The sequence below is a fragment of the Amycolatopsis sp. NPDC005003 genome (assembly GCF_053600695.1).
Genome location: NZ_JBSGAI010000061.1, coordinates 1 through 49,178, shown reverse-complemented (window position 1 = coordinate 49,178; position 49,178 = coordinate 1). Strand labels below are relative to the sequence as shown.

General features: G+C 71.2%; 51 protein-coding genes. 29 read left to right on the top strand and 22 right to left on the bottom strand.

From position 1 onward, the window contains the following. Positions 1–151: 151 nt before the first annotated feature. A complete protein-coding gene (locus tag ACWED2_RS43120) occupies positions 152–3,160 on the bottom strand; it encodes a BTAD domain-containing putative transcriptional regulator (RefSeq protein WP_449696292.1) in 3,009 nt (1,002 codons plus the stop codon). Between the two features lie 199 nt (positions 3,161–3,359). Here ACWED2_RS43120 and ACWED2_RS43115 point away from each other — a divergent pair, with 199 nt between their 5' ends. Then, on the top strand, positions 3,360–4,157 hold the full coding sequence (locus ACWED2_RS43115; RefSeq protein WP_449696291.1) for an SdrD B-like domain-containing protein: 798 nt from the start codon (positions 3,360–3,362) through the stop codon (positions 4,155–4,157). 82 nt (positions 4,158–4,239) lie between these two features. On the opposite strand, the gene ACWED2_RS43110 is transcribed toward ACWED2_RS43115, so the two are convergent. Beyond that, positions 4,240–4,407, bottom strand: a complete 168-nt coding sequence (locus ACWED2_RS43110; protein ID WP_449696290.1) for a hypothetical protein — start codon at positions 4,405–4,407, stop codon at positions 4,240–4,242. A gap of 47 nt (positions 4,408–4,454) precedes the next feature. Continuing rightward, positions 4,455–4,970, bottom strand: a complete 516-nt coding sequence (locus ACWED2_RS43105; RefSeq protein WP_449696289.1) for a hypothetical protein — start codon at positions 4,968–4,970, stop codon at positions 4,455–4,457. A 206-nt stretch (positions 4,971–5,176) separates the two neighbouring features. Here ACWED2_RS43105 and ACWED2_RS43100 point away from each other — a divergent pair, with 206 nt between their 5' ends. Next, positions 5,177–5,458: an isoamylase gene (locus ACWED2_RS43100; RefSeq protein WP_449696288.1), complete on the top strand. Its 282-nt coding sequence runs from the start codon at positions 5,177–5,179 to the stop codon at positions 5,456–5,458. Between the two features lie 4 nt (positions 5,459–5,462). Here ACWED2_RS43100 and ACWED2_RS43095 read toward each other — a convergent pair whose 3' ends face one another. After that, entirely contained in the window at positions 5,463–6,158 is a 696-nt protein-coding gene (locus tag ACWED2_RS43095; protein ID WP_449696287.1) for a LysR substrate-binding domain-containing protein, read from the bottom strand. Positions 6,159–6,200: 42 nt separating this feature from the next. Here ACWED2_RS43095 and ACWED2_RS43090 point away from each other — a divergent pair, with 42 nt between their 5' ends. From ACWED2_RS43090 to ACWED2_RS43075, 4 genes are all read left to right on the top strand, one after another. Next, positions 6,201–6,569: a DUF5997 family protein gene (locus ACWED2_RS43090; protein WP_167384846.1), complete on the top strand. Its 369-nt coding sequence runs from the start codon at positions 6,201–6,203 to the stop codon at positions 6,567–6,569. Then, a complete protein-coding gene (locus ACWED2_RS43085; RefSeq protein WP_449696296.1) occupies positions 6,566–7,765 on the top strand; it encodes a kynureninase in 1,200 nt (399 codons plus the stop codon). The genes ACWED2_RS43090 and ACWED2_RS43085 overlap by 4 nt, the downstream gene beginning before the upstream one ends. Before the next feature lie 76 nt (positions 7,766–7,841). Continuing rightward, a complete protein-coding gene (locus ACWED2_RS43080) occupies positions 7,842–8,279 on the top strand; it encodes a MarR family winged helix-turn-helix transcriptional regulator (RefSeq protein ID WP_449696286.1) in 438 nt (145 codons plus the stop codon). Between the two features lie 10 nt (positions 8,280–8,289). Beyond that, the gene (locus tag ACWED2_RS43075) at positions 8,290–9,120 is read left to right on the top strand and encodes a haloalkane dehalogenase (RefSeq protein ID WP_449696285.1); all 831 of its coding nucleotides are present in this window, start codon (positions 8,290–8,292) and stop codon (positions 9,118–9,120) included. 37 nt (positions 9,121–9,157) lie between these two features. Here ACWED2_RS43075 and ACWED2_RS43070 read toward each other — a convergent pair whose 3' ends face one another. Further along, on the bottom strand, positions 9,158–9,781 hold the full coding sequence (locus tag ACWED2_RS43070) for a TetR family transcriptional regulator (protein WP_449696284.1): 624 nt from the start codon (positions 9,779–9,781) through the stop codon (positions 9,158–9,160). A 1-nt stretch (position 9,782) separates the two neighbouring features. Further along, complete coding sequence (locus ACWED2_RS43065; protein WP_449696283.1) at positions 9,783–11,192, bottom strand: fatty acid desaturase; 1,410 nt, start codon at positions 11,190–11,192, stop codon at positions 9,783–9,785. Positions 11,193–11,714: 522 nt separating this feature from the next. On the opposite strand from ACWED2_RS43065, the gene ACWED2_RS43060 reads away from it, so the two are divergent. The 7 genes from ACWED2_RS43060 to ACWED2_RS43030 all read left to right on the top strand — a co-directional run bounded on the left by ACWED2_RS43060 (position 11,715) and on the right by ACWED2_RS43030 (position 18,267). Then, entirely contained in the window at positions 11,715–14,114 is a 2,400-nt protein-coding gene (locus ACWED2_RS43060; protein ID WP_449696282.1) for a nitrate- and nitrite sensing domain-containing protein, read from the top strand. Positions 14,115–14,168: 54 nt separating this feature from the next. Continuing rightward, positions 14,169–14,594 (top strand): roadblock/LC7 domain-containing protein, encoded by a 426-nt coding sequence (locus tag ACWED2_RS43055; protein WP_086851216.1) that lies wholly within the window; start codon positions 14,169–14,171, stop codon positions 14,592–14,594. Next, positions 14,591–14,962 carry a DUF742 domain-containing protein gene (locus ACWED2_RS43050; protein WP_449696281.1) on the top strand — a complete coding sequence of 124 codons (372 nt, stop codon included), beginning with the start codon at positions 14,591–14,593 and terminating at the stop codon, positions 14,960–14,962. The genes ACWED2_RS43055 and ACWED2_RS43050 overlap by 4 nt, the downstream gene beginning before the upstream one ends. Positions 14,963–14,978: 16 nt before the next feature. Further along, complete coding sequence (locus ACWED2_RS43045; protein ID WP_013228186.1) at positions 14,979–15,536, top strand: GTP-binding protein; 558 nt, start codon at positions 14,979–14,981, stop codon at positions 15,534–15,536. A 162-nt stretch (positions 15,537–15,698) separates the two neighbouring features. Beyond that, entirely contained in the window at positions 15,699–16,799 is a 1,101-nt protein-coding gene (locus ACWED2_RS43040) for a hypothetical protein (RefSeq protein WP_449696280.1), read from the top strand. Between the two features lie 20 nt (positions 16,800–16,819). Beyond that, positions 16,820–17,449 carry a hypothetical protein gene (locus ACWED2_RS43035; RefSeq protein WP_449696279.1) on the top strand — a complete coding sequence of 210 codons (630 nt, stop codon included), beginning with the start codon at positions 16,820–16,822 and terminating at the stop codon, positions 17,447–17,449. Beyond that, positions 17,446–18,267, top strand: a complete 822-nt coding sequence (locus tag ACWED2_RS43030) for a hypothetical protein (protein WP_449696278.1) — start codon at positions 17,446–17,448, stop codon at positions 18,265–18,267. Before ACWED2_RS43035 ends, ACWED2_RS43030 begins: the two co-directional genes overlap by 4 nt. Positions 18,268–18,390: 123 nt before the next feature. Here ACWED2_RS43030 and ACWED2_RS43025 read toward each other — a convergent pair whose 3' ends face one another. After that, entirely contained in the window at positions 18,391–19,263 is an 873-nt protein-coding gene (locus ACWED2_RS43025) for an RNA polymerase sigma-70 factor (protein ID WP_449696277.1), read from the bottom strand. 160 nt (positions 19,264–19,423) lie between these two features. Between ACWED2_RS43025 and ACWED2_RS43020 the strand changes: the two genes are divergently transcribed. The 5 genes from ACWED2_RS43020 to ACWED2_RS43000 all read left to right on the top strand — a co-directional run bounded on the left by ACWED2_RS43020 (position 19,424) and on the right by ACWED2_RS43000 (position 25,140). Then, positions 19,424–19,981, top strand: a complete 558-nt coding sequence (locus tag ACWED2_RS43020) for a TetR/AcrR family transcriptional regulator (RefSeq protein WP_449696276.1) — start codon at positions 19,424–19,426, stop codon at positions 19,979–19,981. A gap of 27 nt (positions 19,982–20,008) precedes the next feature. Continuing rightward, on the top strand, positions 20,009–20,737 hold the full coding sequence (locus ACWED2_RS43015) for a cupin domain-containing protein (protein WP_449696275.1): 729 nt from the start codon (positions 20,009–20,011) through the stop codon (positions 20,735–20,737). Between the two features lie 264 nt (positions 20,738–21,001). Beyond that, entirely contained in the window at positions 21,002–22,771 is a 1,770-nt protein-coding gene (locus tag ACWED2_RS43010) for a DUF1996 domain-containing protein (protein ID WP_449696274.1), read from the top strand. Positions 22,772–22,825: 54 nt separating this feature from the next. Then, positions 22,826–24,256, top strand: coding sequence for a family 43 glycosylhydrolase (locus tag ACWED2_RS43005; RefSeq protein ID WP_449696273.1), 1,431 nt, complete (start codon positions 22,826–22,828; stop codon positions 24,254–24,256). Positions 24,257–24,336: 80 nt separating this feature from the next. Beyond that, entirely contained in the window at positions 24,337–25,140 is an 804-nt protein-coding gene (locus ACWED2_RS43000) for an LLM class flavin-dependent oxidoreductase (protein WP_449696272.1), read from the top strand. 10 nt (positions 25,141–25,150) lie between these two features. On the opposite strand, the gene ACWED2_RS42995 is transcribed toward ACWED2_RS43000, so the two are convergent. The 3 genes from ACWED2_RS42995 to ACWED2_RS42985 all read right to left on the bottom strand — a co-directional run bounded on the left by ACWED2_RS42995 (position 25,151) and on the right by ACWED2_RS42985 (position 27,789). After that, positions 25,151–26,377 carry an RNA polymerase sigma factor gene (locus ACWED2_RS42995; RefSeq protein ID WP_449696271.1) on the bottom strand — a complete coding sequence of 409 codons (1,227 nt, stop codon included), beginning with the start codon at positions 26,375–26,377 and terminating at the stop codon, positions 25,151–25,153. A 4-nt stretch (positions 26,378–26,381) separates the two neighbouring features. Then, a complete protein-coding gene (locus ACWED2_RS42990) occupies positions 26,382–26,744 on the bottom strand; it encodes a YciI family protein (protein WP_449696270.1) in 363 nt (120 codons plus the stop codon). 166 nt (positions 26,745–26,910) lie between these two features. Next, positions 26,911–27,789, bottom strand: coding sequence for a hypothetical protein (locus ACWED2_RS42985; RefSeq protein ID WP_449696269.1), 879 nt, complete (start codon positions 27,787–27,789; stop codon positions 26,911–26,913). 152 nt (positions 27,790–27,941) lie between these two features. Between ACWED2_RS42985 and ACWED2_RS42980 the strand changes: the two genes are divergently transcribed. After that, entirely contained in the window at positions 27,942–28,439 is a 498-nt protein-coding gene (locus ACWED2_RS42980) for a SigE family RNA polymerase sigma factor (RefSeq protein ID WP_449696268.1), read from the top strand. Positions 28,440–28,482: 43 nt separating this feature from the next. On the opposite strand, the gene ACWED2_RS42975 is transcribed toward ACWED2_RS42980, so the two are convergent. Beyond that, positions 28,483–28,776, bottom strand: a complete 294-nt coding sequence (locus ACWED2_RS42975) for a ribosomal protein L7/L12 (RefSeq protein WP_449696267.1) — start codon at positions 28,774–28,776, stop codon at positions 28,483–28,485. Between the two features lie 181 nt (positions 28,777–28,957). On the opposite strand from ACWED2_RS42975, the gene ACWED2_RS42970 reads away from it, so the two are divergent. The 4 genes from ACWED2_RS42970 to ACWED2_RS42955 all read left to right on the top strand — a co-directional run bounded on the left by ACWED2_RS42970 (position 28,958) and on the right by ACWED2_RS42955 (position 31,835). Next, a complete protein-coding gene (locus ACWED2_RS42970) occupies positions 28,958–30,445 on the top strand; it encodes a hypothetical protein (RefSeq protein ID WP_449696266.1) in 1,488 nt (495 codons plus the stop codon). 14 nt (positions 30,446–30,459) lie between these two features. Beyond that, positions 30,460–30,816: a hypothetical protein gene (locus ACWED2_RS42965; RefSeq protein ID WP_449696265.1), complete on the top strand. Its 357-nt coding sequence runs from the start codon at positions 30,460–30,462 to the stop codon at positions 30,814–30,816. A gap of 351 nt (positions 30,817–31,167) precedes the next feature. Next, positions 31,168–31,581, top strand: a complete 414-nt coding sequence (locus ACWED2_RS42960) for an ATP-binding protein (RefSeq protein ID WP_449696264.1) — start codon at positions 31,168–31,170, stop codon at positions 31,579–31,581. A 110-nt stretch (positions 31,582–31,691) separates the two neighbouring features. Continuing rightward, a complete protein-coding gene (locus ACWED2_RS42955; RefSeq protein ID WP_449696263.1) occupies positions 31,692–31,835 on the top strand; it encodes a hypothetical protein in 144 nt (47 codons plus the stop codon). A gap of 3 nt (positions 31,836–31,838) precedes the next feature. Here the strand turns inward: ACWED2_RS42955 and ACWED2_RS42950 are convergent, their stop codons facing one another. The 4 genes from ACWED2_RS42950 to ACWED2_RS42935 form a co-directional block, all read right to left on the bottom strand. Further along, positions 31,839–32,438, bottom strand: a complete 600-nt coding sequence (locus tag ACWED2_RS42950; RefSeq protein ID WP_449696262.1) for a DUF5134 domain-containing protein — start codon at positions 32,436–32,438, stop codon at positions 31,839–31,841. Then, entirely contained in the window at positions 32,435–33,766 is a 1,332-nt protein-coding gene (locus ACWED2_RS42945) for a PepSY-associated TM helix domain-containing protein (RefSeq protein WP_449696261.1), read from the bottom strand. The genes ACWED2_RS42950 and ACWED2_RS42945 overlap by 4 nt, the downstream gene beginning before the upstream one ends. 124 nt (positions 33,767–33,890) lie before the next feature. After that, entirely contained in the window at positions 33,891–36,089 is a 2,199-nt protein-coding gene (locus ACWED2_RS42940) for a heavy metal translocating P-type ATPase (RefSeq protein ID WP_449696295.1), read from the bottom strand. Positions 36,090–36,214: 125 nt separating this feature from the next. After that, the gene (locus ACWED2_RS42935; RefSeq protein ID WP_449696260.1) at positions 36,215–36,421 is read right to left on the bottom strand and encodes a heavy-metal-associated domain-containing protein; all 207 of its coding nucleotides are present in this window, start codon (positions 36,419–36,421) and stop codon (positions 36,215–36,217) included. 190 nt (positions 36,422–36,611) lie between these two features. Here ACWED2_RS42935 and ACWED2_RS42930 point away from each other — a divergent pair, with 190 nt between their 5' ends. The 3 genes from ACWED2_RS42930 to ACWED2_RS42920 all read left to right on the top strand — a co-directional run bounded on the left by ACWED2_RS42930 (position 36,612) and on the right by ACWED2_RS42920 (position 39,018). After that, the gene (locus tag ACWED2_RS42930; RefSeq protein ID WP_449696294.1) at positions 36,612–37,142 is read left to right on the top strand and encodes a sigma-70 family RNA polymerase sigma factor; all 531 of its coding nucleotides are present in this window, start codon (positions 36,612–36,614) and stop codon (positions 37,140–37,142) included. An 89-nt stretch (positions 37,143–37,231) separates the two neighbouring features. Beyond that, positions 37,232–37,978 (top strand): zf-HC2 domain-containing protein, encoded by a 747-nt coding sequence (locus ACWED2_RS42925; RefSeq protein WP_449696293.1) that lies wholly within the window; start codon positions 37,232–37,234, stop codon positions 37,976–37,978. Positions 37,979–38,115: 137 nt separating this feature from the next. Further along, positions 38,116–39,018 (top strand): endo-beta-N-acetylglucosaminidase H, encoded by a 903-nt coding sequence (locus tag ACWED2_RS42920; RefSeq protein ID WP_449696259.1) that lies wholly within the window; start codon positions 38,116–38,118, stop codon positions 39,016–39,018. A 17-nt stretch (positions 39,019–39,035) separates the two neighbouring features. On the opposite strand, the gene ACWED2_RS42915 is transcribed toward ACWED2_RS42920, so the two are convergent. The 3 genes from ACWED2_RS42915 to ACWED2_RS42905 all read right to left on the bottom strand — a co-directional run bounded on the left by ACWED2_RS42915 (position 39,036) and on the right by ACWED2_RS42905 (position 41,586). Beyond that, on the bottom strand, positions 39,036–39,890 hold the full coding sequence (locus ACWED2_RS42915) for a DUF1963 domain-containing protein (protein ID WP_449696258.1): 855 nt from the start codon (positions 39,888–39,890) through the stop codon (positions 39,036–39,038). A 143-nt stretch (positions 39,891–40,033) separates the two neighbouring features. Continuing rightward, positions 40,034–41,086 (bottom strand): hypothetical protein, encoded by a 1,053-nt coding sequence (locus ACWED2_RS42910; protein ID WP_449696257.1) that lies wholly within the window; start codon positions 41,084–41,086, stop codon positions 40,034–40,036. Then, positions 41,086–41,586 carry a SigE family RNA polymerase sigma factor gene (locus ACWED2_RS42905; protein ID WP_449696256.1) on the bottom strand — a complete coding sequence of 167 codons (501 nt, stop codon included), beginning with the start codon at positions 41,584–41,586 and terminating at the stop codon, positions 41,086–41,088. Before ACWED2_RS42905 ends, ACWED2_RS42910 begins: the two co-directional genes overlap by 1 nt. 228 nt (positions 41,587–41,814) lie before the next feature. On the opposite strand from ACWED2_RS42905, the gene ACWED2_RS42900 reads away from it, so the two are divergent. Further along, positions 41,815–42,504 (top strand): signal peptidase II, encoded by a 690-nt coding sequence (locus tag ACWED2_RS42900; RefSeq protein ID WP_449696255.1) that lies wholly within the window; start codon positions 41,815–41,817, stop codon positions 42,502–42,504. Positions 42,505–42,547: 43 nt separating this feature from the next. Here the strand turns inward: ACWED2_RS42900 and ACWED2_RS42895 are convergent, their stop codons facing one another. The 3 genes from ACWED2_RS42895 to ACWED2_RS42885 all read right to left on the bottom strand — a co-directional run bounded on the left by ACWED2_RS42895 (position 42,548) and on the right by ACWED2_RS42885 (position 46,269). Then, on the bottom strand, positions 42,548–45,208 hold the full coding sequence (locus tag ACWED2_RS42895; RefSeq protein WP_449696254.1) for a hypothetical protein: 2,661 nt from the start codon (positions 45,206–45,208) through the stop codon (positions 42,548–42,550). 198 nt (positions 45,209–45,406) lie between these two features. Continuing rightward, positions 45,407–45,787, bottom strand: coding sequence for a DUF1304 domain-containing protein (locus ACWED2_RS42890; RefSeq protein ID WP_449696253.1), 381 nt, complete (start codon positions 45,785–45,787; stop codon positions 45,407–45,409). Then, on the bottom strand, positions 45,784–46,269 hold the full coding sequence (locus ACWED2_RS42885; RefSeq protein WP_449696252.1) for an SRPBCC family protein: 486 nt from the start codon (positions 46,267–46,269) through the stop codon (positions 45,784–45,786). Before ACWED2_RS42885 ends, ACWED2_RS42890 begins: the two co-directional genes overlap by 4 nt. Before the next feature lie 75 nt (positions 46,270–46,344). Between ACWED2_RS42885 and ACWED2_RS42880 the strand changes: the two genes are divergently transcribed. Further along, a complete protein-coding gene (locus ACWED2_RS42880) occupies positions 46,345–47,025 on the top strand; it encodes a TetR family transcriptional regulator (protein ID WP_449696251.1) in 681 nt (226 codons plus the stop codon). A gap of 240 nt (positions 47,026–47,265) precedes the next feature. Then, the gene (locus tag ACWED2_RS42875; protein WP_449696250.1) at positions 47,266–47,958 is read left to right on the top strand and encodes a hypothetical protein; all 693 of its coding nucleotides are present in this window, start codon (positions 47,266–47,268) and stop codon (positions 47,956–47,958) included. Positions 47,959–48,059: 101 nt separating this feature from the next. On the opposite strand, the gene ACWED2_RS42870 is transcribed toward ACWED2_RS42875, so the two are convergent. After that, positions 48,060–48,899: a VOC family protein gene (locus tag ACWED2_RS42870; protein WP_449696249.1), complete on the bottom strand. Its 840-nt coding sequence runs from the start codon at positions 48,897–48,899 to the stop codon at positions 48,060–48,062. Positions 48,900–49,178 lie beyond the last annotated feature (279 nt).

Here is a 49,178-nt window from a genome sequence, read left to right as displayed (position 1 = left end):
CGGCTCCCGGCTCCCGGCTCCCGGCTCCCGGCTCCCGGCTCCCGGCTCCCGGCTCCCGGCTCCCGGCTCCCGGCTCCCGGCTCCCGGCTCCCGGCGAGCGTCCCAAGGCGGCCTCCGTTGCGTCCCACGCACCCAAGGCCACATCGGGGCGCTAACGGACCCGCCTGACTCCCTTCGGCGGGGCCGGGAGCTGCAGCGGTTCGGTCGCCTCGCGGCAGCCGTAGCGCGCGAACACCGCCTGTGCCTTGTCGCGCAGCTCGAGGGCGCGGCGTTCGTCTCCGGACAACGCCGCCGCCGTCGCCAGGTCGCGGAGGGTTCTCGCCTGCCAGACCGGCAGGCCCAGCGCGTGCCACCACTCCAGCGACCGCTGCAGGTGCACCTTCGCCGCCGCCGGCTCGGCGGCCGCCAGGTCGAGCTCGCCGAGGGTGCGCAGGACCAGCGCCTGGCCGAAGCCGTCCTGGAGTTCGTTGCACGTGCTCAAGGCCTCCTCGAGCGAGGCGCGGACCTCCTCGCCCCGCCCTTGCCGGATCCGCACCTTCGCCAGCGCCTGGTCGGCGTAGGCGACGACGAGCCTGCTGCCGACGATCCGCAGTTCTTCCGCCGCCCGGGCGCAGCAGTCGGCGGCTTCGTCGAGCCGGCCCGCCGCGCGGTGGATGATGCCGATCGACCGGAGGGCCAGTGCCGCGCCGCGGCGGTTGCCCGACGCGCGCCAGTGGTCCAGCGCCTTCGCCACGGACTCCGCCGCCCGGACGAGGTCGCCCGCTTCGGTGAGGATCATGCCGAGGTTGTGCTCCGCCTGGGCGAGCTCCTCGTCGGTCCCTTCGCGCCGCAACACCGGGACCGCTTCGGTCAACGCCTGTTCGGCCGCGGCGAACGAGCCGCGTTCGCGCAGCACGAAGCTCAGGCTCAGCCAGGTCCGGGCCTGGCCGAGGCGGTCGCCGACGGCCCCGTACGCGGCGAGTGCCTGGTGGTAGTACGCCAGCGACTCGTCGAACCGGTCCTGTTCGAAGTAGAGCGTCCCGATCCCGTGCAGCACCAGGCCTTCGGCCGCGCGGTCGCCGGCCCGCTGGGCCGCGGCCAGCGCGGCGGTGTGGGTGCGCCGCCACTGGCCGAACTGGTTGCGGGCGGCGAAGGTCGAGGAGGACAACGCCGAAGCCAGCCCGGCCGCGGTGGCGACCAGGTCCAGTTCACCGGTCCGCTCGACCACGCCGACCAGCAGCTCCTCCTCGGCCTCGAACCAGGCTTCCGGATCGGTGCGGAGGCCGTCGAACGTGGCCTGGTCCAGCCGTCCCCACCCCGGCGGCGGAGGTGTCCGGCCGGACGCGTGCCGGACCAGGTGCAGCGCGTCGGTGCCCACGCGGTCCAGGGCCGCCCGGATCTCGTCGGCGGTCTCCTCGGCCTCGCACAGCTCCAGGGCGTACGCCATGGTCAAGTCGTGGATGCGGTACCGGCCCAGCCCGGTGACGTCGGTGCCGGCGGGGTCGAGCAGCTGCGCGTCGACGAGCCGTTCGATCACGTCTTCGGCCTCGGCGACGGGGACGTCCAGCAGCGGAGCCGCCAGCCAGCCGGCGAACTCCTGCACGCCGGTCAGGCCCAGGCGGCGCAGCGCGGTGCGCTCCGGCTCGCCGAGGCCGTCGTAGCTCACCGCGAGACTGCCCCTGACCTCCAGGTCGCCGAGCACGAGTTCGTTGAGCAGCCGCTGCTTGCGGCCCAGTCGCTGCGCCAGTCGGGACACCGTCCACTCCGGCCGGGCGGCCAGCCGGGCGCCGGCGATGCGGACCGCCAGCGGCAGGTGCCCGCACAGCCGCACGATCTCCAGCGCGGCCCCGGGTTCGGCCGCCAGCCTCGGCCCGACCAGCCTGGCCAGCAGTTCGAGGGTCTCCACCTCGGGCAGTTCCTGCAGGTCGAGCAGCGTGGCGCCCTCCAGCGCGGCCAGCCGGACCCGGCTGGTGACCAGCACCGCGCAGCCGGCACCGGCGGGCAGCAGCGGCCGGACCTGCTTTTCGCCTGCCGCGTCGTCGAGCACCACGAGCACCCGCCGGTCGGCGAGCAGGGACCGGTACAGGTCGACGCGCTCCGCCCGCCCGGCCGGGATCGCCGCGTCGGCCACCCCGAGCGCCCGCAGGAACCGGGCGAGCACCTCGTCCGGGTCGGCCGGCGCCGGGTGGTTGCCGTGGAGGGTGGCGTAGAGCTGCCCGTCGGGGAACTGCTCGCGGATCCGGTGGGCGGTGTGCACGGCGAGCGTGGTCTTGCCCGAACCGGGCTTGCCCGAGACGGCGCAGATCCGGGCAGCCGAGCCGGCCGGGCGCAGCCCGTTCAGCAGGTGGTCGATGTCCTCGCGCCGGCCAGTGAAGTCCGAGATGGTGGCCGGCAGCAGGCTCGGCGTCAGCGCCGCGACCGGGGGCGCCGTTTCGCCCGCGGGTTCGGCGAGCACCGCCTGGAAGGCCGCCTGCAGCTGCGGGCCCGGCTCCACGCCGAGTTCGTCGTCCAGCAGCCGGCGCGCCTCGTGGAAGGTGGCCAGCGCGTCAGCCTGCCGGCCCGCCTGGTGCAGGGCCAGCACCAGCTTGGCGCGCAACGGTTCGCGCAGCGGGTGCTCGGCGACCAGCGCGGTCAGCTCCCCAGCCAGCGCGCCGCCGCGGCCGAGCCGGAAGTCCGCCTCCAGCCGGGCTTCCACCGCGGCGAGCCGGGCCTCGGCCAGCTTCGTCCGCTCCGCCTCCGCCCACTCACCCTCGGCTCCGCCGAGCGGCGGCCCGCTCCACAGCGCGAGCGCCTCGGCCAAGGTCGTCGACGCCAGCCGCGCGTCACCGGCCGCGAGCGCCCGCCGTCCCGCGCTCACCGCCCGCTCGAACCGGACCAGGTCGACCGACTCGGGGGCGACGTCGAGCACGTATCCCGGCGCCTGTCTTCGCAGCGCGTGATCCCGTTCACCGAGCATCCGGCGCAGTGCGGAGACATACGTGTGCACCACCGAACGAGCGCTGTTCGGCGGATTTTCGCCCCACAGCGCGGTCAGCAGGGTGTCGACGGACACCACGCGGCCGACGTTGAGCAGCAGCGCCGCCAGCAGCGCGCGCGGCTTCGGGCCGCCGAGCGGAACCTGCTCCCCCGCAACGAACACCGCCATCGACCCCAGCAGCCGGAATTCCACGTTCGCCCCCACAGTCCGAGAAATCCTCCCTACAGACGGAAACCGCGCTGTGCCGTTGTCCCCCTCAGCCCCGCCGTGACGATCCTGTGATCCTCCCGCACGCGGCGGCCTGAAGAAAAGCTCCAAAGCCACCTGGAGGTTTCGTGCAGGCCCGCCGGGCAGAGTTCTCGTTGTCGCCACCAGCAGACCGAATCCCGAGGGGGAAACCGCAATGAAGAACATCGCTCGCCTCGCCGCTCTCGCTCTCACCGTCGCCGCGCCGCTCGTGCTCGCCGCCCCGGCGCACGCCGCCGACACCGGCTCCATCTCCGGCGACGTGTGGCTCGACAGCAACAGCAACGGCCTGCGGGAGGTGGGTGAGCCGGCCATTGCGGGCCACTACATGCTGCTCGAGGGCACGAACACCGTGGTGCAGACGGACGACAAGGGCCAGTACGAGTTCAAGAACCTCCCGCCGGGCAGCTACTCGGTGAAGTCGACCGACCGCGCCGGGTTCGGCGAGGGCTGGACGACGGTCGGTGGCGACTCGAAGTTCGCCGGAGCCGACGGCAGGCACTGGGACCCGGTGGTCCTGACCGCCGGCCGGCGCGTGACGCACCTGGACAGCGGTTTCGCCACCGCCAAGGTCGACTACCGGGCCGGCCAGATCATCATCAGCAACCCGGCCCCGAAGGTCGGCGACGTGATCGACATCATCGGTTCCGCGGTCCCGGTCGGCAACGTCTACGACCAGTTCGGCGGCCAGCTTTCGCTGCCGGACGGCCTGCGCGTCGTCGAGCGCCTCGGCGGCATGCCGAAGTACTACGCGACCGAGCCGGCCGGCAAGGTCACCGGGTTCTTCTACGACCGTCGTCACCCGGGTGCTTACGAGTTCGTCGGTGCGCGGGTGGTCGTCGAGAAGCCGCTGTCCGCCGCCGAGATCAAGATGACCGCGTGGAAGGGCCTGTTCGGCGGCACCGACCCCGACTTGGCCAACGACGTCCTCTCGGCGACGCTGACCACCAGCTGACACAGCTGGCGGACAGGGGGGCAGGAAGGCCCGATTCCCGGGGGGAGGGAATCGGGCCTTCCTCGTGCGTGCACCGGGGCGCTCAGCCGTCCTCGACCGAACGGCGGCGGGCCTCGAACACCGCCGTCAGCACCTCGGGTGCGCAGCCCGCGGCTCGCGCCCGCCGGCCCGCCGCCGTCAGCTCGGCCAGCAGGAGCGCGCGCACCGCCGCGCGGGTCGCCTCCGGGAGTCTCGAAGACGGGTCGGGCACCCTCGGCCTCCTCTCTCCGCACACCAGCCTTCACCTGACGGACGCGGTCAGCGCCACCACGGCGGCGGGGGCACCGGGAGCCGCAGGGGGCAGCCGCCGTGGCAGCCCGTCCAGCAGTCCGCCAGCCAGCGGGTCAGCGCCACCGGGCCGAGCAGGCTGTCCTCCCACACCGGAGTCAGCTCGCCCGCGCGCCGCAGCACCTCTTCCGCTGTGCCGCAGAAGGAAACCACCGCCGCGACGGCCGCGTCGGCCCGCTCCACCGGCCAGGCGACCGCGGCTCCCGGCAGCCGGGCCGGGATGGCCAGGCCGGTGCCGATGGTGCAGTTCCGCGCCAGCTGCACGGCGAGATCGAACTCGACCGCTTCGGCGTGCCGCTGTCTCGCCCGCCAGCGGGGCGAAGCGGCCGCGGCGTACAGCCCGGCCAGACGGGCGGCGACCAGCCCGTCCCACACCGTCAAGAGCACCGCTCGCGTGTCGGCCGGAGGGGCGTCGGCGAGCTCGTGGGTGACGGCGCTGAGCCAGGCACACGGGTCCTTGACTTGACGATCAGCGACGACGGTCACGGCAGTCAGTTTCCCACCGCCACGCGGAAGCAACCCCGAGATGATCATGGTTCACCCCAGCATCACCCGGTCAGTGGCGGACCGTTGAGCGGCGCCGTAACCCAATCGGGTACTGGGCGTGACCGAATCGTCACAACTGTGCGACCATGTCGGCGCTCAGTGCCGAGCACGCCCCTCGAACCCGTTTCCGTGAAAGGCCCCGACGAGTGATCAAGATCAGCAAGAGCCGGGCCGGCACCCAGCGCGTCACCTTCAGCCTCCCGATCGGCGCGCCGCCCGGGCGGGTGAGCGTCGTGGGCTCGTTCAACGACTGGACGCCCGGCCGGCACCACCTCACGCCGCGATCGAACGGCCGCCGCTCGGCGTCGGTGGACGTGGCACCGGGGACGGTCCTGCAGTTCCGCTACCTCGCCGAGGGCGGCCACTGGTTCGACGACCCCGACCTGCCCGACCGCGCCGACGGCAACTGCGTCTGCTCGACGCCGTAACGGCTCAGCCCCGGCGGCGCCGCTTCCCCGGCGGCCCGCCGCCCCGCCGGGCCGGTTTCGCGGCGGCAGCCTTCCTTTCCGGGCGCTTGCGCTCCGCCGGCGCCTGCGGGCGCCCGCGCGTGCTGTTCACCGTGCGGCCGCGGACGATCCCGATGAACTGCTCCATCAGGTCCGTCGTCTCCTCCTCCAGCCAGGACAGCGCGACGCTCGACTGGGGCGCGTCCCCGACCGGCCGGTAGGTGAGGTCGCGGCGGTGGTGCAGCCGGGCCAGTGACTGCGGGACGACGAGCACCCCGACCCCGGCCGCGACCAGCTCGATCGCGTCCGCCGTCGTCTCGGGCCGGGACACCGCCGGGCGGCCGGGCCGGGTCTCCCACGAAAGCGTGTCGTCCAGGGGGTGCAGCACCACCTCGTCCGCCAAGTCCGCCGTGGACACCTCGTCGGCCGCCGCGATCAGGTGGTCCTTGGGCACCACGACGACCGACGTCTCGGTGTAGAGCGGGATCGCGTGCAGGCCGTCGCGGTCGATCGGGGACCGCAGCAGCGCCGCGTCGGCGTCCCGGCTGCGCAGCAGGCCCGCGGCGTCGGCGGGGGCCACCGGGACCAAGGTCAGCGGCACCTCCGGCACCCGCTCGCCCCAGGTCCGCACCCACTTGGCCGGTGTCGCGCCCGGGACGTACGCGAGCTTGAAAGAGGTCACCGGGTCAGGTTACCGGGAGTGACGCTGGCTACCCTGGACGGCATGACGTCGCACAAGACCACCCAGACGATGAAGCCCGCGACAGCGGCGAAGAAGCTGGGTGTGTACCTCGAAGCCACCCCCGCGGAGTTCCGGGAGGGCGTCGTGACGCGCGACGAGCTCAACGCGCTGCAGACCGACCCGCCGGAGTGGCTGCGTGAGCTGCGCCGCACCGGCCCGCACCCGCGGCCGGTGGTCGCGGCGAAGCTGGGCGTCTCGATCGGCGGCCTCACCCGCGGCGGCATCACCGAACCGCTCACCACCGAGCAGATCGACGCGCTGAAGGCGGAAAGCCCCGAGTGGCTGGTCCGGGAGCGCGCCACCCAGGCCGAAGTGCGCAAGGAAGCGGTACGGCTCAAGGAAAAGAACTGAAGGCCGACCTCTCGGCCGAGGCCGCGGGCCGCCTCGACGCCGAAGACGAGCTCGCCGCCTTCCGCGAACGGTTCGTCCCGATCACCGATCCCGGCGTCGTCGCCTACCTCGACGGGAACTCGCTGGGCCGCCCGCTGCGGGCCACCGCCGAGCAGCTGCAGGAGCTCGTCGCGCACGAGTGGGGTGCCCGGCTCATCCGGTCGTGGGACGAACGCTGGCTCACGCTGCCCGAGGAGATCGGCGACGAGCTCGGCCGCGTCGCCCTCGGGGCCGCGCCGGGGCAGACCATCGTCGCGGATTCGACGTCCGTGTGCCTCTACAAGGCGCTCCGGGCCGCCGTCGCGCTGCGGCCCGGCCGCGACGAGATAGTCACCGACACCGCGAACTTCCCCACCGACCGGTTCCTCGCCGAAAGCGTCGCCGCCGAACTCGGGCGCACCGTCCGGTGGGTCGAAGGCGACGACGTCGCCGCGGCCGTCGGGCCACGGACCGCGGTGGTCACACTGTCCCATGTGGACTACCGGTCGGCGGCGATCACCGACCTGGCCGCCGTCACGCGGCTGGTGCACGAACGCGGCGGCCTCGTCGTCTGGGACCTCTGCCACAGCGTCGGTTCGGTCCCGGTCGAGCTGGACGCCGCCGAGGCCGACTTCGCCGTCGGCTGCACGTACAAGTTCCTCAACGCCGGGCCCGGCGCGCCCGCGTTCCTCTACGCCAACGCGCGGCACCACGCGGCGTTCGGCCAGCCCATCACCGGCTGGATGGGCGCCGCCGACACGTTCGGCATGGCCGCGGAGTACGTTCCCGCGCCCGGCATCCGGCGGGCGCTGTCGGGCACCCCGCCGGTGCTCGGCATGGTGGGCGTCCGGGAAGGCGTGGCGCTGCTGGCGGAAGCGGGCATCGACCGCGTGCGGGCCAAGGCCGTCGCGCTGGGCCGCTGGGTGATCGCCCTCGCCGACGCGTGGCTCGTCCCGCTCGGGTTCACGGTCGCCTCGCCGCGCGACGACGACCGCCGGGGCGGCCACGTCACCCTCCGCCACCCGGACGCCGAACGGCTTTCCCGCGTCTTCATCGAACACGGCGTGCTCATCGACTTCCGCCGTCCCGACGGCATCCGCATCGGGCTGAGCCCGCTGACCACCGGCTTCGCCGAGGTCCGGCGGGCGATGGACCGCATGCGCGAGCTCGCCGCCTGAACCCGTACCAGGCCTGCACCGGCGTGATCCGGCGAAATAGTAGCCATGTACTTAATAGCCATGTACATTATCCGGCATGAGCACTCCCGGTCACCTCGTCTGGCGGCTCTCCATGAAGTGGCGGGTCGCCGTGGACCGCGCCCTCGCCCCGCTCGGGCTGACGCACGCGCAGTACGTCTTCCTGTCTTCGCTCGCCGGCCTGGAGCGCGCCGGAACGAGCCCGAGCCAGCGCGAGCTGGCCGACCACACCGGGCTGGAAGCGCTGTACGTCTCCAAGCTCGCTCGCACGCTCGACGCCGAGGGGCTCGTCGAGCGCACCCGCGACCCGGCCGACACCCGGACGGTCCGGCTACGCCTGACCACCCGCGGGCGCGCGGTGACCGAGCCGGCGATCGCCACCGTGGCCGAGCTGCTCGACCGGCTCCTCGCCCCGCTCGGCGGCCGCACCGGCGAGCGCACCGCGGCGCTGGCCCGCGAACTCACCCTCCTCCTCGACACTCCCCTGGAGTCCTGAAAGGACAGTCATGCTGCACCACGAGGAAACCGGCTCCGGCACCCCGATCGTCTTCCTGCACGGCAACCCCGGCTCGTCGCACGGCTGGCGGCACGTCGTCCCCCACGTCGGCGGCGGACGGCTGCTGGCCCCCGACCTGATCGGGATGGGCCGCTCGCCCAAGCCGGACATCGCGTACACCTTCGCCGACCACGCCCGCCACCTCGACGCCTGGTTCGACGCACTCGGCCTGGACGACGTGGTCCTCGTCGGGCACGACTGGGGTGGCGCGCTCGCGTTCGACTTCGCCGCCCGGAATCCCGGCCGCGTCCGCGGGCTCGCGTTCTTCGAAACCATCGTGAAGCCCATGGCCTGGGACGACCTGACGCCGCAGGCGGCCGAGCGGTCGCGGAAGATCCGCACGCCGGGCGTCGGCGAGGACCTGGTGCTGACGCAGGACCTGTTCATCCGCCAGGCGTTCACCGGCGGGGTGCGCACCCCGGTCGCCGACGACGACCTGGCCGCCTACCTCGCCCCGTTCCCGACACCCGAAAGCCGCCGCCCGGTGCTCGCCTGGGCCCGGCAGCTGCCGCTCGGCGGCGACCCGGCGGAGCTCGTCGAGCGCATCGGGGCCTACGACGAGTGGCTCGCCACCAGCGAGGGCACGCCGAAGCTGCTCCTGACGTTCGAAGGCTCGCCGACGCTGCTCATCGGGGAGAAGATGGCGCGGTGGTGCCGTGCGCACATCGCCGCGCTCGACGTCGTCGCGTGCGGCGAAGCCGGGCACCACGCCCAGGAGGACCGGCCGAAGGAGATCGCCGCGGAAATCGCGGCGTGGCTGGACCGGCACGGGCTCCGCTAGTACCAAGCTCCCAGCCCGCCGGCACCGAAGCGCGACGCTAGGTGTGCCGCAGCGGCGGGCTCGCCGACACCCCGAGCACGCGCGCGGCGACCCACGCCAGGGCGTCCGCCGTGTGCGCCGGGGTGTCCGACGGCTGCATCACGTGGCTGAGGACCGTGCGGACGATGAGGTCGATCACCACCGTGACCTGCTCGTCGGCCAGCGGGGGCCGGTACGCCGCCACGCGGCCGGCCAGCATCACCTTCGCCTGGGTGAGGAGCGCGCCCGCGTCGGTGGTCAGCAGCGGCAGGAGTTCGGGGGCGGTGCCGTGCGTCGCGGAGGCGATCGCGCGCAGCAACGTGTTGTCGTCCGCGAGCTCCAGGACCGCGCGGACGGCGTCGTAGATCGCCTCGACCAGGTCGTCCGGGTGGCGGTCGAAGGCGGCGCCGACGACGGAGAGGAACCGGCCGAGCTCGTGCGCCACCATCGCTTCGGCCAGCGCGGCCTTCGAACCGATCTCGTTGTACACCGTCTGGCGGCTGACGCCGGCCAGCTCGGCCAGCCGGGCCATCGTCACCGCCTGCCAGCCGGACCGCGCCGTCAGCTCGATCGCCGCGGCGATGATCGGCCGCCGGTGCTGACCACCTTCCGGCACCGGAACCGCGCTGCTCATGATCGGCATTCTAGGGCCCGGCCGGGCCCACCCGCCCCGGTGCCACGAAGTCGACCTTCTCGCGCACGCCGCAGTCCGGGCAGCACCAGGAGTCCGGGATCGCCGCCCACGGCGTGCCGGCCGGGAAACCCTCGCGGGGGTCGCCGCGCTGTTCGTCGTAGACGTACCCGCAGCCGGGGCACATACCGCCTTCGGTGGCGTCGCCGCGGGTGTCGGCGAGCTCGGGCACCGCCGCCGTGACGCGGGTTCCGTAGCGGGCCAGGACTTTCGCGCGCTTGCCCGGCTGGATGTTGGCGCGCGAAATGTCCCCGCCGTAGTGGGCGAGCACCCGCGGGTCCATCACCCGGCGCCACAGCGGCGGGACGAGCGCCAGCACGATCATCCCGGCGTACCCGGTGGGCAGCACCGGCGACTCGGCGAAGTCGCGCAGGGTCTGGTAGCGGCGGGTCGGGTTGGCGTGGTGGTCGCTGTGCCGCTGCAGGTGGTAGAGCAGGACGTTGGTGGCGATGTTGTTGGAATTCCAGCTGTGGCCGGGGTTCACGCGCTCGTAGCGGCGCTTGCCGTCCGCGCCGACGCGCTGCCGCAGCATGCCGTAGTGCTCCATGTAGTTGACGACCTCCAGCAGTGAGAACCCGACGACGGCCTGGATCACGAGGTAGGGCAGGACGCCCGCGCCGAGCCAGGCGACCAGCGCCGCCCACAGCACCGCGGACATCAGCCAGGCGTTGACGACGTCGTTGCCGAGCCGGTACGGGTGGCGGCCGCGCCGGGCGTAGCGTTTGCGCTCCAGCCGCCACGCCGACTTGAGGGAACCGGACACCGTGCGCGGCCAGAAGCGGTAGAAGCTCTCGCCGACGCGGCTGCTCGCCGGGTCCTCCGGCGTCGCCACGCGGACGTGGTGGCCGCGGTTGTGCTCGATGTAGAAGTGCCCGTACCAGCTCTGCGCGAGCGCGATCTTCGACAGCCAGCGCTCGTGGCTCTCCTTCTTGTGGCCCAGTTCGTGTGCGGTGTTGATGCCGATCCCGCCGACGCAGCCGATCGACACGGCGAGCCCGATCTTGTCCGCCACGGTGAGCTCGCCCCGCGCGATCAGCCAGAACGCCGCCGCGAAGCCGAGGTACTGCACGGGCAGGAAGGCGAAGGTGATCCACCGGTAGTAGCGATCGTTCTCCAGCCGCTCGATGACGTCGTCGGGCGGATTGCTCCGGTCCAGCCCGGCGACGAGATCGATCAGCGGCACGATCACGAGGATCACGACCGGCCCGATCCAGAACCAGCCACCCCACCCGGTGGCGGCGTGCAGGCCGATGGCGAGGAACGCCAAAGAAGGCACGACCAGGCCGATCAGCCACAGGTACCGCTTGCGGTCGCGCCACAGCTCGGTCGAACCGGCGGGCAGGGTCCCGGTGGCTTCGCTCATCACACCCTCCTTGGCGGACTGCGTTGACAGGAGGATAGGCAATGTCCAGGCTGTTTGACAATCGCTCTCTCGATGTAAAGACACTCAGGGTTACGACGCCCCCTGCATCGCCCGCGCCAACCCGGTCGCGGTGGGCACTTCCAGGCAGCGGCGGTTCCCCTTTTTCCACCGCCGCGAACCAGTGCTCACCCCGAACCGGCGGAATTCAGTTTCACCCGTTCGGCGCAGTGCCCGACATCCCGAAATAGCCCGCAGCGCCGGTACCTGAGGAAATGCCGGTGATCGCCCCGGAGCAGACAGTAAACGGTGTTCGCCACCGGGCGGACGAGTGTCCGGAAGCCGGGTCGCACCGACCGGGTGTCAGAGGTTCGTGGTAAAAAACGGACCCTGATCGATTCTGCGGCTACACGGAGGGTGAGGCGAAGACGGGTGACGGCGGCCGCTGTGTCCCATCGTCGTGTCCGCTTCCTCGTCCGAGTCCCCATTCCTCGCCGACCGTCACTCAGGAGTTCGTGAACCGCCGTGCTGAACAAAGACCCCCGGGACGAGTCGGACAAACCGTACGACAAGTCGATCCGCAAAAGGCTGACCAGGACCGTTCTCATTCCCAGCGTCACGTTGCTGGTGCTGTGGATCGCGGTCTCGTCCTACTTCCTCTTCAATGGTGTTTACGTCCGGTTGGTCGCGGCTTCCGTGCGCGAGGTCTCGATCCCCGCCGCCACCGCGCTGGCCGAGTTCCAGAAGGAACGCCAGACCGCCCTGCAGTACCTCGATGACCCGGCGCTCGGCCCCGCCCGGCTCCAGCTGCAGCAGAAGGCCACCGACGTCAAGCTCGCCGAGCTGAAGGACGCGTTCGCCGCGACGATCTCCAACGCGCCGGACGAAATCGCGGCCAAGGTCAACGCGCTGAAGTCGCAGTTCGACCAGCTGCCCGTGCTGCGCTCGCAGATCAGCTTCCGCAGCATCGACCGCGCTCAGGTCAACGGCTACTACAACGGCGTCATGGACACCGCGTCCAACCTCTTCGACACCCAGGCCCGCGTCGTCCCCGACGCCGAAGCGGCGACCGGTGGCATCACGGCGACGTCGGTCTTCCGCGCCGGCGACGCGATGTCGCGCGAGACGTCGCTGGTTTCGACAGCCTTCTCGGCCGGGACGTTCGCACCCGACGACTTCGCCCAGTTCGCGCAGCTGTCCGGGATCTACCGGACCCAGCTGGCGCAGATCGCGCCGTTCCTCGACCCGGCCGTCCGCGACCGGTACCAGGCGCTGACCGGCAGCACCGCCTGGCGGCAGCTGGCGACCGCCGAAGCGGCACTGGTGAAGCACGGCCCGTGGGCCCCCGGCGAGCAGAAGTCCGTGCCGGTGTCCGAAACGGACTGGGAGAACGCGACGACCCAGGTCGCCCAGAGCCTCAACGACCTCGCGATCACCCAGGCGGACAAGGTTTCGGCCGCCGCGATCGACGCCGGCGACGCCCAGCTGCGCAACGTCATCATCGGCAGCATCGTGGCCCTGCTCGCGTCGCTGGCCGCGATCATCGTCGCGGTGCGGGTGTCGCGCTCGCTCGTCGACCGCGCGCTGATGACGCGCCTCGCGCGGCTGCGCAACGACTCGCTCGACCTCGCCCGCAACCGGCTCCCGGACATCGTGGAGCGGCTGAAGAGCGGCGAAGCCGTCGACCTGAAGGAAGAACTCCCCCGGCTCGACCACGGCCGCGACGAGATCGGGCAGGTGGCCGAGGCGTTCAACGTCGCCCAGCTGACCGCGGTCAACGCCGCGGCGAGCGAGGCCAAGGCCCGCAGCGGTGTGCACAACGTGTTCCTCGGCATCGCGCACCGCAACCAGGTCCTGGTCCACCAGCAGCTGCAGATCCTCGACGAGATGGAAGCCCGCGAGGACGACTCGACGCAGCTGGCGTCACTGTTCCAGCTCGACCACCTGGCCGCCCGCGCCCGCCGCACCACCGAGAACCTGATCATCCTCGGCGGCAAGCAGCCCGGCCGCCGCTGGCGCAAGCCGGTCGCGCTGATGGAGGTCCTGCGCGCCGCCGTCTCGGAGACCGAGCAGTACGCGCGGGTCCAGGTCGAGCAGGTGGCCGACGTCGCCATCGTCGGCGCCGCGGTGGCCGACACGATCCACCTGATCGCCGAGCTGGTCGACAACGCGACGTCGTTCTCGCCGCCCGGCTCGCCGGTCGAGGTGACCAGCCGGATGGTCGCGCGCGGCGTCGTCGTCGACGTGTCGGACCAGGGGCTCGGCATGAAGGACGGCGTCCGCGAGTGGGCGAACGCGATGATGGCCGAAGCCCCCGAGTTCGACGCGATGGCGCTGCGCGCCGACTCCAGCCTCGGCCTGTTCGTGGTCGCGCGCCTGGCGGACCGGCTCGGCATCACCGTCACCTTCGACCCGTCCCGCTACGGCGGCCTGCGCGCCACCGTCCTCATCCCCACCCAGCACCTGGCCGGCGAGCACGCCGACCAGGCCGGGGCGACCTCACCGGCGGAGACCACCGCGGTCCTCGCCCCGGTGGGCGCCCCGGCACCGCAGGCAGCAGAAAGCCCGCTCCGCACGATGGACCCGCCCAGCTCGTTCAGCGGCCAGATCCCGATGAAGCGAGACACCAAGCCGAGGCCGTACCCGGCACGTGCCCTCACCCCGCCCGACGCCCTGCCCTCCGTGCCGGCGGCGGCGCCGGAGGGGGAGCTCCCGATCACTCCGGCAACGGACGTGCAGCCGACCGACGACCGGCCCCGGCTGCCCCGGCGCGAGCCGCAGCAGAACCTCGTCGCCCAGCTCGAGAACGAACCCGACGACAGCGCCGACGACGTCGTGGCGCCGGGTGAAGGCACCGCGCGCACGCTCGCGGCGTTCCACAAGGGCACCCGCCGCGGGCGCGGCGGGCCGGACGACGACTCGTAATCCCGGACCACACACACTCCAAGTCCACACAGGAAAGTCAGGGTCTGAAGTCGAATGAACGAGTACGGGAACCCCAAACCCGATCTCAACTGGCTGCTCGACGACATGGTGAACCGCGTGGTCGGCGCGCAGAACGCCATCGTGCTGTCCGCCGACGGGCTGCTGATCGGCAAGTCGGCCGGGATGAGCAAGGACGACTCGGACCAGCTTTCGGCCATCGCCTCCAGCCTGCAGAGCCTCGCCAAGGGGGTGAGCAAGCAGTTCAACCGCGGCCCGGTGCTGCAGAACATGATCGAGATGGAGCGCGGTTACCTGTTCGTCTCCGCCGCGGGACAGGGCGCCTGCCTCGCCGTGCTGGCCGCGGACAACGTCGATGTCGAGATGATCGCCTACGAGATGAGCCGGCTCGTCAAACGCGTCGGCGACTACATGGCGTCCGCGCCGCGGGAAGCGGCGTCGGTCCTCCGGGAGGCCACATGAGTGCCGAAGACGGCTGGTACGACGAGGCCGCCGGGCCGCTGGTCCGGCCGTACACGATCACCAGCGGCCGGACGCCGGCCGGCACCGCGCGGCTGGACCTGTCGACGCAGGTCATGACGCTGCGGTCGGAGCAGGAGCCGGCCGGGCTGGGCCCGGAGCACAACGCGATCGTGCAGCTGTGCCGCCATCCGGTGTCGATCGCCGAGATCGCCGTGTACGTCAAGATCCCGCTGGGGGTCGTGCGGGTGCTCGTCGGCGACCTGATCGAACGCGGCCTCGTCATCACGCGGTCCCCTGCCCACCACCCGGCGCAGTCGCCGGACCTCGAAACACTCCAGGCGGTTCTCGATGGCCTCATCAAGTACTGACGGCACGGGGGCGGACATGGTCCCCACGCCGGTCAAGATCATCATCGCGGGCGGTTTCGGCGCGGGGAAGACCACGATGGTCGGTTCGGTCAGCGAGATCCCGCCGCTGACCACCGAAGAGGTGCTCACCGAGGCGAGCGCCGGCGTCGACGACCTGTCCGGCGTCGAGCGGAAGACGACCACGACGGTCGCGCTGGACTTCGGCCGGATCACCATCTCGCCGCGCCACGTGCTGTACCTGTTCGGGACGCCGGGCCAGGCGCGCTTCTGGTTCATGTGGGACGACCTGGCCCGCGGGGCGATCGGGACGGTCGTGCTGGTCGACACCCGGCGGCTGGAGACCAGCTTCGCCGCGATCGACTTCTTCGAACGCCGGAAGATCCCGTTCGTCGTCGCGGTGAACTGCTTCGACAACGCGCCGCGCTACACCGCCGACGAGATCCGCGAGGCGCTGGTGGTCCCGGACCGTGTGCCGATCGTCATGTGTGACGCACGCGACCGCGACTCCAGCAAGCTCGCGCTCATCCGGCTCGTCAAGCACGCGATGACGGTGGTGCCCGCCGCACGGGTCTGAGACCTGCGGGTTGTCCGCTTTTGTCCCCTCTGGACACCGCCGGTGTCCGCTGTGGCCCTGCGTGGCCGCGGCGGGCACCGGCGTACCCACATGGCGCAATTGACTGGACCACCCGGGTGCAGACTTTTAGTTGAGCACGCATCCAACTGATAACATCCGGTCGTGACGAGTCGCGTGCCGGAGTTTCCCGAATATATAAGGGAAAACTATCCGGCACAGGGTCGTCTCTTCGGCGACTTCCTGGGCGGGTTGTGGGCTACCGCCTGCGAAGCGCTGAACGTCCCTTTGGAGCAGTCCGTCCGGACCACCCGGATGCTGCGCGCCCTGCTGCCGCCGTGGGCGCACGAGCGGATCGGCCCGGCCCCCGCCCAGCCGTCCTATGTGGCGGACGACGGCTTCCCCGCCGAGATGTCGGTGAACTGGTCCGGCGCTCGGCCGGAGCTGCGGATCCTCTTCGACAGCCTCGGCCACGACGTGGTTTGGCCTGGTGAGAGCGTTTTCCACACCCGGCGCCTCGACCACGTCCGCGAGACGTTCACCCCGCGCGGGGGCCGGCCGACGCCGGCGCCGCTGTGGCATTCGATCGCCTGGCGGCCACCGTCCGCAGTGGTCCACAAGACGTACTTCGGCCTGTACTCGTGGCCGCACGCGCACCGCGAAGCCGCCGTGGCCGAAGCCATGGAGCGCCTCGGCCTGGCCGCGGCCTGGGCCGAAACCCGCGCTCGCGTCGAAACTGTCGAAGGCCGCCGCGAGATCGAGTTCTTCGCCGTCGACTTGGCCGACGAAGCGCAGGCCCGGGTGAAGATCTACTACCGCAACCACGACGCCGGCCTCGCCGAGGTCGAGCGCGTCGCCGCGGTCGCGCTGCACCACGACTCCCGGCAGGCGCAAGCCGCGTACCGGACGCTGGCCGGCGAAGGGGCGCACGCCGGCGAGGCGGCGTTGAGCTGCCTGGCGTTCCGGTCCGGCGTGGACCGTGCCGCCGAGTCCACGACGTACCTGCGGCTGCCCGCCCTCGTGCCCGACGACCGCGAAGCCGTGGAGCGCACCGCCGCGCTGCTGCACGACCAAGGCGTCGACCCCGGCCGGTTCCGCGCCCTCGCCGCCGCGCTGACGCCCGGGCCGCTGAGCGCCAGCCGGGGCGTGCTGGAGCTGGTGAGCTTCCGCGCCGCGGGCCGGCGCGGCGACGTGACCACGTACTTCCGGCTGCCCGTCTACGACCGGCCGCCGCCCGCCCCCCTATCGCCCGTCGATCTCGGATAGCCCGGCAGAAGGAGCAGATCGTGACCGAGCAGGACGTCGAGCGCGTGGCCCGCCACAACGAGCAGCGGCAGCGGGAGTACGAGGGGTCGGACCTGATCCGGCTGCTGACCGACGAAAGCACCACGGTCGAGACGAAGAAGGCGGTGCTCACGTACCTGCAGCCGTGGTCGAACGCGTTCCAGCGGATGATCAGCGCCCGGGTGACCTTCGAGAGCGACCCGGAACTGCGCGCGCTCGCGTGCGAGCACCAGGCGGAAGAGGTCGGGCACGACAAGATCCTGGCCCGCAGCCGCGCGGACGACCGGGAGCTCGTCTGGGACCCGGTGATCGAGATGGGCGCGTCCTGGTTCGTCGACCAGTTCGCGATCCTGCCCGGCGTGCAGCGCGCGGTGCTGGCGCACCTGGCCCTCGAGGCGGGCAGCCTGGTGTTCAGCCAGGCGGGCACGAAGGCCTTCCCCGACGACGAATACTTCGAGCTGCACGACGAGGCGGACGTCGAGCACCTCGAGATGGGCTACGAAGTGCTGCGGCGGCGGACCGACTGGACGCCGGAAGCGGCGATCACGGTGCTGGACCGGGCGTGGCAGGTGATCGGCGTGGTTTCCGACCGCATCGCCGAGTGCGCCCGCCGCGATACGGTGGCGGCGTGACGACCACCGAACCGGCCGCCGCCGCCCGGGAAGTCGCGCTCGAGGCCGCCGGCGCGTACCAGGAAGCGTTGGGAGAGCGCCTGATCGGCGCGTACCTGCTGGGCAGCCTGTCGTACGGCGGCTATTCCGCGGCCGCGAGCGACATCGACCTGGCCCTGGTGCTCACCGAAGCCGGCGACGACACGCGCTCGTCGGTCGAGAGGACGACGGCGGCGCTCCAGGAGCGGAGCCCGTTGCACCGCAAGCTTTCGGTGTTCTGGGCCTCCCTGCCGGCGTTGCGCGAAGGCCGCGACGACGGCCGGTTCCCGGCCTTGGACCGCTTGCAGCTGGCCGACGACGGCCGGGTCCTGACCGGTTCGGACGTCCGCGCCGAGGTCGCCCGCCCGGAGGCGGCGGAGTCGCTGCTGGAGAGCGCGGGCTTCGCGATCGCGGTGCTGGCCACCGACGAGGTGACGGCGGAGTTCCGCACGCCGAAGCGCCTGCTGGCGGACAAGGTGTGGTTCACGAAGGCGGTGCTGTTCCCGGTCCGGTTCCTGTATTCGGGAACGACCTCGACGGGCCGGGCGGCGAACAACGACGAAGCGATCGAGTGGTACCTGGCGCAGCCGGACGCCCCGGCGGCGTCGCTCGTGCGGCTGGCGCGGGAGGTCCGCGCGGGACACCCGCTGGAGCCGGCCGAGGTGGAGCCGGAACTGGCGGCGGGGCTGGTTCCGCTGTACCGGTACTACATCGAGGCGGAAACCCGGCGCCTGCGGGAAACCGGGGCACCCCAGGACCTGGTCGACGCGTTCGCCGACTGGGAAAAGCGGCTGGGGTGAGCCGGCCCCGGCGGCGTGCGGGGAAGCACACCGCCGGGGCTCACCGCTCGGCCCGCGGGTCCGCGATGCGGCCGGGGGCACGCCGCGCTGGTTCCGTGTTACGGGAACCGGCGCCTTTCCCCCTCACCGCAGGGTCAACGGCGTCTCCGACTCCACCCGCGTCAGCTTTTCCGGGTTCCGCACGAAGTACAGCCCGCTGATCCGCCCCCCTTCGACGCGGACCGCCATGATCCCGTCGAACGCCCCGTCCACGTGCATCGCCAGCGCCGGGTTGCCGTTCACCACCACCGGGGCTCCGGTCAGCTCGACCGCCGCCTTGCCGATGCCGCCGATGATGAAGCGGGTCACCTTGTCCGCTCCCGAAACCGGGCGCAAAGCCGCCTGCTTCACGCCGCCGCCGTCGCTCAGCAGCACCACGTCCGGCGCCAGCAGATCCAGCAGCCCCTGCAGATCACGGCCCTCGAGAGCCCGCTGGAAGGACTCCAGGACCGCCCGGGTTTCCCGTGCCGAAACCGTCTCCCGCGGCCGGCGCGCGTCCACGTGGCGGCGCGCCCGGCTCGCGATCTGCCGGACCGCCACCGGGGTCTTGCCCACCGCCTCGGCGATTTCGTCGTAGCCGAGGTCGAACACCTCGCGCAGCACGAACACCGCGCGCTCGGTCGGCGCCAGCGTCTCGAGCACCAGCATCAGCGCCATCGACACGCTTTCCGCCAGCTCGACGTCCTCGGCCACGTCCGGTGTCGTCAGCAGCGGCTCCGGCAGCCACGGCCCCACGTACGCTTCCTTGCGGCGCTGCATCGTGCGCAGGCGGTTGAGCGACAGCCGGGTCGTGATGCGGACCAGGTACGCGCGCTCGTCGCGCACCCCCTCCTGGTCGACGTCCGCCCAGCGCAGCCACGTCTCCTGGAGGACGTCCTCCGCGTCGGCCGCCGAGCCGAGCATCTCGTACGCCACCGTGAACAGCAGGTTCCGATGGGCGACGAAGGCCTCGGTCATGACGTTTGCTCCCCTCACGCGGAACCGCCTCGGCGGACGTGGGTGATCATCGCACCTCCATGAGGTTCTCCTGTCGAACGGTGTCCGGCCTCAAGACACCGCCCACCGCGGACTTGTGACACGTTGATTCTGTACCTACTAGTATGTACAGTCAGGTCCCATGGGAACCCGGGACCAGCTCGTCGACAGCGCCCGCGAACTGCTGTGGGAACGCGGCTACGTCGGCACCAGCCCCAAGGCCATCCAGCAGCGGGCGGGCGCCGGCCAGGGCAGCATGTACCACCACTTCGCCGGCAAGAAGGACCTCGCGCTGGCCGCCGTGCGGCGCAGCGCCGAAGACCTGCTCGCCGCCGCCGAAGCGCAGCTGCGCACGCCTGGCACCGCCGTCGAGCGCATCACCGCCTACCTGCGGCGCGAGCGCGAAGTCCTCAAAGGCTGCCCGATCGGCCGGCTCGCCCAGGACCCCGACATCGTCGCCGACCCGGAACTGCGCGCCCCGGTCGACGAGACCCTCACCCGCATGCGCGCCCGGCTGGCCGAGGTGCTCCGCGAAGGCCGGGACGCGGGCGAGCTGCCCGCGACGCTGGACACCGCCGCCCTCGCCGCCACGATCGTCGCCGTCCTGCAGGGCGGGTACGTGCTCGCCCGGGCCGCCGGCTCCCCCGAACCGTTCGACCAGGCCGTTTCCGGCGTGCTCGCCCTGCTCGCCGCCCACTGAACCCCAGAACCTCCAGGGAGAACCGAAGTGCACGTCCGCCGCGTTCCGGCCACCAGCACCGCCGCCCCCGCCGAGGCGATCACCGGCAGCGCGTGGATCACCTCGCTAGCCGTTCCCGAAGGCCCGTCGCGGACCCGCGTCGACCGCGTCCAGTTCGCCCCCGGCGCCCGCACCCGCTGGCACCGGCACTCGCTCGGCCAGGTCCTCGTCGTCACCGAGGGCACCGGCTACGTCCAGCGCCGCGGCGGCCCGGCCCAGCTGATCCGGCCGGGCGACACGGTCCGCGTCGCCCCCGGCGAATGGCACTGGCACGGCGCCACCGACACCACGCCGATGACCCACCTGGCGATCGAGGAACTCCCCGCCGACGGCACCCCGACCGAGCTCGGCGACCCGGCGGGCGAGGGCGAACCCGCCGCCGTCCCGGCCTTCACCCGCACCCTGCTGCTGGACCAGCGGCTCCCGGCGCCCCGGGTCATCGATCACGTCGAAATCCGCCGGATCACCATCGCCCCGGGCGAGCATCTCGGCCCGCACGTCCACAACGGACCGGTGTTCGGCAGCATCGAAACGGGCTCGGCGGTTTACCAGATCGACGGCGAGCCCGAAACCGTGCTCACGCCGGGCGACGTCTTCCACGAGCCCGAGTCGACGCGGATCGCCCGGTTCGACCCCCAGGGCGACGGCGTCACCTTCCTCGCCTACTTCCCCGTCGGACCAGGCGAGACGCCGGCCCTGACCATGCTGGACAGCTGACCCCGCACTCCACGCTTCACCTGGGTACACGGCTCCCGGTTCATTGCGGTTCACCACATTTCCGAACTCTTTCCTCACGCGACAAAGCACTGGACAACGGGGCGCACAGGAGTCACGATTACGCCGTGCCCGCCCCGAGTTGATCTTCCGGAAGAATCGGTTGACTTTTCACAAGGCGGACATTGTTATCGCTAACAGAGAACCACTCCACTGGTGTCGGGCCGGTGGAATCTCTTCCTCCTTTGAACCCCATGGAGTCACTTCATGCCCGGAAACGCGGGAAAGCACCGCATCTCCCGACGAACCAAGATCGCCACCGGTGTCCTCGCGCTGGCCGTGGCCGCCGGCGGCATCGCCGTGTCGACCACGTTCGGCACCCCCGGCCAGGCCAGCGCCGATCCGGCCGACCCGTCGCTCTACATCGACATCCTCAAGGTCCCGCCGAACAACCGGGAACCCGCGAAGTCGCGCGGCGCGTCCACCGGCACCTTCACCGTGGACTGCGGCCGCAACGAGAACCAGCACTTCAACCCGGACAACTTCGTCGCGCAGCCCGGGGTGCGCAACGGCGCCCAGCACCTGCACGACTACGTCGGCAACCTCTCGTCGAACGCGGACTCGAACAACAAGAGCCTCGAAGCCGCCGGGACCACGTGCAAAAACGGGGACAAATCCGCCTATTTCTGGCCGGTCGTCCGGATCGACACCGAGGACGAAGAGAAGAACCCGCCCGCGAAGTCCCCGCAGGGCGACCGCGACCAGGCGGCCCAGGACGCCGTCTCCCCGGCGATCACCTGCCCGGACGTCGCCAGCCGCCTGCCCGACGTCCCCGACTCGGCGATGGCCGAGGTGAACCGCAACCTGGACCTGCTCGACACGCAGATCGACGAGGCCAACAAGCGGCTGATCAGCACGCGCGGCCAGGGCGGCCCCAACTTCGTCCAGAACGCCATCCTCGGCCCGCTCAAGGACAAGCGCGTCGCCACCATCGACCGCATCGCGATCGCGATCGGCCGCACCGCCGCCAAGCCGCAGGGCCTCGACGTCCTCGCCCCGTGCAAGCTGAAGGAGCAGGCCGGCAGCGGCGGCAACCCCGCGAGCAACGGCGGCGGCGCCCCCGGTGGCGCGGCCCAGCAGATCACCTGCCCGGACGTCGCGAGCAAGCTGCCCGGCGTCCCGGCGTCGGCCAAGGCCGAAGTGGACCGCAACCTCCAGCTGCTGAACACGCAGATCCAGGAAGCCAACCAGCGCCTGATCAGCACCCAGGGCCAGGGCGGCCCCAACTTCGTCCAGAACGCCATCCTCGGCCCGCTCAAGGACAAGCGCGTCGCCACCATCGACCGGATGGCCATCGCGATCGGCCGCACCGCCGCCAGGCCGCAGGGCCTCGACGCGCTCGCGCCGTGCAGCCTCGGCCAGGGGAACAACAACGGCGGCAACGGTGGTGCGACGGCGACGCCGCCGCTGCCCGGCCCGGACGCCAACAACGAGCTGCCGGACAACGACGGCCAGATCCAGCGGCCGGCGAAGGTCGGCATCACCTTCCGCGGCAGCGCGGCCGGCAAGGTCGTCGCGATGCCCAAGTTCCTGCGCGCGCTCAGCGGTGACGCCAAGCCGTCCATCAACGGCACCAAGAACACCCGGGCCGCGTGGACCTGCACCGGCTTCGAGAACCGGCTGACCGACAAGTACCCGATCTGCCCCGAAGGCAGCAAGGTCGAGCGGATCCACGACTTCCCGAGCTGCTGGGACGGGCAGAACACCGACAGCGCCAACCACCGCACGCACATCGTGTTCCCGGACGCGGCCGGGCGCTGCGCCGCCGGGTTCAAGGCGGTGCCGCAGCTGCGGACCACGCTGATCTACGACATCCCGCACGACATCCAGGTCAAGAAGCAGTACAAAGTGGACTCGTTCCCGTCCGAAAAGCACAATCCCCTGTCCGACCACGACGACTTCGCGAACGTGATGTCGCAGAGCATCATGAACCAGGTCGTCAACTGCATCAACCGCAACAAGACCTGCAACGCCTGACCCGCGCGGGTGGCCCGCCGCGGACGGCGGCGGGCCACCCGTGAGGAGACACCGATGACGGTCCCGATCGTTCCGGGGTTCCACCCCGACCCGTCGATCTGCCGGGTCGGGGACACCTACTACCTGGCGAACTCGAGCTTCGAGTACGTGCCGGGCGTCCCGATCCGGCGCAGCACGGACCTCGTCACCTGGGAGCTCATCGGGCACGCGCTGACCCGGCCGAGCCAGCTGCCGCCGAGCGAAGGCGCCGCGAACACCGGCGTCTTCGCGCCGACGCTGCGGCACCACGACGGCCGGTTCCACCTGGTCACCACGAACATCCTCGACGACCGCGGGCAGCTGATCGTGACGGCGGAGGACCCGGCCGGACCGTGGTCCGACCCGGTCCACGTGCCCGGCACCACCGGCATCGACCCGGACCTGTGCTGGGACGAGGCCGGCCGCTGCCACCTCACGTGGGCGTCGTTCCGGCCGGACCTGCGGGGCATCGCGAGCGTGCCGATCGACCCGGCCACGGGCGTGCGGCTCGCCGAGCCGCGGCTGCTGTGGAACGGCACCGGCCTGGCCGCACCGGAGGGCCCGCACCTGTACCGCGTCGACGGCTGGTGGTACCTGCTGCTCGCCGAAGGCGGCACCGAACGCGGCCACGCCGTCACCGTCGCGCGTGCCCGGGCCCTGGAGGGTCCGTACGAACCGGCGCCGGCGAACCCGATCCTGACCCACCGCAGCACGGCGCACCCGGTGCAGAACACCGGGCACGCCGACCTGGTCGAGTGCGCCGACGGCAGCTGGGCGATGGTGTACCTGGGCGTCCGGCCGCGCGGCAAGACACCGCAGTTCCACGTCAACGGCCGCGAAACCTTCCTGGCCGGCGTCGACTGGGTCGACGGCTGGCCCGTCGTGGCCGAGGACCGGTACCCGGTCCCGCCGCCGGACCACAGCTTCACCGACGACTTCGCCGAACCGCACCCGCGCTGGGTGGCCCCGGGCGCCGGGCCCGGGACCTTCACCCGCCGGGCCCGGCCGGGCGAGCTGGTCCTCACCACGGGACGCCCGCTGCTGACCCGCGCGCTCGACGAGTACTGGACGGCGGAGGTCCGCCTCGACGTCTCCCGCGGCACCGCGTCGTTCGCCGTGCGCATCGACGACCGGCACTGGTACGGCCTCACCGCCGACGGCGCCAAGGTGACGGCGGTGCTGGCGATCGGCCCGGTCGTCCAGGCCGTCACCGACGTCGTGGCCGGTTCCGTCGTGTCGCTGCGGATCCGGGCGCTCCGGCCGGAGCCGTCCGGCCCGCTGCGGGAAACCGACGAGCCGGACCTCGTCGAGCTGTCCGTGCTCGGCACGGAAGACCGGGTCCTCGGCGCGTTCGACGGGCGTTATCTGTCCACCGAGGTCGCGGCCGGCTTCACGGGCCGCATGATCGGCGTCGAAGCTCTCGCCGGAACGGTCTCCCTGCACGAGTTCCGCTACTCGACCGACTGAGCGGAGCATCGGCAGAGCTTATCGAGTCGAGCAGTTTTCATTGCTTTTCCCGATGAGCTCCGGTGCGTAGCGTCACCGGCATGACCGCACAGCACGCGCTTTGGCTCCCGCTCTTCGGCGACCTGGCCGACCCGGCGCTCGTCACCCGCCTCGCCGCCGAGGCCGAAGAGGCGGGCTGGCACGGCTTCTTCGTGTGGGACCACCTCCGCTGGCGCGAGCCGGCGACCGCCGTGGCCGACCCGTGGATCACCCTGGCCGCGATCGCCGCCACGACGTCGGAGCTGCGCTTCGGGCCGATGGTCAGCCCGATCACCCGGCGCCGCCCCGCCAAGCTCGCCCGCGAGACCGCCAGCCTCGACCGCCTCGGCGGCGGCCGGCTCACCCTCGGCGTCGGCCTCGGCAGCGACCGGTTCGGCGAGGAGTTCTCCCGCACCGGCGAGGAGTGCGACGACCGGGTGCGCGCCCGCATGCTCGACGAAGCACTGGAGATCCTCGTCGCCGCGTGGTCCGGCGACGTCGTGCGCCACCACGGCGAGCACTACACGGTGGACGGCATCCGGTTCCTGCCGACGCCGGTGCGGCGGATCCCGGTCTGGGCGGCGGGTTTCCCCGGCAAGCTCCGCCCGATGCGCCGGGCCGCGCGCCTCGACGGCTACTTCCCGGTGAACCTCGGCTCCGCCGACCGCTTCGCCGAAGCGGTGGCCCAGGTCGAGGCGCTGCGCGACCGGCCTGGGCCGTTCGACTACGTCGCGGAAGTCGAGCCCGGCGAAGACAGCACGCCGTACGCGCGGGCGGGTGCGACATGGGTGCTGACCGCGTTCGCTCCCGAATCGCTGTCCGCCGAGCGCATCCGCGGTGTGCTGCGCGACGGGCCGCCCGCCTGACCGCGAGTCTTCAGAGCAGCTCGGCCACCTTCCGCAGCAACACCGACCGTTCCCGCTCGTTGGCGCACAGCCGGGCCGCCAGCTCCAGCTCGGCGCGCGCCTCCTGGTGCCGGCCGAGGCGGGCCAGCAGCTCGCCGCGCACGGACGGGACCAGGTGGGAGCCCGCGAGCCGGTCGGAGACGACCAGCTCGTCCACGATGGCCAGGGCTTCCTCCGGACCCGAGGCCATGGCCACGGCCACCGCCCGGTTGAGCTCGACGACCGGCGACGGCGCGACCCGGCCCAGTGCTTCGTAGAGCACCACGATCCGGTCCCAGTCGGTCGCCTCGACCGAAGGTGCCGCCGCGTGCGTGGCCGCGATCGCGGCCTGCAGCCCGTACGGGCCGAGGCCGCCCGCGGAGGCCTTGGCCAGCGCCGCCAGCCCGCGGTGGATCGCCGAGACGTCCCACTTCCGCCGGTCCTGGTCCTCGAGCAGGACCGGCGAACCGTCCGGGGCGGTCCGGGCCGGGAAGCGCGCGGCCGTCAGCTCGCACAACGCGAGCAGGCCGTGCACCTCCGGCTCGTCGGGCAGCAGCGCGGCCAGCGTGCGGGCCAGCCGGATCGCTTCGTACGCCACCTCGGGACGCAGCAGGCGGTCGCCGGAAGTGGCCGTCGACCCCTCGGTGAAGATGACGTAGAGGACGCTGAGCACGCCGCCGAGCCGCTCCCGGCGTTCGGCGGGCGGCGGCAGTTCGAACGGCACCCCGGCCGCCGCGATGGTCTTCTTGCCGCGGGTGATGCGGGCCTGCACGGCCGGCACGGAGACCAGGAACGCCCGGGCGATCTCCTGGCTCGACAGCCCGGCGACGACCCGCAGCGTCAGGGCCACCCTGGCTTCGGGCGAAAGCACCGGGTGGCAGCTGACGAACATCAGCGCCAGGACGTCGTCGTCGATCCGGTCGGGGTCGATCTCTCCGGTCACCGCCTCGCCGGCGGCCGGATCGGTGGCCAGCACGGCGTACCGGTCCCGCAGGGCGACCCGGCGGCGGATCACGTCGATCGCCCGCCGCCGGGCGGTGGCCATCAGCCAGCCCGCCGGATCGGCGGGCGGGGTGCGCGGCCACGACACCAGCGCCTCGGCCACCGCTTCCTGAGCGGCGTCTTCGGCGAGCCCGAAGTCCCCGGTGAACCGGGTCAGCGCGGCCACGATCCGGGCCGACTCGATCCGCCAGACGGCTTCCACGTCGGGAGTGCCCATCGGGTCACTGCGGGGTTTCGTCGCTGCCGGGCACCCGCCGCACCTCGACCTTGGCCCCGGGGGCCGCGGGCACCCGCGTGGCCCACTCGACGGCCTCTTCCTTCGAGGCGACGTCGATCAGGAAGAAGCCCCCGAAGAGCTCCTTGGTCTCCCCGTACGGCCCGTCGGTGACCACCGGGGTCTCGCCGGTGAAGTCGACGACGACGCCCTTGGCGGGGTCGTCGAGCCCTTCGGCCGCAACGTAGACGCCGGCCTTGAACAGGTCGTCGATGAACTGGCGGCTGGTGGCCATCATCTCGTCGATGTTCGCCATCATGGCCGCGTTCGACTCGTCGGTGCCCCGCATGATCAGCATGTACTTCGGCAAGTGGAGTCTCCTCGTCCGGCAGGCCGCTGCCCGGCCCGTGCGCCCTCAGGTCGAACGGGCGGCTCGCGGATCGACACGGGCTCCGGAGAAGTTTTTCACGCCCCGGCCGCCAGGCACTCGCGGCTGCCGGAAGAGGTGCCGCGCCCGGGTGGCGGCGCGCCGCGGTTCACCGCTTGAGCTGCACCGAGTCGAGCAAGGTCCGAGCGGCCTGCTCGTGGGCGGGCGAGCTGGCGACTTCGACGGTGTAGGCCCCGAGGGTCCGCGACCGGCGTGCGGGCAGCGGATCCTCGGGCATGGCGGCGCCACCGGCGGCTCCCCTGCTGGTCAGCGACACGACCAGGGAGAAGCACCGGGTGTCGAGCGGGACCTTCGCCACCTCGGCCGCGGGGCAGAGCACCAGGGTGTTGGTCTCGGGCTCGCTGGTGAACGTGGCCACCTGCTGCCCCTCGGGGACCTGCACCGCCTTCAGCGGGGAATCGATCACCGGCGGGGTGGCGCGGATCTTCGCCAGCAGGGCGAGCATCTCCTCGGGCGGCACCGGTTTCGTGGTCCGCACCCAGACCCAGCGGTCCGGTCCGTCCTGCCACCTGACCGACCGCGGGTCCGCGAGCTGCCCGGCGGCCGAAGGCTTCGCCGGCAACGCGCCGCGCGGTGCCGCGCCGTCCCGGAGTTCGATGTCGAGCCCGTACTGGTGCTCCTGCCCGTAGTGCAGGACGGCGAAGTGCGGGCGGGTGGCCCAAGCCAGCAGCTTCCAGGAGCCGTCCTCGAGGCTCATCGCCGGAGCGGGCGGTGGCACCTGCCCGGCGACCGACAGCACAGCGGGCGGGGGATTCACCCGCGACGCCGGGGACACCGCCGTGGTCCCCCGGCCCAGCACGCCGACGGCCACCGCGCCCAGAGCGGCCACCACGAGCACCACCGCGGCGACAGCGGCCGTGCGGCGCAGCCGGATCCGGCGGGTGGCGACGGCGAGGACGGCGTCGGGGTCGGGCGCCAGCGACTCCTGTGCGCGCAGTGTGCGGCGCAACTCGTCGAGGTCGGTCATCACGCTCTCCTTCGCCCCGGAACCCTTCGACTGCACACACTTAAGATGCCGCTGCCGGGCGCATCCGTTGCGCTCGCGTCCGAACATCCGGAACGCCGGGAAATTCCGGCGGCGACGCAACGGCCGGGTGGGGTCCCGGCATCTAACTTGATGTGCACTTCGAAGAGTTCGCGCGCGAGGAGTTGCCCGAATTGGTGCGGTTCGCGGCCGTCCTGACCGGCGACCGCGACCTCGCGCAGGACGTGGTGCAGGACGCGCTCGTGCGCGCCCACCAGCACTGGCGGCGGGTGACCGCGGCCGAACGGCCGGAGCTGTACCTGCGGAAGATGGTGGTCAACGGCTACCTCTCCTGGCGCCGCCGCTGGTACCAGCGGTCCGTGCAGCCCACCGAAGACGTCACGAGGTTCGGCGAGACGGCCGTTCCCGACCACGCGGAGAGAATCGCCGACGCCGGGCAGCTCGCCGACCTGCTGGCCGCCCTCTCGCGGCCGCAGCGGGCCGCGATCGTGCTGCGCTTCTACGAAGACCTCGACGACACCGAGATCGCCGAGCTGCTCGAGTGCGCGGTCGGCACCGTCCGCAGCCACATTTCCCGGGGACTCGGCGTCCTCCGCCTCCAGATCGGGAACGGCCGGCAGGCCGTCCGCTGACCACTCGAGAACCCAGTACGCGGACTCCATGTCCCCCGGCGCATCAGGCCTCGAGCTGCTCGACGGCGTCCTTCGCCTCCTTGAGGCCGGCGCCGGTGCGCTCGCGGTAGACCTTGATGGCCTCGATCTTCTTGCCCACACCCAGAAGCCGCCGCACCTCGTGCAGTTCGGGCTCGGGTTCGGCGATGCCGAGGTGGGCCATGATCGCGTCGAGCTTGCGTTCGTTGCGCGCGAGGCGGCGTTCGACGCGCGCGACCTGCCGCTGCCCGCTCGCCGCGCTCACCCAGGAGACCGCCACCAGTACGACCAGAGCCAGCGAAAGCGTTCCGTAGTCCACAACGGGTATCGTTCAGGCTCGGGGAGACGACCGCAACCCGGATGCCGCGGGGTGCGCGGCGAAGTGCTGTCCGGCCATTCCGAGGTGCTGTCAAGGCGGCATTCATGTCCGTCGGCTCTCTTCACCCCAACGGTCCATTCTCTTGGCGAGCGATGGAGAGGACCCTGGTCAGATCGGGCTCGTGCAGCGGATCGGACAGGCCATGAAGAGAACCGGCGTTTTCTTTTTGTCGATCATCGTCGTCTGGGCCGTCGCCAAGCTGGTCGGTTACTTCTTGACAATTCTGCCGCGCATAGCGGCAGCGGCGATCGACACCTTGGAAATGCTCGGCCTGATGGTGTCCCTGGTGGCCGGGTGCGCCTTGGTCGCCTTCGTAGTCCCCTGGGTTCCCCGGGTTGCGCGGATTCTGGCGAGGCAGACGTCTCGCCGGAGGACGATCCGGACGCTCCACGTCGATCCGGGAAGAGGTGTCGGCGGGAGGCGCGATTCCTGGCAGCCGGGGTTCGTGCCGTATCACCCGCACCGGAATGAGCACGAGACCGGAGCGGAGACCGCTTCACCGAGCTTCGGCTTGTCCTTCACCGAGGGCCTACGCGACCTGGCTCCGAATCCGCAGCCGGGCTCAGTCAGTCCCGAAAGCCACCGCTCCGCGCAGCTTCCCAGAAGCCCGGGCGGCTTCGATCCCAAATCCGCCGGTACGCGCGAGCAGCCACTCATCATCCTTCCGCAAAAGCCCGCGGCCCCCGACCGTACTGCGCTCCCGTGCATCACCATCGTCGTCGAGCCAGCCACTGCCCTTCCGCCCGGCCTGGACGGCGCCGTGGGCATTCCCGCCGTCCACGCCGATCGCGTGGACATCCTGGTGATCGGCGACCACACGAACCTGCACTCCCAGGTGCAGTACAAAGTCAAGGAACTACGCATCGACACGAAGACCTTCGCGAGCCGGCTTTCGAACTCGGCGAAGGAGGCTCTCGCAGACCTGGCGCGCAACCCCGGCGACAAGCGGGCGGAGGAGGCCTTCCTCCGGCGCCTGCCGCGGCGCGGCCGATCGTGCGCCGAATCCGCGGCGCAGTTCCGAACCGGCCCGGACGCCGTTTTCGACATAGTGCGCTTCGACGTGCTGGTCGTCGGTGACCACAACCAGGTCTCGTCGGAAACAGAACACCGAATCACGATCGGCACGATCCCGCTGCAGAACCTCCTGTCCACCCACCGCGAACTCATCACCGAGTTCGCCCAGGCACTCCATGATCCGGCGAAGGAAGCCGACTTCAACCAGTCCCTGAACCACGCCGTGGACATGATGGCCGTCATCACCGATCAGGGCTTCGCCGCACGCGGCCGGATCCGCTCCGCCACCCGCACTCCAGGCGGTGGCGTCCGCGTGGATGAACCGATCGCCCTCATCGAGGGTCGGGGAACCCGGGTCACGATGGAAAGCGCCGGAGAGGTGTACCGGACGAAGCCGGTACGCGATTTCCGGCCGATCCGCAAAGACCTGCACCTCCGTCCGACATCGACTTCCACCAAGGCCACCGAGGAACGGACGGAGTCGAGTGTCCTGCGTTTCTCCTTCGAGCCGCCGGCACCGAGCTTCGATCCTTCTTCCGTCCCCGGTCCGGAGAACGGAACACTCGGCGGACCGTCCATAGGCCGATCCTTCTAGACACGGGAGTCTTCATGTCGAAGCGCACAAGGCGTGTCATCGCCGCCACCGCCGCTGCCATCGCCTTTCTCTCGCTGATCACCTTCCTGGCTCTGCACACCCTGGACCAGAACGACAAATGGTCGAGCGTGCTGACCCTCGTGCTGACTGTCGGCGGCACCGTCACGTCGACGATCTTCAGCCAGTCTCCACGCCATCCCGCGCCGGCCGCGTCAGGCGGAGCCGAAGGCGGAACACCAGCTGCCCCTGCCGGCAAAGTCATGTTCACCGGAAAAACGTTCAAAATCGGAACAATGGCGAACGGGGATCACGGCGTCTTCTACATCGACAACAGGACGAGGCGGACCGGTCGGTTCTGGCCGTTCCGGTAGCAGAGAGCGCCACGGTCCTCGCCGAGATGCGGCGGACCGTATCGGGCTCTGCCTTCGACCGGGGGACCCAGACCTGATTGAGTTCCCGGCCGGCTGGGCAGTACCAGTTCGGCCTGGAACACGCCTCAAGTGCCTCCAGGCCGCGGCGTCGCACCTGCCCGGCGGTGGCGGCGCAGCGGTTGAAACCACCCGCCGACCGCACCGAAGCGGCAACCTGGCTGGCGCTGGTGGCCCGGCTGCGCTGATCGGAATGGCCATTGCGCGCATGGTCGAGCGCGCACCGGGTAATCACCCCGAAATCGGCTCCACGGACCGGACGTGCGGCCGCCATCAGGAAAGGGTCCTGCCCCGATGCCGACCGAACAGCAGACGACACAGCTCGACGACTCGTTGCGCGTCATCGCCCTCGAGGTCGCCGACGACCTCGCCGAGCTGGCCAGGGTGCGTGCCTGGGCCGATCGGTTGCTCCAGGATCTGCCCGAGGACCAGCGGGTGGACGCGCTGATGGTGGTCGACGAGCTGACCTCCAACGCGCTCCGGCACGGGAAGCCACCCCGCCAGGTCCGCTTGCTGCGCAAACGCGACTGGCTCTCGGTCGAAGTCGACGACACCTGTGTCGACCCCGCCTGCCCCCGGCCACCCTCGGCCGACGGTGGCCATGGGCTCAAACTGGTCACCGCCATGAGCGTGTCCTGGGGCCAGTCGCAACGGCCGACCGGGAAGACCGTGTGGGCCGAAATCGACCTCACCCGCGCCGCCGGCTGAGCCGGCGTCCGACTCCCCGGCCGGCAACCGGCCCGTGAGCGTTCGGCCACCGAAACCGTGACCTCGGTGCTGTCACCGGATCGTGCAACTGCGGCTGTCCGGAGCTGTACGTGGCCGAAGCCGCCCCCGCCGAGCGGCGGATCGTCATCACCGACGACTTCGGCCAGAAGATCGAAATGAGCGCCGGCCAGCTCGCGGTGCTCGTCGCCGACGTCAAGGCCGGGGTGCTGGACCAGGTCCTCAGCCCGGCCTGACGCTCACAGCATCGCCAGCAGCAGAACGCAGGTGCCGAGGCCCATCAGGGCGTCGGCACCCCACCCGGCCGTCCGCACCGGCGGCGACGCGACCCGGGCCCCGTCGACCACGCGGGCCAGGAACGCCGTCCCCGCCAGACCGAACGCGATCGCGAGCGTCAGCGCGACGATCACCACGTCGGCGGGGACGCCGCCGGCCGAGGGCAGGGCCATCGCCATGCCCTCCATGCCCGGCATGTCCATGGTCGTCGCCGCGCCGCTGCCGACCATCGCGCGGGGCATGGCGAACACCATCCACACCATCGCGAGCATCATCACCGCGTGGTAGCCGGGGTGCCACCGGCTCCCGTGCGCGCCGCCGCGGACCGTGGCCACGGCGAACCACGCCGCGGCGAACCCGAACAACGCCACCTGGGGGAGGCCGGCGAGGCCCATCGTGGCCGGCCACACCATCGCCACCATGGCCGCGCACATCGCCACGTGCAGCACGTCGCCGACCCGGCTGGTCGCCGGCCCCTGCCGGACGCAGCGGTAGAGGCAGAAAGCTCCGGCCGCCACGAACACCACGGTCACGATCCACCGCAGCCCGGTCGCCTCGATCACGCCGCCGCCTCCTGCCGACGCGCCGCGACGATCAGGTCCACGACCAGGAAAGCCAGCAGCGACAACCCGAACACCGGCAGGTAGTAGCCCACCACCGCCGTCACCACCAAGAACGGCGCGAACACCCGCCCGGGAATCCGGCGCCACGTTCCCCGCTTCGGCGCACGTCCGGCTCGCGTCTCACCGCGGGTCGGGCGGCGCAGCCACCACATCCGGTAGCCCCAGAAGATCACCGCGATCAGCCCGGCCGCCACCCCGGTGAGCACGATCTGGTTGGCCACCCCGAACAGCAGGCCCATGTGGGCGTCGATCCCCCACCTGGAAAGCTTGGCAGCCAACGAATAGTCGGCGAACCGCAGCGTGGCGGTGATCCGGCCGGTCGCCGGGTCGACGGCCATCGAATCGGCCTTCGTCGGCCAGGTCCGGCCGACCTGCGCCACCACGTATGCCTTGCCCGGCGCGGACGGCGGCCGGATCTCCACCGGATCCGCCAACCCGGCCCGCAGCGTCGCCGCGCGCACGGCGTCGATTCCGACGTCGGCGCCTTGGGGAGCGGCCGCGGGCAGCGCGGCCGGCACCGACGGCGTCGTCCAGTCCAGTTGCGCCCGCAGCTCGCTGATGCTGTCACCCGCGTGCTCCGACCACGTCAGCCCCGTGGCCGACAGGAACAGCAAGCCCGCGGCGATCACCAGGCCGGTCATGCGGTGCCACGAGAGCAGCCGTCCCCGCGCGCTCCGGGACTTCTTCCGGTTCCGGCTCCCGGCCCGGAGCGCGATCCCCGCGAGCACGACCACCCACAGCCAGCTCGCCGCGAGTTCGCTGTACCAGCGGCCGAACTCACCCAGCCGCAGGTTGGCGTGCAGCCCGTCGATCCAGCCGCGCAACGGCAACGCCTGCCCCGAACCGTAGGTCTCCAGCTGCCCGCGGATCCCGCCGGTGTGCGGATCGACGAACACCGTGTGGTGGAAACTCGGCTCGAGCCCCGGCCGGTCGAAGATCACCTGCGTCGAATCCGTCGGCGCCGGCCCGGGCCGGATCCCGGTGATCGTCCCGTCCGGCACCGCCGCCTTCGCGACCGCCGCCTGCTGCGCCAGCGGCACGGCTCCGGGCGCGGCCGGGACGTGCAGCTCGTGGTCGTAGACGGCCTGTTCCACCTGCGGAGTCCAGATGTAGGCCAGCCCGGTCAGCGCCGCGACCAAAAGGAAAGGGCCGACGAACACCCCCGCGTAGAAGTGCAGCCGCAGCAGCAGCGGGCGAACCGCCGCCCAGGTGAACCGGGGCTCGGACGGTGCCTCAGCCGTGCGCTCTTCGCTCTGGTCGACGGACATCGAGCTCCTTTCGCCTGCCTCGGAGGTATCAGTCGGCTGCCGGCCGCGCCGAGTTCCCGGCACTTCGGTGACGCGGCCCACCCCGCGCGGCTTCAGGTCGTGCCGTGGTGCGACGCGGTTGCGGTCACCCCGCCGGAACAGGTTGCCGCGCCGCGGTTCCCCGGAACCGGGTCAGGCGCAGGCTGTTCGACACCACCAGGCAGCTCGAGGCCGCCATCGCCGCGCCCGCGATCATCGGGTTGAGCAGCCCCGCCGCCGCCGGCGGCAGCGCCGCCACGTTGTACGCCAGCGCCCAGAACAGGTTCGCCTTGATCGTCGCCAAAGTGCGGCGGGACAACCGGATCGCGTCGACCGCCGCCATCAGGTCGCCCCGGACCAGGGTCAGGTCGGCGGCTTCGATCGCGGCGTCCGTGCCGGTCCCGATCGCGAGCCCGAGATCGGCGGTCGCGAGCGCGGCCGCGTCGTTCACGCCGTCGCCGATCATCGCGACCACCCGGCCCTGCGCCTTAAGGTTCGCGATCACCTCGACCTTCTGCTCCGGCGAGACACCGGCGATCACCTCGGTGATGCCGGCTTCCTTCCCGATCGCCCGGGCGACGGCCTCGTTGTCGCCGGTGAGCAGCACCGGCGTGAGACCGAGCCGGCGCAGCTGGAACACCGCGGGCGCCGAGGTCGGCTTGACCGTGTCGGCCACCACCAGCACCGCGTGCGCGAAACCGTCCCAGGCGAGGAGCACCGCGGTGTTCCCGGCCCGTTCGGCCTGCTGCTTCACCTTGATCAGCGTCGAGGGCACCCGGACCGACAGCCGTTGCAGGAGCTCGGGGCGGCCGACGACGACGCGGTGGCCGTCGACGCGGCCGAGCACGCCGTACCCGGCGACGGTCCGGAACTCGCGCACCTGGCCGACGTCGCCGAACCGGCGGCGGGCGGCGTCGGTCACGGCGACGGCGATCGGGTGCTCGGAAGCGCTTTCCAGGGCGCCGGCCAGCTGCAGCGCCAGGTCGGGCGGGACGCCGTCGGCGGTCTTGATCCCGGCCAGGGTCATCTTCCCGGTGGTCACCGTGCCGGTCTTGTCGAGCACGACGGTGTCGACCCGCCGCGTCGACTCCAGCATCTCCGGCCCCTTGACCAGCACGCCGAGCTGGGCCCCGCGGCCGGTGCCGACGAGCAGCGCGGTCGGGGTGGCCAGCCCCAGCGCACACGGGCAGGCGATGATCAGCACGGCCACCGCGGCGGTGAACGCCATCCCGGTCCCGGCGCCGGAGACGAGCCAGAAACCCAGTGTCGCCACCGAAAGCGCCAGCACGACGGGCACGAACACCGCCGACACGCGGTCGGCGAGCCGCTGCACGCCGGCCTTGCCGCTCTGCGCTCGGTCCACCATCGCCGCGATGCGCGCGAGCCGCGTCCCGGCGCCGACCCGGGTCGCCCGCACGACCAGGCGCCCGCTCATGCTGACCGTCGCGCCGACCACCTCGGCGCCGGCACCGACCTCGACCGGCACCGCTTCCCCGGTGACCAGGCTCAGGTCGACCGCGGAGGCACCGTCGACGACCACCCCGTCGGTGGCGATCTTCTCCCCCGGCCGGACCACGAACAGATCGCCGACCCGGAGCCGCTCGATCGGGACGCGCTCCTCGCGGCCGTCGCGCAGCACGGCCACGGACTTGGCGCCGAGGTCGAGCAAGGCCCGCAGCGCCGCGCCGGCGCGGCGGCGGGACCGGGCCTCGAAATACCGGCCGGCCAGGATGAACAGCGTGACGCCGGCGGCGACTTCGAAGTAGATCCCGTCGACGTCGTGGCCGGCGAAGAGGGCGAACTCGTGCCGCACGCCGATGACACCGGCCCCGCCGAAGAACAGCGCGTAGAGCGACCACAGGTAGGCCGCGGCCACGCCCATCGAGACCAGGGTGTCCATGGTCGCCGTCGCGTGCCGCAGGTTCGTCCAGGCGGCCAGGTGCAACGGCCATGCGCCCCACAGCACCACCGGCGTGGCCAGGACGAGGGAAACCCACTGCCAGGCGGGGAACTGCACCACGGGCGCCATGGCCACGAGGATGACCGGCACGCCGAGCAGCGCCGACAGCTGCAGGCGACGGCGCAGGGCGTCGGCCGGCGGCTCGGAAGCGCTTTCCGGCTCGGGCGGCGCAGGAGGAGCGGCGGTGTAGCCGGCCGCCTCGACCGCGGCGATCACGTCGTCGGCCGTCATCGACGGCGGCACCCGCACGAGCGCCTTCTCCGTCGCGTAGTTGACGCTGGCTTCCACGCCGTCGAGCCGGTTGAGCCTGCGCTCGATCCGCGCGGCGCACGACCCGCAGGTCATGCCGCCGACGACCAGTTCGATCTCCGCCGCGGCTACCGCGTCCCGGACGTCGAGCTTGCCGGGATCGGCGGCCCGGACGGGAGCGGTGACGGGGTCGGTGAAGTCGGCTCGACGGCCTCCGGCGGTCATCGGACGAGCTGGTAGCCCGCGGTGCGGACCGCCTGCTCGACCTGGCCGAAATCGAGGGGCGTCTCGCTGGTGACCAGGACGTTGCCGGTGCCGAGGTCGACGTCGATCTCGCGGACACCCGGCAGTTCGCCGAGCTCCTCGCGGACCGAACTGGCGCAGTGCCCGCAGGACATCCCGGTCACCGCGTAGGTCGTCTGGGTCATGTCGTCCACCTTCCCGGCCGAGGCCGTGTCGTGACGGGGCAGTGCCCTCGCCGTGACATGGTCGGCTGCGCGGCCCGGATGGTTCCCGCCGATTTTCCTCAAGATCGTTTTCAACCGGATCGGGGTGGCCGCCGTAGTAGCGAGTGTGACGCCAGAACGTGCGGACGACGCCGAGATCACGCGGTGAGCGCTGCTCGCCGGGCGCGGTGACCCCGCGGCCCTCGAACGGTTCCTCCGCGCCACGCAGCCCTCGGTCTGGCGGTTCGTCGCCGGGCTCAGCGACCGGCAGTCCGCGGACGACCTGAGCCAGGAGACCTACCTGCGGGCACTGCGCAGCCTGCCCCGGTTCAAGGGTGACTCCTCGGCCCGGACCTGGTTGCTGTCCATCGCGCGGCGGACGGTCGCCGACCACATCCGCGCCCTCCGGGCCCGCCCGCGCCGGTCGCCGGTGACCGACTGGGAAGCCGCGGCCGAACGCGCCGAGCCCACCCGTGCGGAGCGGTTCGACGAGCAGGTCGTCCTCGACCAGCTCGTCCAGGCCCTCGACCCGGACCGGCGCGACGCCTTCGTGCTCACCCAGACGCTTGGACTGTCCTATGTGGATGCCGCGCGGATCTGCGGCTGCCCGGTCGGCACCATCCGCTCCCGCGTCGCCCGTGCCAGAGAAGACCTCCTGGCCGCGCTGGCCGGGATCCGGCCGGGATACCCGGCGGTCGGTTGACTCCCGGGATCGCCGGACGGCGTCCCGGTCGGACAGCCGCAGGTTTCGGCGACCTCGGCGGGAACTCGGAGGAGCCGTTGCGCGACCATGTGAAGGTGAACTGCTCCGACTTCCGCGAAGCGATCTCCGCCCGGATCGACGGTGAAGCGGGTTCGCTGCCGGACCAGGTGGTGGATCGTCACCTGGCGGGCTGCCCGCAGTGCCGGGCCTGGCAGGACGACGCCGTCCGGCTGCGGCGGCTGCTGCTGGTCCGCGAAGCGCCGCAGGTGCCGGACCTCACCGGACGCATCCTCACCGAGGTCCCGGCCCCGCCGGCGCCGCGCTGGGGCCTGCGGATCGCCCTGGCCCTCGTCGCGCTCGTGCAAAGCGGCCTCGGCCTCGCCGAACTGCTCGGTGCGGACGTGGGGCACGCCGAACACGGCGGAATGACGGCGATGGCGGCGCACCTCGGCAACGAGAGCGCGGCCTGGAACCTCGCGGTGGGTTTCGGCCTGCTCTGGGCGGCGCTGCGCCCGGCGACGGCATCGGGGCTGCTGCCCGCCCTGGCCGGTTTCGTGGCCGTCCTCGGCATCATGTCGGGCATCGACCTGTCCGACGGCCAGGTCACCGTGTCCCGCGTGCTTTCACACGGCTTGCTCGTGGCCGGCGTCGGGCTCCTCTACGGCGTCCGTCGACGGCACCGCCGCACGTCGACACCGGGCCCGAGCACGCGCGCCGAGCCCACCGCGCACGACGAAGCCGAGCTCGGCTGGGAGCCACCGGCCGCCGAGAACGGCGGCCGAGGTCCGCGCCGCCGGTTCCCGCACCTGCCCGCCGGCCGCCGCCGCGCGGCCTGATGCCCGCGCCCGGTCCGACGAACGGCGTGGGCCGATCGAGGTACCGGGCGCGTTGCTCGATCACTTCTCTTGACAAGGTGCCGGAAAAGCACCTACATGGACATTGGTTCAAACCACTCGTCAGGAGTTGAGCTACCGTGGTCAAGCTTGGCCGGATCACCGCGTTGCTGGCAGGCGCCGCCCTCTTCGCGGCCACGATGACAGGCACGAGTGCGGCCGGTGCGGCCGCCGCGCCGCGCAAAACCGGGCCGATCACCGTGGCCTACGTCGAGGTGAACAGCAACAGCATGCTGAACGTGGGCAAGTACACGCTCGCCCAAAGCGGTGGCAACGTGTTCGACATCGGCGTGATCTTCGCCGCCAACATCAACTACGACACCGCGACGAAGTCGGCGTACCTGTACTTCAACCCGAACGTCCAGCGCGTCCTCGACAACGTGAGCACCCAAGTCCGCCCGCTGCAGGCCAACGGCATCAAGGTCATGTTGTCGGTCCTCGGCAACCACCAGGGCGCCGGGTTCGCCAACTTCCCGTCCCAGCAAGCGGCCGCGGCCTTCGCCAAGCAGCTGTCCGACACCGTGACCAAGTACGGGCTCGACGGCATCGACTTCGACGACGAATACGCCGAGTACGGCAACAACGGCACCGGCCAACCCAACGCCGGCTCCTTCGTCCACCTCGTCACCGCCCTGCGCGCGGCGATGCCCACCAAGCTGATCTCGCTGTACAACATCGGCCCGGCGGCATCGCGGTTGTCCTACGGCGGCACCGACATCACCGCGAAGTTCAACTACGCCTGGAACCCGTACTACGGCACCTGGGGCGTACCGAACATCGCCCTCCCCAAATCCGGGCTCTCCCCCGCCGCGGTCCAGATCGCGGCGACATCCACCAGCACCGCCGCGAGCCTCGCTCAGCGAACCGTGAGCGAAGGCTACGGCGTGTACCTGACCTACAACCTGGGCGCCGCCGACTCACACACCTACATCTCCAGCTTCACCAAGCCTCTGTACGGCAAGGACGCCGTGTACCGGCCCTAGCCACCTCGGTTGCCACGCTAGAAACCCTCGTACAAGGCCACTGCCTGCTCGTAGTCCCCGTCGCGGAACGCCTTCGCCGGCAGGACGAAGTGCACGTAGCCGCCGTCGCCGAGGTCGTGGTGCCCGATGGTGATGACGTGGCGGTACGGCTCCTCCAGCTGGGGGAAGCTGTTCTCCAGGTGCGGCCAGCCGAACGCCTGGTCGGGTGCGAAGGACACGTCCTCGTACTTGTACAGACCCTGCTCACGCTCACAGAACTCGAGCCAGGCATCGCCGAGCCGGTCCGAAGCGAACCAGCCTGGCATCGACCGGTAGTGGCTGGAGTCTTCGGTCACTCCGCCGTAGTCGACCGTGTCGAGGACCGGGTCGTAGGACACTCCGCGCATCGACGGCAACGTCACGACAGGCACCGCGTAGAACGGCTCCGGGGCGTGGATCGATGCCGGCGCGGGTGCTGCCCGCTCGATCGCCAGTGCCGGGTCCGCCGGGATGATCCGGCAGCACCGCGGGTCGTCCAAGTCCAGGAGAGGCGCACCCTCGAGCACGTATCCGCGCCGGATGTCCGGCTCGAAGAAGAAGATGTTCAGCAGCCCGTCGGGTGGGCGTTCGTCACCGAGCCAGGAGCCGAGCGCATCGACGTCCAGGACGGCGAACAGGCTGAGCGGAACGCCGTCGTGCTCGGGCCACGGCGTGCCGGGATTCAGCAACGCCGAACCGCCCCACCGGCCGAGGCCGGCCGCGGCGATGCCCGGCTTCACCGGACGCAGCCCGAACCCGGGTTCGGCCAGTGCCGCGACCTGTGTCCCGACATGCTGACCCAGCTGCTCGACGCACAGTTCCCGCACCCTCGCGCAGGCTTTCGCAAAGCTCACCCGGCTCATCATGGCATCATGCTGTCAGCCGCGTCCGCGACGACCGGAAGCAGCGCGGCTGCCACGGCCCCCTGCGGACCGCCACCCCCAGGAGGCGGTCCGCGGGTCCTCCCCGGTCACGTCCGAAGAGGACCTACGGGACCTCAGCGGGGCAGGACGAGGTGGTCGGCGATGGCGTACAGCTCCGCCTGCGTGCTCTGACCCGCGACGGCGATCGGCGCGTCGTGGACGGCCTTGAGGATCCAGACCGTGCGATAACCGTTCTCGTCCACATAACGAGTCTCGCGTCCCTGGACCGGTCGCCCCGCGGTGCCGCTCACCTGGACGGTTTCGCCGGTGTGCACCTGGACCGGCGGCAGGGCGCTGCACGTGCCCACCGAGTAGCCCGTGCGCAGAACGGTCGGACCGCTCGGGCCGCCCTTCTCGACGTCGAACGCGCACATCCGCAGGCCGTCGGGCAGCTTGCCGAGGCCGAACGCCGGGGTGACGGTGGTCGTGCCCGGGAAGGTGACGTTCTCCGCGACGCGGCGGCCCGCGTCGATCAGTTGCTGCTCCGACGCCGTGCTGCCCGGCTGCGCGGCCACGTTGACGTACAGCGCACCGCCGTCGGGGTGGGTCAGGTACACCTCGTAGCCGCCCGGGCCACCGGAGTGCGAGCTCTCCACACCGGCCCGCCCGCCGATGGTGACGGGCCGGCCCGGACCGGACTTGAAGGTCGCGTGCTCGACCCGCATCATCCGCATTTCCTGCACGTCCACGAGCAGGACCTGACGCCCGGACGTGACGTTCAGCATGTACTCGCCGCCGTACACCGGCTTGTCGGGGTTCGCCGCGCTGCCACCGATGTTGATCCGGTGCACGAGGTAGTCGGCCTTGCCCGGTGGCAGCCAGCCGAGCGAGTAGGGCATGGTCAGCTCCGCGATGGCGGGCTTGACCGGTGCCGCGACGGCGGCCGGACCGCTGCTCGGGCTGCTGCCCGTGGCGACCTGGTCGTCGTGCGCGGGCCGGTTCAGCGCGACGACGCCGACCGCGGCCAGGGCGAGCAGGACCACCCCGGCGCCGGCCGCGAGCGGAGGGCTCACCACGGCGCGCCTGCGGTCGAGGCGCTGACGCGTGGCCGCCAGCACCTGGTCGCTGTCGGGGGCGTCGGGTTCGTGGGCGGTGAAGGTGTCTTTGATCAGGTTCTCGATGTCCATCAGCTCTCCTTCGCCTGGGCCATCCGGTCGGCGCTCAGGCCGTGTCGCAAGGTCGTCAAAGCTTTGCGGGCGTGGGCCCGCACGGTGGCCTGGGCGCAGCCGAGCAGGTCGGCGATGTCGGCGTCGGCATGCTGCTCGTAGTACCGGAGCACCACGACCGCGCGCTGGCGCCGGGGCAGCCGCGCCAGGCGCTGCCACATGTCCTCGCGGGCCGCGTGGTCCGACGCGAAGTCATCCGGCCGCGCCTCGTCCGGCGGGTCGCCCACGACGATCAGCCGGGCCGGCCGGCTGCGCCGCCACGACAGGTAGTCGTTGGTCACCATCTTCAGGACGTAGCGGTCGGGGTGTTCGGCGTCGCTGACGCGCGACCACCGTCGGTACGCCTTGACCAGCACGTCCTGCACCAGGTCAGCGGCCTGTTCCCGCTCCCCGGTCAGCATCGTCGCGTAGCGCAGCAACCGCGGCAGGTGCGCCCGGACGAAGTCCTCGTAGTCAGCCATCACTATGAAGACTGCCGCCGGGCACGATCCGTGTACCGCCACGCAGAACTTCCGGTCACGTCGTCGAGTGCGCAGCCCGGCCAGGTCCGGTGGGAGGTGACAGCTCCTGGGCCGGCTTCGTGGAAAGTTGGCACACAGAAGGTTACTGATCGTAAAGATTTCGCAATAATCACCAATCACCCTGGGCGACAAGAAGCACACTGACCGCTACCGCCAGGGGACGCGATCATGAGCGACGACTCGACGACAGCCGCTGTCCGCCCGACCCAGGTGACACCGAACGGTGGATTGGCGCACCGACCGGCGGTGCTTGCCCTGCTGGCGGTGGTCACCGTGGTGGATCAACTCGGCAAGTGGTGGGCCTGGCGGCACGCACCCGGAGCGAAAATCAACTACGGCGGCAACTTCCTCGTCGGCGACACGATCAGTCACTGGTACGCCGACCCGACCACCGGCGCGCTGCTCGACCTGATGGGCTTCGGCGTGCTGACTGCCGCCGCCGTCGTCCTGATCCGCCGCCGACCGTCAGCGGTCATCCTCGTTCCCGCCGGCCTCATGGTCGGTGGCTGGATCAGCAATCTGTTCGACCGCCTGGGGTTGCACTACCTGACCGCCCCGGGCAGCGTGCGCGGAGCGGTCGACTTCATCGCGCTCGGCCCGATTCGCTACAACCTGGCCGACGTGTTCATCGTCTGTGCCACGCTTCTGTTCATCCTCGCCGTGATTGCCAGCACCTTGTCCGCCAACCGGCCCCCAGCCGCGTCCCCCGCACCCCCGGCACGCCACCATCGACGTCGAACATGGCTGTCCGGAGTAGCCACCGCCACCTGTCTCGTCCTTGTCGTCGGTTTCGGCGCGCTGAACTACGGCGGCGTGACCACACCGAACCACTCCCCCGGCGGCAGCAGCACCCGATGACCGGCTTCTTGCCGAACAAGCCCACGCCGGAGCGATGTCCGGTTCACACCTCATCGGTCGCGGACCCGCGTACCGGTCGGTACCGGGGCTCGAGAGCCGGCGGGAAGGGGATCGCCTTCATCGTCCACGAGGTGCGGAATGAGGAGATGCCCTCCCACGCCACTCTGGTGCTGGTCGAAAACGCCTGCCGCGCCTGGGCGAGCAGGTGCAGCGCCGATGCGTCGCGCCAGCGTGCTCCGTCGGCCGACTCGTCGAAGTACTCGAGGACGGTGGCCGCGTAATAGAGGAAGCACGCCAGTTCGCCGATGAGCTTGAGGAACGTACTCGCGGCCGGCTCGGTCGACTCCGCTTGTGCGCGGGACCGGGGCATCGGCAGCAGTTCGTCGATGAGCCGAAGCAACGTACCGGCGTCGACAGCGGCGTCTCGGACACTGGCGCACTTCAACAAGAACCAGCCCACGTCCGGCTCGAGATCGATCCGGCGGACAGCGACACCGACCGCGCGTGCCTTGCGCGCGACGTCCTGTGCGACCAGGTCTCCAGCGAGCCGGGACAACCCCGTCGGGCCGTGCGGTTCCTGTGCGTCCAGCACGAGGCGCGCCGCGCGGATGAGCTCCCGGGGGAGGCCGCCCGACAAGGCGAAGCACAGCTGTTTGAACGGTGCCGGCATCAGCAGCACCCGGCGGTCGATGCTCGCGATCGCTTCGGTGGCGCTGAGGTGCTCGAACCAGACGATCTCGTCGAAAGTGCTGTCGAAGACGTCCCGGAACGGCAGCCCCCGGCGCTCGAAGCTGCTCATCGCCTCTTCCGACACCGAGACGAGGAAATAACACCCCCGAACGCCGAAGATGCTCTTGATCTCGTTGAGGAACTGCTCCGCGGCGGTCTCCGACTGCATCTTGTCCAGCTCGTCGATACCGATCACGACCGGGTTTTCGCGGGCCGCGAGCGTCAAGAAGTCGCGCAGCGAGTCGACGATTTCCGGCAGGTGCAGCGCCTGCCGGGTCAGTCCTCGGCCGCCGCCGATCGTGGCCTCCAGCCCGAGCGGCACCTTCACCGCCCCGGACCACGTCGAGCTGAACGACTGCTGGAACCGGATCTCCTCCAGCCGTTCGGCAGCGACGCCACGCAGGCCGTGGCTCGGCAACTGCCCCTGCCGAGCGCCGGCCGCGCTTCCCACCAGCACCAGCCCCGAAAAGAGGAAAACCAGGGCCCAAGCGATCTGCGCCGGAATCCGCACATCCGCGTTGTACAAAACCGTCAGCGCGACGCCGACCAGGAGAAGCAGCAGCCCGGACACGAGCAGCCGCGATCGCCCGCGCCCCCGCCGGGCCGCGGAGACGTCGAGTCCGCCGAGGTCCGGCTGCGGCCCGATGACCTCTTGGCAGATCTTCGCGTAGAGGTGGAGGAGGAACTCCCGCGGCGCATATTCGACCGGCGCGGACACCATCGTCGCCAGGCTGCCGGTCAACCGGCGCTGCCCGGCGCAATACGACTCGATCAAGGTGGTCTTGCCGGCTCCGCGGGCCCCGGCAAGCCCGATGCTGCCTCCGGGCATCGACTCGAGCAGCTTCCCCACTCTCGCGGCCGCCGCCGTCGGTACCAGGTAGGCCGGGTCGGAGAGCTGCCCCAACCCCGGCGCCTCCCGCACGTCGATCTCGACGTCCAGCACCTGGGTGTGCTTGTTGATCTCGGTGCGGAGGAACGGCAGGATCGCCGTGTTCGTGAGGAGCTGCGACACCCGGCGGCGCGCTGCCACGTAATGCCGGCGAATCAACCGGGTGGGGCACAGCGGGAAGCCCGTCAACGCGACCAGGGCGCTCAGAGCGATCAGGCCGAGGCCGGCGTCGAGCAAACCGGGGTTCGGATTTCCGACCACCAAAACCGGCATCGCCGGTTCAGTAGTGCCGTCCCCGAGAACGCCCGTGACGCCGATTGTGGCTGCCAGGATCCCGACGGGCCATCTGGAAACACTCCCGGCAGGAGGACGCGCGGCCAGGATCGGGGGTACGCGGCGCCAGGGCGGCAGATGCGGCTCCTCCCATCGTGACTCCCGGATCGTCCTCGCGAACGGGATGGTCACGCAACAGACCACCAGCAAGATCAACAGAGCTTCGCCCCACTGCCCGGACGCGTGAACACGTTGCACGACGTCCGACGGAACGAAGCACACGACCGCGAGAACGAACAGCACGATCGCGGTCACCGCCATCGCCGGAACCAGGAAGACGTCGACGGCACGCTGTGTCCGACGCAGCACCCTCGACCTCGCCGCGAGCCACCTGGCGAACAACGCAGCAGCGACGACAGCGATGGCGGCGCCGAGCAGTCGCTGGTCAGGGACCACGCCCAGCGGCCCCGGGGCGTAGACCACCCAAGCGAACATCACGAGCAACAAGCCGACGAGTGCGCCCGCATGCTGCAGCGGAGTCGACGTCAACACCTCGCGCACCGCCGCGAGCACGGGATGGCGGGCGGTAGTGCGATCGTGGCGGCGGGCCATTTCGTCGTAGTCGTATGCGGCCTCCGAGGCCTCGCGCCACAGCCGAGTGCGCTCGGTGGCACACCGCTGCCGAAGGTAGTGCTCGTCGACGCCTCTTGCCTGCCGAAGGCTGTGGGTGATCTCGTCGGTGCCGATGGCCGCGGCAACCAGTTCGTCGAACAACTCCTGCCGGCTCGGCGCCACCTTGGAGGCTTCGGTCACATCGGAGTCAGTCGCTCGGCGGGGAAAGCTGTTACGGCAGGCAACAGCTGCCGCAGGCGTTCCGTGGTACACGCCGCCGTTCGCGGTTGCCTCCGGTGATCAACACCGAGGTTTGCTCCGTGTTCGTCATGCCCGCCAGACACCGCCCGCCGCCCGGCTGTGACCACCTGTGAACGACGTCACACGCGGACGTGCGGCTCAGGCCATCAGGGCGATGAGGGTGGCCAGGGCGGGTGCACCCTGGCCGATCAGGCCCTTGAGCCGCGCGCGGCGGGGGTCGAAGGCGATCAGCGCCACGCTCGCCGCGAGCATGGACACGCCGGCGGCCAGGACGAGGGCTTGGCCCGCCGCGATCGCTCCCGAGTGGGCCGCGGTCAGCCCGGCGAGCACCTGCAGGGCCAGGAGTGCGTTGTAGCAGCCCTGGTGGAACGCCCAGGGGCGGACGATGTCGAGGTCCGCCGCGCGCACCTCGAACATGGCGTGCACCTCGGGGCGGCTGAAGCGGACGCTTTCCATCGTGAAGATCCACAGGTGCATCAGCGCCGTGACGAGCGCGAATATCTGGGCCGGGATGTTCATCGGGGCCGGGCCAGCCGCAGGGGCGCGTCCGGGAGCAGTGCGCCGGTCTCGTCCAGTTCGGCGAGCAGGGCGGGCACGCCGACGGTGAGCATCTTGGTCCGGACCGAGCCGAGCAGCTTGGCCATGGCGAACCCGCCGATGCCGGTGAACCCGGTGTGGTGGTAGGTGAAGCGGGTTCCTTCGGCGGTGGGCTCGAGCCGGTAGCGGACGTGGCTGGGTGTCTCCCCCTCCGCGCCCACCCAGGTGTAGTGCAGCAGTTCCCGCTCGCGGACCTCCAGCACCTCGCAGTCGACGATCCCCCGCCAGCCGGGCATCGACTTGGCGACGAACCGGAACCGGTTGCCGACCACCGGCTCGAACCCCTCGGCGCGGGCGCCTTTCCCGGTCGAGGTCCAGTACGGGATCAGCTCCGGGTCGGTCATGGCCCGCCAGACCTTCAGGGGCGAGTGCGGGTAGTCGCGGACGATGTGGATCTCGGACACGGCAGACTCCTTAACTTCAGTGGCTATAAAATTACTGTAGCAGAACTTTTCTGGTGACTGAAGTAGGATGGCCGCGTGACGACAACGGGGACCGGCCGGCCGGCCGCGGAGGGGCTGCGCGAGCGCAAGAAACGCGCGATGCGCCGGCAGCTGTCCGACACCGCCGCACGGATGTTCCTCGAACGCGGCTTCGACGCCGTCCGGGTGGCCGACGTCGGCGAAGCGTGCGGAGTGTCCGAGAAGACCGTCTTCAACTACTTCCCGAGCAAGGAAGCGCTGCTCCTGGACCGGCTCGAGGCAACGGCCGACGCGTTGCGCACCCACCTGCCGGACCTCGCGCTGACCCCGGTCAGCGCGATGCTGACGATCCTCGACCACGAACTCGACGGCCTCGCCACGGCTCTCGCCGCCGGCACCGACCGCGCGCTGGCCCAGTACCGGAAGTTCGGCGACCTGATCCGGAACACCCCGTCGCTGCGGGCATACCAGAGTGACATCGCCGACCGGTTCGTCGACATCGCCGCCGAAGCGCTCGCCACCCGGACCGGGCTGCGCCCCGACGACCCCGAACCCCAGCTCGCCGCGGCGACGCTCCTCGGCCTGTGGCGGGTCCAGTTCCGCGCCCTCCGCACCCACGTCCGCCCCGGCCACCCCGTGCCGGACGCGATCGACGCCGTAGCCAAGGAGGTCCGCCGCGCCGCTCGCCTGGCCGAAGCCGGACTGGCCACCTTCCCGGCACCCGCGAAACCACGCTGACCTGCCTTCAGCAACCCGTATCCGCCTCCCCTCGGCAAGGTTCCCGGAAAGTGGCGTGCGCGGTGACAGCGCCGCTGGGCACAATGCCGGTGTGAACGCGAAGCCACCGACGGCGGAAATGGAGCCGGGATGCTGTCCGGGGAACAGTGGTTGGCGCAGGTCTTCCGACCGGCCGTGGCCGGGGTGAGCCGCGCCCGGCGTGCACGATCCGCCGGTGTGGTTTCCGTGGATCCGTTACGCATGCTGGGAAGCCGGCTCGCGGCGCAGGTCGAGGCGCTCGGTGACACCGGAGTGCTCACCGACGAGCAGGAAAGGGCCGCACTCGAGACCCTCGAGGAGGCCGGGATCATGCCGGAAGTCCGGTCGGTGTCGGTGTCGGCGTCGTCTTCGCAGGCCGCGGGCACCTTCGCTCCCGTGGCTGTGCGGGAGGGTTCGGCGCCGGTCGTCGAACAGGAGCCGGCCGAGCCGCGCGAGCCGCCGACGTTGCGGAGCGTGCTGGCGGGACCGCGACAGCTCGGGCAACTCGACGGACGGCCGGTGACGCTGATCTCGGCGGAGCTGTGGAGCGACCGGTTCTCGGTCGACGTCTCCACGAACCCCGGTCCGGAGCACCGCGACAGGCGGGCGCAGGCCGCGCGTGCGCACCTGGAGTGGATGAAACGCCAACGCCGCGGACAGACCACGGAGCGACCGGGCCGGCCGGTCACCGGCTCGCCGCTGGCCGATCTCACCTGGGAGCTGCGCGACGAGCTCGGTACCGCGTACCGCCGGACCGGCGGCTCGGCCGAATCGGGAGACCACCTCGACCGGCAGCGAATGCAATGGTTCCCGGAACCCCCGGCGCACTCCGGACGCCTGACCCTGCTGGCCACCGACACCACCGGCACGACCGTGCTCAACGCCGAGATCCCCATCCCCCGGTCGACCACGTAACGCCACGCATCCGGCCGCGGCGTGCCAGGAACATGTCGTTGACAGGACATTCCGGGCATTACAAGCTGTCGTCGGCAACATCAACTTCGGCTGCCCCGCCCTCAGCGCACCACGATCTCGCCTCGAGTGGTCGCGATGCCCGCCGCCGCGAGGCGCGGTTCACCGCCGACCCAGCGCAACGGCACATCAACCTCGCCCACCCACTGCCGCATACGAGACTCGTCGCCGCCGACCTCCAGATACGTCACGCGGCCGGGTGCACAGTCATGCATCGCCTTGGCATAAGTACGTTGCCAACCCTCAATACGAGCGGCGCGAGCGATGTCGTACTCGATGAAGAACGGCCGTTGCTGTTCCACCTCGCCAAGCAAACGCCACCGCCCGGTGTCTCCGCCGCCGCTCACCGGTTCGACCCCCAAACTCGCCGCGCAAGCGTCGAGATCGTCCGGCTCCATCGCCCAGGTGAACAGGCGATCTCCGGCCGCGGTCACAGCGGCCAAACGCGCCGCGGCCTCGCTGGCACCGGGGTCGGTGGCGGTGACGAGCTCCAGATACACCGGCGGTTCGAGAGGGACAACCGCATTGGCGACCCCCGGAACCGGCGAGCCACCGGGCACAGTTCCCAGACCCCACTCGTGGCGGAACCGGTCCGCCGCCACCTCGAGATCGCGCACTCCCAGAAGAACATGGTCAAGGAAGTTCATCCTGCGAACAGTAACCAGCCGGCCGACCACCGCGCCGATGCCGAACGGAACGACCCGGCCGAGCACGATGCTGCCCGGCTCGGTGCCGTACTTGGTGCTCAGCTCGAGCGAAGAGAAGGCCGCGGTCGCTCCGGTGCCTGCCAGTGCACTGACGGACATCCGCTCCAGAGTGCGCACGACCTCCGTCTGCGTCGCCTGCCCCGGCCGGCACCGGTCGTTCCAGGCATCAGAGGCCACGCGAGCTCCTTCGCGTCGTCAACTCGCCGCCGGGTCTCGCACCCGCGTGGCTGGTCTGAACGGCGCAATCGCCCGCGGATCGGAACCCGGATTTCCCGCGGTGCGTCAATATGGAGTCGTCGAGGAAGCGCTGGGAGGCGTGATGCCGGAGGGGAATCCGCTCGTCGTCGAGGCGAAGAAGGATCCGGACGGGCCGGGCGCGTTCACCGCGGGCAATGGTGATTACGGCTGGGCCGGTGGCATCGGCATCGCCGAGTCGTCGATGGACGCGTTCAACGG

What these genes read in the sequence shown, in the direction of transcription:
- ACWED2_RS43115 (WP_449696291.1), top strand. Translation starts at nt 3,360, where the DNA reads ATGAAGAACATCGCTCGCCTCGCCGCTCTCGCTCTCACCGTCGCCGCG.
- ACWED2_RS43090 (WP_167384846.1), top strand. Translation starts at nt 6,201, where the DNA reads ATGACGTCGCACAAGACCACCCAGACGATGAAGCCCGCGACAGCGGCG.
- ACWED2_RS43080 (WP_449696286.1), top strand. Translation starts at nt 7,842, where the DNA reads ATGAGCACTCCCGGTCACCTCGTCTGGCGGCTCTCCATGAAGTGGCGG.
- ACWED2_RS43075 (WP_449696285.1), top strand. Translation starts at nt 8,290, where the DNA reads ATGCTGCACCACGAGGAAACCGGCTCCGGCACCCCGATCGTCTTCCTG.
- ACWED2_RS43070 (WP_449696284.1), bottom strand. Translation starts at nt 9,781, where the DNA reads ATGCCGATCATGAGCAGCGCGGTTCCGGTGCCGGAAGGTGGTCAGCAC.
- ACWED2_RS43065 (WP_449696283.1), bottom strand. Translation starts at nt 11,192, where the DNA reads ATGAGCGAAGCCACCGGGACCCTGCCCGCCGGTTCGACCGAGCTGTGG.
- ACWED2_RS43055 (WP_086851216.1), top strand. Translation starts at nt 14,169, where the DNA reads ATGAACGAGTACGGGAACCCCAAACCCGATCTCAACTGGCTGCTCGAC.
- ACWED2_RS43050 (WP_449696281.1), top strand. Translation starts at nt 14,591, where the DNA reads ATGAGTGCCGAAGACGGCTGGTACGACGAGGCCGCCGGGCCGCTGGTC.
- ACWED2_RS43045 (WP_013228186.1), top strand. Translation starts at nt 14,979, where the DNA reads ATGGTCCCCACGCCGGTCAAGATCATCATCGCGGGCGGTTTCGGCGCG.
- ACWED2_RS43025 (WP_449696277.1), bottom strand. Translation starts at nt 19,263, where the DNA reads ATGACCGAGGCCTTCGTCGCCCATCGGAACCTGCTGTTCACGGTGGCG.
- ACWED2_RS43020 (WP_449696276.1), top strand. Translation starts at nt 19,424, where the DNA reads ATGGGAACCCGGGACCAGCTCGTCGACAGCGCCCGCGAACTGCTGTGG.
- ACWED2_RS43010 (WP_449696274.1), top strand. Translation starts at nt 21,002, where the DNA reads ATGCCCGGAAACGCGGGAAAGCACCGCATCTCCCGACGAACCAAGATC.
- ACWED2_RS43005 (WP_449696273.1), top strand. Translation starts at nt 22,826, where the DNA reads ATGACGGTCCCGATCGTTCCGGGGTTCCACCCCGACCCGTCGATCTGC.
- ACWED2_RS43000 (WP_449696272.1), top strand. Translation starts at nt 24,337, where the DNA reads ATGACCGCACAGCACGCGCTTTGGCTCCCGCTCTTCGGCGACCTGGCC.
- ACWED2_RS42995 (WP_449696271.1), bottom strand. Translation starts at nt 26,377, where the DNA reads ATGGGCACTCCCGACGTGGAAGCCGTCTGGCGGATCGAGTCGGCCCGG.
- ACWED2_RS42985 (WP_449696269.1), bottom strand. Translation starts at nt 27,789, where the DNA reads ATGACCGACCTCGACGAGTTGCGCCGCACACTGCGCGCACAGGAGTCG.
- ACWED2_RS42965 (WP_449696265.1), top strand. Translation starts at nt 30,460, where the DNA reads ATGTCGAAGCGCACAAGGCGTGTCATCGCCGCCACCGCCGCTGCCATC.
- ACWED2_RS42960 (WP_449696264.1), top strand. Translation starts at nt 31,168, where the DNA reads ATGCCGACCGAACAGCAGACGACACAGCTCGACGACTCGTTGCGCGTC.
- ACWED2_RS42945 (WP_449696261.1), bottom strand. Translation starts at nt 33,766, where the DNA reads ATGTCCGTCGACCAGAGCGAAGAGCGCACGGCTGAGGCACCGTCCGAG.
- ACWED2_RS42940 (WP_449696295.1), bottom strand. Translation starts at nt 36,089, where the DNA reads ATGACCTGCGGGTCGTGCGCCGCGCGGATCGAGCGCAGGCTCAACCGG.
- ACWED2_RS42935 (WP_449696260.1), bottom strand. Translation starts at nt 36,421, where the DNA reads ATGACCCAGACGACCTACGCGGTGACCGGGATGTCCTGCGGGCACTGC.
- ACWED2_RS42910 (WP_449696257.1), bottom strand. Translation starts at nt 41,086, where the DNA reads ATGGACATCGAGAACCTGATCAAAGACACCTTCACCGCCCACGAACCC.
- ACWED2_RS42905 (WP_449696256.1), bottom strand. Translation starts at nt 41,586, where the DNA reads ATGGCTGACTACGAGGACTTCGTCCGGGCGCACCTGCCGCGGTTGCTG.
- ACWED2_RS42900 (WP_449696255.1), top strand. Translation starts at nt 41,815, where the DNA reads ATGAGCGACGACTCGACGACAGCCGCTGTCCGCCCGACCCAGGTGACA.
- ACWED2_RS42890 (WP_449696253.1), bottom strand. Translation starts at nt 45,787, where the DNA reads ATGAACATCCCGGCCCAGATATTCGCGCTCGTCACGGCGCTGATGCAC.
- ACWED2_RS42875 (WP_449696250.1), top strand. Translation starts at nt 47,266, where the DNA reads ATGCTGGGAAGCCGGCTCGCGGCGCAGGTCGAGGCGCTCGGTGACACC.